This window comes from Desulfocurvus vexinensis DSM 17965 (genome assembly GCF_000519125.1).
Classification (GTDB): domain Bacteria; phylum Desulfobacterota; class Desulfovibrionia; order Desulfovibrionales; family Desulfovibrionaceae; genus Desulfocurvus; species Desulfocurvus vexinensis.
Genome location: NZ_JAEX01000005.1, coordinates 221,747 through 277,999 on the forward strand (window position 1 = coordinate 221,747; position 56,253 = coordinate 277,999).

The 56,253-nt window shown below is 70.7% G+C and carries 52 protein-coding genes (2 of these 52 only partly in view); 25 read left to right on the top strand and 27 right to left on the bottom strand.

Features of this window, described 5'->3' with window-relative positions:
• The 10 genes from lptB to G495_RS20275 form a co-directional block, all read left to right on the top strand.
• Nucleotides 1-142 carry the end of an LPS export ABC transporter ATP-binding protein gene (gene lptB, locus G495_RS0106560; protein WP_028587155.1) on the top strand. 581 nt of this gene lie to the left of the window's left edge, so the window shows 142 of its 723 coding nt (coding positions 582-723); its start codon lies beyond the left edge, outside the window; the stop codon is at nt 140-142.
• Nucleotides 143-345: 203 nt separating this feature from the next.
• On the top strand, nt 346-1,800 hold the full coding sequence (rpoN, locus tag G495_RS0106565) for an RNA polymerase factor sigma-54 (protein WP_028587156.1): 1,455 nt from the start codon (nt 346-348) through the stop codon (nt 1,798-1,800).
• Between the two features lie 108 nt (nt 1,801-1,908).
• Complete coding sequence (hpf, locus tag G495_RS0106570; RefSeq protein WP_028587157.1) at nt 1,909-2,448, top strand: ribosome hibernation-promoting factor, HPF/YfiA family; 540 nt, start codon at nt 1,909-1,911, stop codon at nt 2,446-2,448.
• A gap of 3 nt (nt 2,449-2,451) precedes the next feature.
• Nucleotides 2,452-2,901: a PTS sugar transporter subunit IIA gene (locus G495_RS0106575; RefSeq protein WP_028587158.1), complete on the top strand. Its 450-nt coding sequence runs from the start codon at nt 2,452-2,454 to the stop codon at nt 2,899-2,901.
• A 13-nt stretch (nt 2,902-2,914) separates the two neighbouring features.
• Nucleotides 2,915-3,802: an RNase adapter RapZ gene (gene rapZ, locus G495_RS0106580; RefSeq protein ID WP_028587159.1), complete on the top strand. Its 888-nt coding sequence runs from the start codon at nt 2,915-2,917 to the stop codon at nt 3,800-3,802.
• Between the two features lie 56 nt (nt 3,803-3,858).
• Nucleotides 3,859-4,296: a PTS sugar transporter subunit IIA gene (locus G495_RS0106585; protein ID WP_028587160.1), complete on the top strand. Its 438-nt coding sequence runs from the start codon at nt 3,859-3,861 to the stop codon at nt 4,294-4,296.
• Between the two features lie 2 nt (nt 4,297-4,298).
• Complete coding sequence (locus G495_RS0106590) at nt 4,299-4,769, top strand: PTS sugar transporter subunit IIB (RefSeq protein WP_028587161.1); 471 nt, start codon at nt 4,299-4,301, stop codon at nt 4,767-4,769.
• A gap of 28 nt (nt 4,770-4,797) precedes the next feature.
• Nucleotides 4,798-5,469 carry a PTS sugar transporter subunit IIC gene (locus tag G495_RS0106595; protein WP_084457943.1) on the top strand — a complete coding sequence of 224 codons (672 nt, stop codon included), beginning with the start codon at nt 4,798-4,800 and terminating at the stop codon, nt 5,467-5,469.
• A gap of 636 nt (nt 5,470-6,105) precedes the next feature.
• Nucleotides 6,106-7,029 carry a manganese-dependent inorganic pyrophosphatase gene (locus G495_RS0106600; RefSeq protein ID WP_028587163.1) on the top strand — a complete coding sequence of 308 codons (924 nt, stop codon included), beginning with the start codon at nt 6,106-6,108 and terminating at the stop codon, nt 7,027-7,029.
• A gap of 210 nt (nt 7,030-7,239) precedes the next feature.
• Nucleotides 7,240-7,956, top strand: coding sequence for a YkgJ family cysteine cluster protein (locus G495_RS20275; RefSeq protein ID WP_156939603.1), 717 nt, complete (start codon nt 7,240-7,242; stop codon nt 7,954-7,956).
• A 150-nt stretch (nt 7,957-8,106) separates the two neighbouring features.
• Here the strand turns inward: G495_RS20275 and dapA are convergent, their stop codons facing one another.
• The 15 genes from dapA to G495_RS0106680 all read right to left on the bottom strand — a co-directional run bounded on the left by dapA (nt 8,107) and on the right by G495_RS0106680 (nt 24,558).
• The gene (gene dapA, locus G495_RS0106610) at nt 8,107-8,985 is read right to left on the bottom strand and encodes a 4-hydroxy-tetrahydrodipicolinate synthase (protein WP_028587164.1); all 879 of its coding nucleotides are present in this window, start codon (nt 8,983-8,985) and stop codon (nt 8,107-8,109) included.
• A gap of 32 nt (nt 8,986-9,017) precedes the next feature.
• Nucleotides 9,018-9,869, bottom strand: a complete 852-nt coding sequence (gene dapF, locus G495_RS0106615; RefSeq protein WP_028587165.1) for a diaminopimelate epimerase — start codon at nt 9,867-9,869, stop codon at nt 9,018-9,020.
• Nucleotides 9,870-10,039: 170 nt separating this feature from the next.
• Nucleotides 10,040-10,927 (bottom strand): UshA-like (seleno)protein family 2, encoded by an 888-nt coding sequence (locus G495_RS17985; protein WP_420705193.1) that lies wholly within the window; start codon nt 10,925-10,927, stop codon nt 10,040-10,042.
• Nucleotides 10,928-10,930: 3 nt separating this feature from the next.
• Nucleotides 10,931-11,206, bottom strand: coding sequence for an HU family DNA-binding protein (locus tag G495_RS0106625; protein ID WP_028587166.1), 276 nt, complete (start codon nt 11,204-11,206; stop codon nt 10,931-10,933).
• A 104-nt stretch (nt 11,207-11,310) separates the two neighbouring features.
• Nucleotides 11,311-12,144: a MinD/ParA family protein gene (locus tag G495_RS17990; RefSeq protein ID WP_051445140.1), complete on the bottom strand. Its 834-nt coding sequence runs from the start codon at nt 12,142-12,144 to the stop codon at nt 11,311-11,313.
• Between the two features lie 6 nt (nt 12,145-12,150).
• Nucleotides 12,151-13,008, bottom strand: a complete 858-nt coding sequence (locus G495_RS0106635; RefSeq protein WP_028587167.1) for a GGDEF domain-containing protein — start codon at nt 13,006-13,008, stop codon at nt 12,151-12,153.
• Nucleotides 12,986-14,105 (bottom strand): peptide chain release factor 2 gene (gene prfB, locus G495_RS17995; RefSeq protein WP_156939605.1). Its coding sequence is split into 2 segments (ribosomal slippage): nt 12,986-14,029 and nt 14,031-14,105, totalling 1,119 coding nucleotides; the frame shifts between segments, so codons are not numbered across the junction. Before prfB ends, G495_RS0106635 begins: the two co-directional genes overlap by 23 nt.
• Nucleotides 14,106-14,168: 63 nt before the next feature.
• Nucleotides 14,169-15,680: an apolipoprotein N-acyltransferase gene (gene lnt / locus G495_RS0106645; protein WP_028587168.1), complete on the bottom strand. Its 1,512-nt coding sequence runs from the start codon at nt 15,678-15,680 to the stop codon at nt 14,169-14,171.
• Between the two features lie 25 nt (nt 15,681-15,705).
• Nucleotides 15,706-16,548, bottom strand: coding sequence for a hemolysin family protein (locus tag G495_RS0106650; RefSeq protein WP_028587169.1), 843 nt, complete (start codon nt 16,546-16,548; stop codon nt 15,706-15,708).
• A 105-nt stretch (nt 16,549-16,653) separates the two neighbouring features.
• On the bottom strand, nt 16,654-17,751 hold the full coding sequence (locus G495_RS0106655; protein ID WP_028587170.1) for a PilZ domain-containing protein: 1,098 nt from the start codon (nt 17,749-17,751) through the stop codon (nt 16,654-16,656).
• A 413-nt stretch (nt 17,752-18,164) separates the two neighbouring features.
• Nucleotides 18,165-20,027, bottom strand: a complete 1,863-nt coding sequence (gene mnmG / locus G495_RS0106660; protein WP_156939619.1) for a tRNA uridine-5-carboxymethylaminomethyl(34) synthesis enzyme MnmG — start codon at nt 20,025-20,027, stop codon at nt 18,165-18,167.
• A 66-nt stretch (nt 20,028-20,093) separates the two neighbouring features.
• Complete coding sequence (locus G495_RS0106665; RefSeq protein ID WP_028587172.1) at nt 20,094-21,317, bottom strand: M20 family metallo-hydrolase; 1,224 nt, start codon at nt 21,315-21,317, stop codon at nt 20,094-20,096.
• Between the two features lie 135 nt (nt 21,318-21,452).
• A complete protein-coding gene (locus tag G495_RS0106670; RefSeq protein WP_028587173.1) occupies nt 21,453-21,743 on the bottom strand; it encodes a PxxKW family cysteine-rich protein in 291 nt (96 codons plus the stop codon).
• Between the two features lie 158 nt (nt 21,744-21,901).
• Nucleotides 21,902-23,224, bottom strand: a complete 1,323-nt coding sequence (locus tag G495_RS0106675; protein WP_028587174.1) for an amidohydrolase — start codon at nt 23,222-23,224, stop codon at nt 21,902-21,904.
• The gene (locus G495_RS0106680; protein ID WP_028587175.1) at nt 23,221-24,558 is read right to left on the bottom strand and encodes an amidohydrolase; all 1,338 of its coding nucleotides are present in this window, start codon (nt 24,556-24,558) and stop codon (nt 23,221-23,223) included. Before G495_RS0106680 ends, G495_RS0106675 begins: the two co-directional genes overlap by 4 nt.
• A 123-nt stretch (nt 24,559-24,681) precedes the next feature.
• On the opposite strand from G495_RS0106680, the gene G495_RS0106685 reads away from it, so the two are divergent.
• Entirely contained in the window at nt 24,682-25,467 is a 786-nt protein-coding gene (locus tag G495_RS0106685) for an alpha/beta hydrolase (protein WP_028587176.1), read from the top strand.
• A 12-nt stretch (nt 25,468-25,479) separates the two neighbouring features.
• Here G495_RS0106685 and G495_RS20280 read toward each other — a convergent pair whose 3' ends face one another.
• From G495_RS20280 to G495_RS0106735, 10 genes are all read right to left on the bottom strand, one after another.
• Entirely contained in the window at nt 25,480-26,808 is a 1,329-nt protein-coding gene (locus G495_RS20280; RefSeq protein WP_169734360.1) for a response regulator, read from the bottom strand.
• 54 nt (nt 26,809-26,862) lie between these two features.
• Nucleotides 26,863-28,329, bottom strand: coding sequence for a VgrG-related protein (locus G495_RS20285; RefSeq protein WP_051445142.1), 1,467 nt, complete (start codon nt 28,327-28,329; stop codon nt 26,863-26,865).
• A 180-nt stretch (nt 28,330-28,509) separates the two neighbouring features.
• Nucleotides 28,510-29,028, bottom strand: coding sequence for a hypothetical protein (locus G495_RS0106700; protein WP_028587177.1), 519 nt, complete (start codon nt 29,026-29,028; stop codon nt 28,510-28,512).
• A gap of 42 nt (nt 29,029-29,070) precedes the next feature.
• Nucleotides 29,071-30,687, bottom strand: coding sequence for a citramalate synthase (gene cimA / locus G495_RS0106705; protein WP_035251166.1), 1,617 nt, complete (start codon nt 30,685-30,687; stop codon nt 29,071-29,073).
• Nucleotides 30,687-31,922, bottom strand: coding sequence for an aspartate kinase (locus G495_RS0106710; protein WP_028587179.1), 1,236 nt, complete (start codon nt 31,920-31,922; stop codon nt 30,687-30,689). The genes cimA and G495_RS0106710 overlap by 1 nt, the downstream gene beginning before the upstream one ends.
• A 6-nt stretch (nt 31,923-31,928) precedes the next feature.
• Nucleotides 31,929-32,450: a tRNA (adenosine(37)-N6)-threonylcarbamoyltransferase complex ATPase subunit type 1 TsaE gene (gene tsaE, locus G495_RS0106715; protein WP_156939607.1), complete on the bottom strand. Its 522-nt coding sequence runs from the start codon at nt 32,448-32,450 to the stop codon at nt 31,929-31,931.
• A 5-nt stretch (nt 32,451-32,455) separates the two neighbouring features.
• Nucleotides 32,456-32,914: a CBS domain-containing protein gene (locus tag G495_RS0106720; RefSeq protein ID WP_028587181.1), complete on the bottom strand. Its 459-nt coding sequence runs from the start codon at nt 32,912-32,914 to the stop codon at nt 32,456-32,458.
• Entirely contained in the window at nt 32,907-34,526 is a 1,620-nt protein-coding gene (locus tag G495_RS18010; protein ID WP_342667795.1) for an NAD(P)H-hydrate dehydratase, read from the bottom strand. Before G495_RS18010 ends, G495_RS0106720 begins: the two co-directional genes overlap by 8 nt.
• Complete coding sequence (locus G495_RS0106730; protein WP_028587182.1) at nt 34,523-34,900, bottom strand: holo-[acyl-carrier-protein] synthase; 378 nt, start codon at nt 34,898-34,900, stop codon at nt 34,523-34,525. Before G495_RS0106730 ends, G495_RS18010 begins: the two co-directional genes overlap by 4 nt.
• A 10-nt stretch (nt 34,901-34,910) precedes the next feature.
• The gene (locus G495_RS0106735; protein ID WP_028587183.1) at nt 34,911-35,636 is read right to left on the bottom strand and encodes a pyridoxine 5'-phosphate synthase; all 726 of its coding nucleotides are present in this window, start codon (nt 35,634-35,636) and stop codon (nt 34,911-34,913) included.
• A gap of 257 nt (nt 35,637-35,893) precedes the next feature.
• Between G495_RS0106735 and G495_RS0106740 the strand changes: the two genes are divergently transcribed.
• Nucleotides 35,894-37,231 (top strand): UDP-glucose dehydrogenase family protein, encoded by a 1,338-nt coding sequence (locus G495_RS0106740; protein WP_028587184.1) that lies wholly within the window; start codon nt 35,894-35,896, stop codon nt 37,229-37,231.
• Between the two features lie 121 nt (nt 37,232-37,352).
• On the opposite strand, the gene G495_RS18015 is transcribed toward G495_RS0106740, so the two are convergent.
• Nucleotides 37,353-39,359 carry a monovalent cation:proton antiporter family protein gene (locus tag G495_RS18015; protein WP_051445143.1) on the bottom strand — a complete coding sequence of 669 codons (2,007 nt, stop codon included), beginning with the start codon at nt 39,357-39,359 and terminating at the stop codon, nt 37,353-37,355.
• A 165-nt stretch (nt 39,360-39,524) separates the two neighbouring features.
• Nucleotides 39,525-39,743, bottom strand: a complete 219-nt coding sequence (locus G495_RS0106750) for a hypothetical protein (protein ID WP_028587185.1) — start codon at nt 39,741-39,743, stop codon at nt 39,525-39,527.
• A gap of 208 nt (nt 39,744-39,951) precedes the next feature.
• On the opposite strand from G495_RS0106750, the gene G495_RS0106755 reads away from it, so the two are divergent.
• The 13 genes from G495_RS0106755 to G495_RS0106815 form a co-directional block, all read left to right on the top strand.
• Entirely contained in the window at nt 39,952-40,425 is a 474-nt protein-coding gene (locus G495_RS0106755) for a chemotaxis protein CheW (RefSeq protein WP_028587186.1), read from the top strand.
• Between the two features lie 111 nt (nt 40,426-40,536).
• On the top strand, nt 40,537-44,046 hold the full coding sequence (gene mfd / locus G495_RS18020; RefSeq protein WP_425387603.1) for a transcription-repair coupling factor: 3,510 nt from the start codon (nt 40,537-40,539) through the stop codon (nt 44,044-44,046).
• Between the two features lie 12 nt (nt 44,047-44,058).
• Entirely contained in the window at nt 44,059-45,192 is a 1,134-nt protein-coding gene (locus G495_RS18025; protein ID WP_051445144.1) for a peptidylprolyl isomerase, read from the top strand.
• Between the two features lie 126 nt (nt 45,193-45,318).
• Nucleotides 45,319-46,254, top strand: coding sequence for a peptidyl-prolyl cis-trans isomerase (locus tag G495_RS18030; protein WP_051445145.1), 936 nt, complete (start codon nt 45,319-45,321; stop codon nt 46,252-46,254).
• 28 nt (nt 46,255-46,282) lie between these two features.
• Nucleotides 46,283-47,308 carry a helix-turn-helix domain-containing protein gene (locus tag G495_RS22780; RefSeq protein ID WP_051445146.1) on the top strand — a complete coding sequence of 342 codons (1,026 nt, stop codon included), beginning with the start codon at nt 46,283-46,285 and terminating at the stop codon, nt 47,306-47,308.
• Nucleotides 47,309-47,389: 81 nt separating this feature from the next.
• The gene (gene recO, locus G495_RS0106780) at nt 47,390-48,136 is read left to right on the top strand and encodes a DNA repair protein RecO (RefSeq protein WP_028587187.1); all 747 of its coding nucleotides are present in this window, start codon (nt 47,390-47,392) and stop codon (nt 48,134-48,136) included.
• An 82-nt stretch (nt 48,137-48,218) separates the two neighbouring features.
• Entirely contained in the window at nt 48,219-49,088 is an 870-nt protein-coding gene (gene glyQ / locus G495_RS0106785) for a glycine--tRNA ligase subunit alpha (protein WP_028587188.1), read from the top strand.
• Nucleotides 49,089-49,103: 15 nt separating this feature from the next.
• Nucleotides 49,104-51,191, top strand: a complete 2,088-nt coding sequence (gene glyS, locus G495_RS0106790; RefSeq protein WP_028587189.1) for a glycine--tRNA ligase subunit beta — start codon at nt 49,104-49,106, stop codon at nt 51,189-51,191.
• Between the two features lie 119 nt (nt 51,192-51,310).
• Complete coding sequence (gene rpsT, locus G495_RS0106795) at nt 51,311-51,574, top strand: 30S ribosomal protein S20 (RefSeq protein WP_028587190.1); 264 nt, start codon at nt 51,311-51,313, stop codon at nt 51,572-51,574.
• Nucleotides 51,575-51,773: 199 nt separating this feature from the next.
• Nucleotides 51,774-53,132: a Trk system potassium transporter TrkA gene (trkA, locus tag G495_RS0106800; protein WP_028587191.1), complete on the top strand. Its 1,359-nt coding sequence runs from the start codon at nt 51,774-51,776 to the stop codon at nt 53,130-53,132.
• A 1-nt stretch (nt 53,133) separates the two neighbouring features.
• Nucleotides 53,134-54,585, top strand: a complete 1,452-nt coding sequence (locus G495_RS0106805; RefSeq protein ID WP_028587192.1) for a TrkH family potassium uptake protein — start codon at nt 53,134-53,136, stop codon at nt 54,583-54,585.
• A gap of 76 nt (nt 54,586-54,661) precedes the next feature.
• Entirely contained in the window at nt 54,662-56,032 is a 1,371-nt protein-coding gene (locus G495_RS0106810) for a TrkH family potassium uptake protein (RefSeq protein WP_028587193.1), read from the top strand.
• A 24-nt stretch (nt 56,033-56,056) separates the two neighbouring features.
• Nucleotides 56,057-56,253 carry the beginning of a potassium channel family protein gene (locus G495_RS0106815; RefSeq protein ID WP_028587194.1) on the top strand. The gene runs 460 nt beyond the window's last position, so 197 of the gene's 657 nt are visible here — the first part of the coding sequence; the start codon lies at nt 56,057-56,059; its stop codon lies off the right edge, out of view.

Here is a 56,253-nt window from a genome sequence, read left to right on the forward strand (position 1 = left end):
TAACGTGCGGGAAACACTGCGCATCTGCGACCGGGCCTATCTGGTCTACGAGGGCCGGGTCATCCTTTCGGGCACGCCCGTGGAGATTTGCGAGAACCCCCAGGCCCGCCAGGTCTACCTGGGCGAGGCCTTCAGCCTCTAATCTTGCGCAGTTCCTGCGCTTCCTTGCCTATACAAAATCCTTGCCATTTGAGTTGCAAGGCCTGTGCGTCTGTGGCATGGTCTGGCCGTGTCGCGCAAGGCAGGCCCCGCCGGACGGGGGCTTTTGGCCGCTCCGGCGGATAAGGCGCCCCTGCGGGCGCCCCGGGGCCCGGCACATCCAGCACCTGAACACGACGGGCAACGATGGGACTTGAACTCAGACAGCAGATGAAGCTTTCGCAGCAGCTGGTGATGACGCCCCAGCTGCAGCAGGCCATCAAGCTGCTTCAGCTTTCCCGCCTCGAACTGCTGGACGTGGTCCAGCAGGAGCTGCTCGAAAATCCCCTGCTGGATGAAAAGGCCGAGGAAGCCTTCGAGGACACCGCCGAGCGCGACGGCAAGGACGCCTTCGAGGCCGCCGCCGAGCCCGAGCGCCCGGCCCAGGGCGACGAGGCCGTGGAGCGCGATATTGCGCGCGATGCGGACTGGGAGAACTACCTGGGCGAGTTTTCCAGCTCGTCGCGCCAGGCGCTGATGCGCGAGTCCGAGGTGCCCGAGGAGGGCATGGCCTACGACGCCCGCCTGTCGGTGAAGCCCTCGCTGGAAAGCCACCTGGAGTGGCAGATCCGCCTGTCGGATTTCAGCCCCCGGGACGTGGCCATCAGCGAGGTGGTCATCGGCAACCTGGACTCGCACGGCTACCTGCAGGCCAGCAGCGAGGAGATCGCCGCCATGGCCGGGGCCAGCACGGCCCAGGTGGAGGCCGTGGTGCGGCGCATCCAGCGGCTGGACCCGGTGGGCGTTGCCGCGCGCGACCCGCGCGAATGCCTGCTGGTGCAGATCGAAGTCCTGGGCTACGACGACCCCATTCTCATCGAGCTGGTCAGCGAACACCTGGAAGACCTGGAGAAGGGCCGCTTCAAGCCCGTGGCCCGCAAGTTCCGCCTGACCATGGACCAGCTCAAGGAATACCTCGACCTGCTCCAGACCCTGGACCCCATGCCCGGCTCCAGCTACGGCGGCGGGGAGCCGCAGTACGTCAGCCCCGACGTGTACGTCTACGAGTACGACGGCGATTTCGTCATCGTGCTCAACGAGGAGGGCCTGCCCCGGCTCCAGCTCAATTCCTTCTACATGGACGGGCTGTTGGCCAAGAACTCCAAGGACAAGGAGTACGTGCAGGAGAAGATGCGCTCGGCGGTGTGGCTGATGAAGAGCCTGTTCCAGCGCCAGCGCACGCTCTACAAGGTGGTGGAGAGCATCGTGCGCTTCCAGGACGGCTTCTTCCGCCGCGGGGTCACGGCCCTCAAGCCGCTGATTCTCAAGGACATCGCCGACGACATCGAGATGCACGAGTCCACCATCAGCCGCATCACCACCAGCAAGTATGTGGCCACGCCCCACGGCGTGTTCGAGCTGAAGTTCTTCTTCAACAGCGCCCTGGAAATGGACGACGGCTCCCAGGTGGGCTCGGAGTCGGTCAAGGCGCTCATCAAGCAGCTCATCAGTGGCGAGGACCCGCGCCACCCCCTGTCCGACGAAAAGATCGCCGACCACCTGAAGGACACCCTCAAGGTCAACATCGCCCGGCGCACGGTGGCCAAATACCGCACGGCCCTGGGCGTCCGCTCCTCCTCCAAGCGCAAGCAGGTTTTTTGATCCCGCGCCGACTAGCCCTTTATTTCGGCCCGGTTTCGCTCTACACTGGAATTGGCGGAAACCCGCCCGACCAGTGCCGTTGTGTCACCCAAGACAGGAGGACAGCCCATGCAGATCAATTTCAACTTCAAGAACTTCGAACCCTCCGACCACCTCAGGAAGTACGCCACCGCGCGGTTCGAGAAGTTGATCAAGTACGCTGGCACCGACAACGCCGAACTGCAAATCAACCTGTCCGTGGAGAAGTTCCGCCAGAAGGCGGACGTGGTGCTCACCTGGGACGACAACAACCTCTCGGCCTTCGAGGAGTCCGAGGACATGTACAGCACCATCGACCTGGTGCTGGACAAGATGGACGCCCAGGTGCGCAAGATCCGCGAGAAGGCCAAGGACAAGCGCCGCCAGCGCGGCACCGTGCGCATGGACGTGGTGTCCTTCTCCGAGCCTGCGGGCGGCGGCGAGCGCGTGCCGACCATCACCGAGACCGACGCCTATGAGCCCAAGCCCATGTCCGTCGAGGAGGCGGCCATGCAGCTGGAGAGCCTGGGCTACGAGTTCCTGGTCTTCCAGAACGCGCAGACCGAGCGCATCAACGTCATCTATCTCCGCTCGAACGGGGATTTCGGCCTCATCGACCCGGGGATGTAACGCATGATCATTGGCGAGCTGTTGGAAAAGGAGCTGGTGTTGCCGGACCTTGCGGCCAGGACCAAGAACGCGGTCCTGGCCGAGTTGGTGGCCGTGGCCGGGGACCATGTCCCCGGCCTGGACGCCGGCGCGGCCCTCAAGGTGCTCAAGGAGCGCGAGAAGCTCGGCACCACCGGCATCGGGGACGGCGTCGCCATTCCCCACGGCAAGATGGACAGCATCGAGAGGATTGTCCTCGTGGTGGGGCGTAGCGCGCAGGGCGTGGAGTTCGACGCGCTGGACCACAAGCCCTGCACCATCTTCTTCCTTGTCCTGGCGCCCGAGCAGGTCGTCGGCCAGCACCTGCGGGTGCTGGCCGGCGTCTCGCGCCTGCTCAAGGACGACGCCTTCCGCAAGTCGTTCCTGGCTGCGGACGGGGCGGACGGCCTGTGGCGGCTGCTCCAGGGCGCGTAGGCGGAGGCGGGTCATGACCCAGGCGGCAGACGGCCACATCCCGGTGGTCATCCTCACCGGGCTGTCCGGTGCGGGCAAATCCACGGCCCTCAAGGTCTTCGAGGACCTGGGCTTCTTGTCCGTGGACGGCATGCCTCCGGGGCTCATCCCCGCCGTGGTGCGCCTGTTCGACACCCAGGCCGAGCTGCACCACCGGGGCCTGACCCTGGGCATCGACGTGCGCCAGTCGGACTTCCTGGCCCAGTGGGACGAGACGCTCGCGCAGTGCGCGACCCTGGGCATCCGTCCGCGCATCGTGTTCGTGGAGTGCTCGCGCGCGGTGCTGCTGCGGCGCTACGCCGCCACCCGCCGCCCCCACCCCCTGGAGGGCGCCCTGTCCCTGGACGCGGCGGTGGACCGCGAGCGGGCCATGCTGGCCCCGGTGCGCGAGCAGGCCGAGCTGGTGCTCGACACCACGGGCTATTCCATCCACGACCTGCGCCGCACCCTCCAGGAGAAGTGGAACTTCCTGCGCGACAAGCGCTGGGGGCTGCGGCTGTACATCCTGTCCTTCGGCTTCAAGCACGGCGTGCCCACCGACGCCGACCTGGTTTTCGACCTGCGCTTTCTGCCCAATCCGCATTTCGAGGAGGCGCTCCAGCCGCTGTCGGGCAAGGACGAGCCCGTGGCCCGCTTCGTGCTTGGCCGCGAGCCTGGCGACGAGTTCCTGCGTCGCCAGATCGACTACCTGAACTTCCTGTTGCCCCTGTACGCCCGCGAGGGCCGCTACCGCCTGACCATCGCCTTCGGCTGCACCGGCGGGCGGCACCGTTCCGTGGCTGTGGCCGAAGCAGTCTTTGACTCCTTGCGCAACTCGGATTATGCAGTCTTTCTCGAACACCGGCATATCGACCTGAAATGACGGCGGCGGGCAGGCGGGCGCAGGCCCCGGCCCGCGCCGCAAGCACAACCGAGCCGATGACCAAGGAAAAAAAGCCCAAGGGCGACGTAGGCGTTGTTGTCGTCACCCATACCGACTACGGCACCCGGCTCATCGCCGCCGCCGGGATGATCCTCGGCGCGCAGCACGCCTGCGTCGCCGTCAGCGTGGACACCAACGTGGCCATGGACGCGACCATGGACGCCCTGCGCCAGGCCGTGGCCGATGTGGACTGCGGCTCGGGCGTGTTGCTGCTCACGGACATGTTCGGCGGCACGCCTACCAATCTGAGCCTGTCGCTGCTGGGCACGGGCAAGCTCGAAGTCATCACCGGGGTCAACCTGCCCATGCTGCTCAAGGTGCTGGGCATGCGTTCGCTGCCCCTGTCGCGCCTGGCCGACGAGGCCAAGGCCGCAGGCATCCAGGGCATCGTCGTGGCGGGCGAGGTGCTGCGCCAGAAGGTGGCGGGGAGCTGACCGTGTTCTGGGTGCGCGTGGACAATCGCCTGATCCATGGGCAGATCATCGAAACCTGGCTGCCCTTCACCCGCTCGCGGATGATCGTGGTGGCCAACGACGAACTCAGCGCCGACCCCCTGCGCCAGGAGATCATGGGCCTGGCCATTCCCAGCCACGTGGACAAGTTCTTCGTCGCCGTGGAGGGCCTGCACGGCTTCCTGTCCGGCGTCTTCCAGGACTGCGGCGAGCCTGACGTGCTGATCCTGTTCGCCTCGTGCCAGGACGCCCGCCGGGCCCACGAGCACGGGCTGTCCTTCAGCAGCCTGAACCTGGGCAACATGCACTACGGCCCGGGCAAGGAGCAGATCTGCGCCCATGTGGCCCTGGGCGGGCAGGACAAGGTCTGCCTGCGCTATTTCGCGGCCCAGGGCGTGACCCTGGACTTCCGCTGCGTGCCGAGCGAGCCGGTGCAGGTGGGTCGGCTGTGGTAGCCTCGGCCACCCTGGGCGCCCTGGCGGGCTGGACGCTGCTGGCGAGTTTTTTTTTGCCGTCTTTTCGTCGCTGCGCTTCTCGCTGAACCTGGGCATCCTCGAACGCCCGCTGGTGCAGGGGCTGCTGTGGGGCCTGCTCACGGGTGACGTGACCCAGGCCGTGTCCGTGGCCCTGGTCTTCGAGCTGCTCTGGCTCGACCTCATCCCCGCCGGAACCTTCATCCCGCCCAACCCCGCAGCGGGCAACCTCGCGGCCCTGGCGCTCATGTCGGCCTTCGGCCTGTCGGGCGCCTCGGGGGCCGTGTTCCCCATCCTCATCGGCCTGCCCCTGTCCTGGATGGCCGCAGGGCTGGAGCGGGTGCACCGCGCCCACCAGAACGCGGCCTTCGACACCCTCCAGCACTGGCTTGCGCCGGAGCGCCAGGGCGCCTACAACCCGGGCCTTTTGGTGCGCCGGGCCCTGACGCGCTCGGCCCTGGCCCATTTCCTGTTCTTCCTCGCCGCCCTGGGCGGAGCCATGGCCCTGGCGGGCGTCCTGCTGGGCCAGGGGCTGATGCGCCCGGCGCCGGGGCTGTTCTCCTGGGGCCAGCTCTGGCTGGGGGCCAGCGTGGGCGGGCTGCTGTCCCTGCGCGTGCCGCGGGCCTACGCGGTCATGGCCCTGTGCGCCCTGGTCGTGGCCGTGGCCGGGTTCCTGGGCTAGGCGCGTCCTCGGGGACGCCGGGGTCTTGGTGGCGGGAACCGTTCATTTCACAGCGGCATGCGGCAACGACGCGGAGCCGCCTTGTGCGGACGCGCCGCAAGACGTCCGCTCTTTCCTTGCCCTTCCTTTCCCTCTTTTCCGGTGCGCCCTGGCGCGGTCCTGCGCGGTGCGGGCGGCGGTCCCGCTGGCGCGTCCGTTGCCTGCACGCGGCCTGACCCCCCTTGTGGATTTTTGCACACGCAGGCGGGCAGGGCGGTTGCGGAGCCATGCGCCGGGCCAGCGGGCGCGAGGGGCGCCGGGCGGGGCCGTGGGGTTGCGCGCCCCGGGGGCGATGGCGCCGCAACCCGGGGCGCACAACGCTTGGCGGGGCCTGCCCCGTGCGGGGCAGGCCGGGAAAACACACGCCCGGACAAGGCGTTGCGCAGATTGCCATGCCCGGGGCGAGGTTGCAGGTTTTGCGCCTTGGGCGTTGCCGTCGCCGGGCTTCTGGGCTAGGGTGGCGGCGGCCCTGTTTGCGGGCCGCACGCCATTCTTTTCGCTTGGCAGCGTGCCGCCTTTGTGCTATTTGGCACAAACTCAAAGCGCGCAACGTACCCTGTTCACCCAACTGCGTTAAATGTTTAGAGGAGGTTCACAATGACTATGCTCGTTATGGGTCACATGAATCCGGATACCGACTCCATCGTCGCCGCCATTGCCTACGCCGACCTGGCCAGCAAGACCGGCAAGCAGGCCAAGGCCGTGGCCCAGGGCGCCGTCACCCCCGAGTCCGACTTCGTGCTCAAGAAGTTCGGCCTGGCGGCCCCGGAGATCGTGAAAGAAGTGGCTGGCCAGAAACTGGCCCTGGTGGACACCACCGAGAAGACCCAGCTGCCCGCCGACCTGGACAAGGCCGAGATCCTGGCCGTGGTTGACCACCACAAGCTGGGCGACGTGACCACCCCCAATCCCCTGGAGATGTGGGTCTGGCCCGTGGGCTGCACCTGCACCGTGCTCAAGAGCATGTACGATTTCTACGGCGTGGAAGTGCCCAAGGGCATCGCCGGCGCCATGCTCTGCGCCATCCTGTCCGACACCGTCATGTTCAAGTCCGTCACCTGCACCCCGGCTGACAAGAAGGCCTGCGAGGCCCTGGCCAAGATCGCTGGCGTGGGCGACATGATGGCCCTGGGCATGGAGATGTTCAAGGTCAAGAGCGCCGTGGAAGGCACCCCCATGCGCGACCTGGTCTTCCGCGACTACAAGGACTTCGACATGGGCGGCCACGGCGTTGGCATCGGCCAGCTCGAAGTGGTGGACGGCGACATCCTCAAGCCCTACGTGGACGGGCTGTACGCCGAGATCAAGAAGCTCAAGGAAGAGAAGGGCCACCACACCATCATCCTGATGCTCACCGACATCATGAAGGAAGGCAGCGAGATGCTCTTCGTCTCCGACGACAAGGCCGTGTTCAAGAAGGCCTTCGGCGTCGAGGCTGGCGAGCGCTCCTTCTGGCTGCCCGGCTGCATGAGCCGCAAGAAGCAGGTGGTGCCGGACTTCCAGGCCAAGGCCTTCGCGTAAGCCCCGGCTTCCTTCCGGCCTTTCAGGGCCCGGCGCGGTTGCCGCGCCGGGCCTTTTTCTTTGCTGCGCCCCGGGGCTCCGGCTGGCCTTCCGCCCCGGGCTGGCCCTGTGCCCCCAGAGCGCCCAGCCGCCCTGGGGGCCCGGTTTGCCTTCCCGGCCCGGGCGGCCTATGCTGGGCCACACCCCGCGAATCCTTTGCAGGAGGACGCCATGCCCGGGCGACCGGCGCCACCGGCGGTGCTGCTCAGCGCCGCCGAGGCCCTTGCCGCCATCCGCTGCGACCTGCGCATGTACGGCCCGCAGCTCGACCTGTTCGGCGCCCTGGCCGGGGCCCTGTGCGGCCTTGCGGCCCGGCCCGCCAGCCGGGCGGGCGTGCCCGGGCTGGAGCTGGCGCCCGGGCCCGGGGGCGCCCGGGGCCGTTTCCTGCCCTGGAACGTCGCCGCCCGCTGGCTGGGCCTGACCCTGGCCCGGCGCCGCCCCGGGCCCGAGGCCCTGGCCCGGCTGTGCGCCCTGGTCTTCGATCAGCGGGCCGAGGCCCTGCCCGCCGCCCCCGGCGAGGCGGCGCGCATCCGCCTGGAGACGGGCATGGAGGGCTTCGCCTGCACCCGCTGCGGGCGCTGCTGCCGGGACCTGGACTACCACCGCGAATGCAGCGCCCAGGACGTGGCCCTGTGGCGCGCCCGGGGCCGGGAGGACATCCTGGCCTGGGTCGGCCAGGAGCAGGGACCTGACGGCCCGGTCTACCGCATCTGGATGCGCCCGGGCACGCCGCTGTACGCCGAGAGCTGCCCCTTCCTGCGCCGCGTGCCCGGCGACACGGCCTTCGTCTGCACCATCCACGACGTGAAGCCCGCCATCTGCCGCTCCTACCCCGGGCTGCGCAAGCACGCGCTGCTCACGGGCTGCAAGGGCTTTCCCCGGCCCTGAGGCCGCGTGCGGCTGGCGCCGGGCGCCCCGGGCCGGAGCGCGGACGGCGCAGCCCGAGGCCCGGCCCCGGGCCATGAAAAAGCCCCCGGCCTTGCGGCGCGGGGGCTTGTGCGTGCTGGGCGTCCGGCCCGGGGCCGGGGCCGCGCGGGGCTAGATCAGCCCGGCGGCCTTGAGCACGCCCTCCAGGCGGGCGCGCGTCTCGGGGACCATCTCCACCAGCGGCAGGCGCAGCTCCAGGGCGATGCGGCCCATGAGCGCCAGGCTGGTCTTGACCGGGATGGGGTTGGTTTCGAAGAACATGGCCCGGGCCAGGGGCATCATCTGGAAGTGCAGGGCCTGGGCCTGCTCGTGGTCGCGCCGGGCGTAGGCCGCGCACAGGGCGGCCATGGACGCGGGCACCACGTTGGAGACCACGGAGATGACCCCCGTGCCGCCCAGGGCCAGCAGCGGCAGCACCGTGAAGTCGTCGCCCGACAGCACGCTGAAGCCCGGGCCCATGAGCTCGATGATGTCCGAGACCTGCTTGAGGTCGCCGGTGGCCTCCTTGACGCCGACCACCTCGGGCACGGCCTTGCGGATGCGCGCCAGGGTCTCGGGGGCCAGGTTCAGGGCCGTGCGCCCGGGCACGTTGTAGACCACGAAGGGCAGGGACACCTCGCGGGCGATGGCCTTGAAATGCTCCACCAGCCCGGCGGGAGTGGGTTTGTTGTAGTAGGGCGTGATGAGCAGGGCGCCGTCGGCCCCGGCGTCCTTGGCGTAGCGGGTCAGCTCCACGGCCTCGCGGGTGTTGTTGGAGCCCGCCCCGGCCAGCACCGGCACGCGCCCGGCCACCTGCTCCACGCAGATGCGGATGACCCGCCCGTGCTCGGCGTGGGACAGGGTGGCGGACTCGCCGGTGGTGCCGCAGGGCACCACGCCGTTGATGCCCTGTTCGATCTGCCATTCGATGAGCGTGCGGTAGGCGTCCTCGTCGAGTTCGCCGCCCTTGAACGGCGTGACCAGTGCGGTGAACGCACCCGAAAATTGCATGGGTTCCCTCCTCTTCGTATCCCGTGCAGGCCCTAGGGCAGTGTCAGCCCAAGGGCATCAAGAAACATTTCGCCACGATAGGTGGTGATGGCAGGTCCTTCGAGGAAGACCGTACCGTTTTCGAGGCCAATTTGCAAAACCTCGCCGCCCGAGGTGGTCACGCGCACCTCGGGGCCGGTGAGCCCCAGGGCGTGGGCCACCAGGGCGGTGGCGGCGGCGCCGGTGCCGCAGGCGTAGGTTTCGTTCTCCACCCCGCGCTCGTAGGTGCGCAGCGTCAGGGCGCCGGGCCCGTCCACGCGGGCGAAGTTGACGTTGGTCCCGGCGGGGGCGAAGTGCGGGTGGGTGCGCAGGGCGCGGCCCAGGGTGCGCACGTCCAGCGCCGCGAGGCCCTCGGGGAAGAGCACGGCGTGGGGCACGCCCGTGTCCACGAAATGGACGCGGTGCTCCTGGCCGTCCACGTCCAGGGTCGTGTGCAGGGCCAGGCTGCGGGGCGGGGTGAGCTGCACGCGCACGGTGCCCGCCTGGGGGTTGACCCGCGCGCGGATGGGCCCGGCGTCGGTGCCCAGCACATGCTCGCGCCCGGCCATGCCCAGCTCGTAGGCCAGGCGCGCGGCGCAGCGCGAGCCGTTGCCGCACATGGCGGCGCGCGAGCCGTCGGCGTTGTAGAAGTCCCAGGCATAGTCCGCCGGGGTTCCGGCGGGGGCCTGGCGCAGGAAGATCAGCCCGTCGGCGCCCACGCCGAAGGCCGTGCGGCAGATGCGCCGGGCCCATTCGGCCATCTGGGCCTGGGGCAAGGCCAGGGTGCGGTTGTCGATGAGCACGAAATCGTTGCCGCTGCCGTGCATCTTGAAGAAGGGGACGGTGGGGTGCGTGGGTGTGTTCATGTGCAGTCGCGTTGGTGGTTGCGGTGGTCCGTGCAGGGACGGCGGAATCATGGCCGCTTTCAGGCCCGATGGCAAGGGGGCAGTGCGCCCCGGGTCCGGCCCGGGGGTGCGGCCCGGGAGCGCGGGCGGAAAGCCTTGGCGGCGCCTGCGCAGGGCCGCGGGCCGGAGCCTTATTGCGGCAGGGCGAAACCGTCCAGCAGGGTCTGCATGGCCGGGTCGGCGGCGAAGGCCTCGGTCAGACCCATGAAATCCAGGCGGATGTTCTCGTCGCGGACCCATTGCCAGCCGGGGCTGCGCTCGGGCCAGGCGGCGATGCGTACGGCGTGCAGGGCCTTGCCCAGGCCATAGCTGCGGGCCCAGAAGGTCTTGCCGTCGGGGGTGAAGCGCCCGGCCACGCCCGGGCCGGGCCCGGCGCCGAGCAGGATGTCCACCACCGGCCCGGCCGCGCGCAGGAAGTGATCTTCGGCCAGCTCGCCCCAGGGGCTCAGGCCCACCACCAGGCGCACCTGCGCGGCCAGCTCCCGGGCCTGGCGGATCACGTCCTGGGCCATGGCCTCCGGGGGGGCCTCGGCGCCCGGGGGCAGCAGGGGGAAGAGCACCACGCCCACCGGCCCGCCCGGGGTGGGCAGGACGACACCCCGGGCCCGGGGGCCCAGGGTGTGGTGCGCGGGTGCGGCGGCGCCGCCCGCCGCCAGCCAGTCGGCCTCGTCCGGAGTCAGCACCAGCAGGTCGGGCTTCAGGGCGGCGTGGGCCGCGGCCAGGGCCTTGGCCAGCCCGGGGGTGTGGCGCTCCCCGGGGCCCTCGGGGGGCAGCAACTCGAAAGGCCCGGCCACGGAGAGGACGGGCCCTGCGTCAGGCCCCTGCCGCAGGCTCTGCAAGGCTGTGGCGCGCCTGACCAGGCCGCCGATGGTCTTGCTGCCTCAGGTGGGGCAGGGGGCGTGTTCTCCTTCGGTGTTGGCGGAGAAGACCAGCGTCAGGGCGTCCTGGGCGGGGGCGGGGGCGGCGCGAAGGGCGAGCGCGAGCAGCAGCAGGAGGAGCAGGCGGAGAAGGACGCGCATGACCTACTTGTTGACGTATTCCTTGAGTTCCTTGCCCGGGCGGAAGAAGGGCAGCTTCTTGGGGCTGACCTCGACGACTTCGCCGGTCTTGGGGTTGCGGCCCGTGTAGCCGCCGTAGTCCTTGAGCTTGAAGCTGCCGAAGCCGCGGATCTCCACGCGCTCCTCGTTGATGAGCGAGTCCTTGATGGAGTCGAAGAAGGTGTTGACCACCAGGGCCGCCTCGTCAACGTGGATGTCGTTTTTCTCGGCCAGGGTCTTGATGAGTTCACTTTTGTTCATGGTTTTCCTCCGGGGTTGCCCGTCCGCGCCGCAGTGGCCGCCCAGGGGCCACAGCGCAAGACCATCAGTACAACATTGCCTAATCGCGGAGTTTTTTGCAAGAGCTATTGTGCGCCGGGGCCCGCATTCGGCGCAAGGCCGCTCTGGGCGCCGATTTCCGGCAGGTCCGCGTCGCGCATGCGTTTCATGCGCACGGCGATCTGCAGGATGTCGCGCCCGGCGTCGCTGCCCGGGGCCAGCTTGAGCAGCGGGGTCTGGCGGATGACCGCCCGGGGCACGGCGGGGTCCGTGCGCACGGCGCCGCAGTATTTGATGTCCAGCCCCAGGAATTTGGCGCAGGCCGCGTGCAGGCGCTCGAAGCTGCGCCGGCCCTCCTCGGGGCTGGCGGCCATGTTGACCACGACGTTGAAGTCGCGCACGCCGTGGCTGGTCAGCATGACCTTGATCATGGCGTAGCCGTCGGTGAGCGAGGTGGGCTCGGGGGTGATGACCACCATGCGCTCGCGGGTCATGGCCGCGAAGCGCAGCACCGTGCGGCTGATGCCCGCGCCCAGGTCCAGCAGCAGGAAGTCGTAGCCGCCGATGAGCGCGTTCAGGCGCTCGAAGAGCAGGCCCTGCACGTCCTCGTCCAGGTCGATGAGCTCGGGCACGCCCGAGGCCGAGGGCAGGAAGTCGAACCCGCCCGCCTCGATGGGCACCACCACGTCGGCGGGGTTCGCGCCGTCAACCAGCAGGTCCTGGAGGTTCTTCTCCGGGGTCAGGCCCAGGAGCACGTCGAGGTTGGCCAGGCCGAGGTCGCAGTCCATGAGCAGCACGCGGTGGCCGCCCCGGTGCAGGGCGTAGCCCAGGTTCAGGGCCAGGTTGGTCTTGCCCACGCCGCCCTTGCCGCTGACCACGGCGAAGCTGGCGGCCTTGTTGGTGATGGTCGTGTCGGGCATGTGCGCTCAGCTCCCTGTGAAGAGGAATTTCTTTTCGCTGGAGACCACGAGGCTCTCGCGGCGCGGCGGGCGGATGTCGGCCAGGGGTGCGGCCACCACGCGGTCCTTGCCCTGGGCCTTGGCCTGGTACAGGGCCTTGTCGGCCAGGGCGTAGAGGTCCGGGGCCGGGGCGTCGTCGCGGCCCTTGGCGCAGGCCAGGCCCACCGAGCAGGTGACGCGGAAGGGCGCCACCCCGGCGCAGGCCATGGGCGTGGCGCGCAGGGCGCCCAGGATGCGCTCGGCGATGGCCCGGGCCTTGACCAGCCCCGTCTCGGGCATGACCAGGGCGAATTCCTCGCCCCCCAGGCGCGCGGCCACGTCGTAGCTGCGGGTCGAGCCCAGCAGCACCCGGCCCAGGGCCGCGAGCACCGCGTCGCCGCAGGGGTGGCCGTGGGTGTCGTTGACGGCCTTGAAATCGTCCAGGTCGAACAGCGCCAGGGACAGCGGCGCCCCCGAGCGCCGGGCGCGCTCGGCCTCGCGGGCCAGGAGGGCGTCGAAGGCCCGGCGGTTGTACAGGCCGGTCAGGGCGTCGTGCTCGGTCTGGAAGGCCAGTTCGGTGAGCACCTGTTGCAGGCGCGCCAGGAAGGTGAACTCCGCCCCGGCCAGGGGCACGGCCAGCCAGTCGCGCAGGCCGTGGCGCGCGGCCAGCTCGGGCCAGCGCTCCATGCTCAGCCCCGGGCACAGGCGCAGCACCCCCAGCATGTCTGCGCCCTGGTCGCCGGGGCAGCCGTTGCCGTCCAGCAGGGCGCGCAGGGTGTCCAGTTCGGCCAGCAGCTCGCTTTCGTGGGCCCAGGCCGGGGCGTCAGTCGCTGGTTTTGCGGGCATGTTCGCTCAAGAGCTGGTTGCGGATGAGGGTGTCCAGATCCCCGTCGAGCACGGCGTCCACGTTGGTCATTTCCGTGGCCGAGCGGTGGTCCTTGACCAGGCGGTAGGGTTGCAGGGTGTAGGTCCTGATCTGGCTGCCGAAGTTGATGGCGTCCTTGGTGGCGTAGTCGGCGGCCTTGGCGTCGGCCAGCTTGCGCAGTTCCAGCTCGTAGAGCCGGGCCTTGAGGATCTTGTAGGCCGTCTCCTTGTTGCGGAACTGGGATTTCTCGTTCTGGCAGGAGACGACGATGCCCGTGGGCTCGTGGGTCAGGCGCACGGCGGAGCTGGTCTTGTTGACCTTCTGCCCGCCCGGGCCGCTGGCGCGGAACACGTCCACCCGCACGTCCTCCTCGTCGATCTCGATCTCGATGTCCTTGCCCGCGTCGGGGTACACATCCACCGAGGCGAAGGACGTGTGCCTGCGCCCGGAGGAGTCGAAGGGCGAGATGCGGATCAGGCGGTGGATGCCCTTTTCGGCCTTGAGGTGCCCGTAGGCGTAGGGGCCTTCCACCAGCAGCGAGACGCTCTTGATCCCGGCTTCCTCGCCGGGCAGCAGGTCCAGGACCTTCACGCTCAGGTCGTGGCGCTCGGCCCAGCGCTGGTACATGCGCACGAGCATTTCGGCCCAGTCCTGGGCCTCGGTGCCGCCCGCGCCGGAGTGGATATCCAGGATGGCGCTGCCCGCGTCCTCCTGGCCGGAGAGCAGGGTGCGCAGCTCGGTGTCGCCCAGGCGCTGTTCCAGCAGGCGGACCTGCTCGTCCAGGGCTTCGAGCATCTCGGGGCTCTGGTCCTCGGCGGCCATGGCCAGCCATTCGTCCAGGTCGGTCTTGGCCTTGTGCAGACGGTCCCACAGCTCCACGAGGTCGGCGATGCGGCTTTTTTCCTGGAGCAGGGGTTTCAGGCCCTCGGGGTCGTCCCAGGCGCCGGGACTGGAGAGGATGGCCTCGATCTCGGCCAGGCGCGCCACCCTGCGGTCGCGGTCAAAGACGCCCCCAGAGGCTGGCGAACTGGTTTTTGAGGGTCTGGCTCTGGGTTTTGAGGTCGGCGTACTGGAGCATATGGATCTGGTCCCTTTGTTCTCGTGCTGCGTGTGCTGCGGCCTTGGCCGTGAAACGCCGAGTCTAGCTGGAAGCGGCGTCCTGCGCAAGCCGTGCGGGGGCGCGGCGTTTTTCCAGCAGCGCCAGGGCCGCGCACAGGCCGAGCACCAGGGCCAGGGCCGCGCCCAGGCCCATGCGGTGGCGGTGGAAGAACGTCGTTTCGGCCACCAGGGGCAGCTCGGGGCTTTGGTAGGCGGCGGCGACGAACTGGCCCCCGGCCCGCAGCACGCGCCCGCGCGGGTCGATGAAGGCCGAGATGCCGTTGTTGGTGCCGCGCACCAGGGTCCGGCGCTGCTCCACGGCGCGCAGCACGCTCATGGCCAGGTGCTGGTGCGGGGCCGCGGTGCGGCCGAACCAGGCGTCGTTGGAAATGTTCACCAGCACATTGGCCCCGGCGGCCACCCGGGCCTGGGCCAGCTCGGGGAAAATGGTCTCGTAGCAGATGAGCACGCCCAGGCGCAGGGCCCCGGCGTCCAGCGGCGCGGTGGACACGCCGGGCACGAAGTCCCCGGCGCCGTGGGCCAGCTTCTTGATGAACGGCAGGTAGTCGCCAAAGGGCACGTACTCGCCGAAGGGCACCAGGTGCTCCTTGTCGTAGCTGCCCAGGCTGGCGCCGTCGGCGTCCAGCAGCACGGCGCGGTTGTGCATCAGGAAGGTCTGGGTGGCGGCGTCGAAGGTGTAGGCCGGGGTGCCGGTGAGCAGCGGGGTTTTCGCCTCGCGCACGGCCTGACGTACGGCCACGCTGTAGCTGCTGGGCTCCTGCATGTAGAACGGCAGGGCCGTCTCCGGCCAGACCACCAGATCGGCGGGCGCGTCGCGCAGGCCGTTCTCGGTGATGGCGGCGTAGCGGCGCACGGTTTCCAGGCGGTAGAGCTCGTCCCATTTGAGGCTCTGGTCCACGTTGCCCTGGGCGATGAGCACCCGGGCGCTGCCTGTGGTTTCCAGGGGCTGGCCCAGGGCCCAGGCCCCAAGGCCCAGCAGCAGGCCCAGGGCCGCCACGCCCGCCGCGCGCGGCCAGGGGCCCCGCCCCGTGGCCACCAGGGCCGCTGCGCCCGCGAAAATGCCCGACAGGCCCGTGGCCCCCAGCCAGGCCGCGCCCTGGACGGCGGCGGGCCAGGCCGAGAAGGCCGAGGCCAGCACCAGCCAGGGAAAGCCCGTGAACAAAACGCCCCGGGCGGCTTCGAGCAGGGCCCACAGCCCGCCCGCCCACAGCGCCGCCAGGGCCCAGTGCAGCCGCCGGCCCACGGTGTGGACGCCCAGGGCGAAGAGCCCGGTGTAGCCGCCCAGGGCCAGGCCCACCAGCACCGGGCAGGGCGCGGCCAGGGCCCAGGGCAGGTCGCCGTAGAGGCGCACGGGCAGGGCAATCCAGTACAGCCCGGCCCCGTAGCCCGCCGCGCCCACCAGCCAGCCCCGGCGCAGGGCCGCGCCCGCCGAGGGCGCGCCCACGGCCACAAAGGCGCAGGCCCCGGGCAAGAGCAGCGCCAGGGGCGGGACGTGGGCCACAGGGTTGGCGAAGCCGAACCAGGTCCCGGCCATGGCCAGGAGCAGCGCCAGGCCGAGGTCAGCCGTCGCGGCCCGGCCCGCCGCCCGTGGGGCGGACCAGGATCCAGTGAATCTGCTTGGCATCCGCTTCCTTGACCGTGAGGGTGTGGCCGTCGATGGTGAAGGACTCCTGGGGCTCGGGCACGCGCCCGGCCAGCTCGCACAGGAATCCGCTGACGGTCTCCACCTGGGTGGAGGTCAGGGCCAGGCCCAGGCGCTCGTCCAGCTCCTCCAGGGGTGTGCGGCCCGAAACCAGGGTGCTGCCGTCTTCCAGGGCCTGGATGTCCTCGGGGCGGGGTGTGTCGTATTCGTCCTCGATCTCGCCGACGATCTCCTCGAGCACGTCCTCGAAGGTCACCAGGCCCGAGGTTCCGCCGTATTCGTCCAGGGCGATGGCCAGGTGGATCTTGTTGGTGCGGAAGACCTGGAGCATGTCGTAGACGTTCTTGGTCTCGGGGATGAACAGCGGGGCGCGCATGATCTGGGCCAGGGTGGGCGGGGCCGTGTCGCCGGTCTGGGCGAAGGCCCGCAAAACGTCCTTGGCGTGGACGATGCCCACCATGTTGTCGCGGTTTTTCCGGTAGACGGGAATGCGGCTGTGGCCGCTCTCCGCGATGAGCAGGGACATCTCCTCGATGGAACTGTCCACCGGGGCGCAGACGATGTCCGTGCGCGGGATCATGATTTCCGTGACCTGCCTGCGCGACAGGCGCAGCACGTTGAGCAGCATGGCCGATTCCTCGCCCCGCAGCTCGCCGTCCCGTTGCGCCTCGAGGATGAAGCGCTCGACCTCGGAGTCGTCACCCTTGCGGAACAGCTTGCCCATCAGGGCGGAGAACAGACTGCCAGAATCGTCGTCCAACTCGAACCTCCCGGGCGTTTCCCGTTTTTTTAGCTATAAAAAGTTACAGGAAGATTTTCAATGCAAGAGTAAGCGGTTTTCCGACCTTGTGAAGAGGGCTGCGCGCTACTGGGCGCCGCTCTTGCGGTAGCGCTCCAGGTGCCGCTTGTTCACCCAGTCGCCCAGCAGGGCGATGCCGTCCTCGCCCAGGGGCCGCCAGGCCAGGGTGTCCTTGTCCTGCCCGGCGGGCAGGCCCTGGGCCACGAAGCTCACCCCGACTTCGAGGTTGCGGGTGTCGAAGTCCTCGAAGCGGTTCTGGACCCGGGCCAGGCACCACAGCCGCTGCTTGCGCTTGCTGTCGGGGTCGTAGAGCTCGGCGAGCAGGATGTAACGCTCCCCGGGCTCGAATTCAAGTCCCGTCTCGCGCAGGGCCTTGCGGGTCACGTCCAGGCGCATGCCCCCTGCCGATACGTTGACCACGCGCAGCAGGTCGCGGCGCGCGGCGTGCAGCAGCATTACGGGCCGGCCCCATTTCTTCAGGCTGGTCTCGGTGTTGCCGTCGGGGCCCTGGCGTTCGGGCCACAGGGCCAGCCCGAGCATGTATTCCATGGGCGGGTCCAGACGCAGGTGGACGCGCTTTTGTTGCAGGCGCAGGGTGTCGGGCATGGTCAGGGTCAGGCGCAGGGAGCCGTCGGCCTGGGTGGCCAGCCCGGCGATGTCGGCGGTGAAGAAATAGTAGTTGGCCCGCTGGGGATCGCGGCCCGGGCTGACGCGCATGTAGCAGTGCACCGTGCGCCCGATCCAGTGCGGCTTGGCCGCGATGCGCGCCGTGACCTCCAGCACCAGGTGCTCGTCGCGGATCTGCTCCAGGGAGCAGGACACGCTCTGGTCCTTGGTGGGGTTGCGCGAGAAGGATAGGTCGATCTTGGCGCGCTGGGTCTGGGCCTGGTCGAAGATCTGGCGGATTTCCGAGGGCGCCTGCACCGCCCCCGTGGGCAGGGCGCGGCGCCGCCGCGACAGGACGAGCAGGTTGAGCAGGTACACCAGTGCGCCCACCGCCGCCGCTGCGGCCAGGGTCAGCAGTGCAATGCGCAGCAGCTCGGGCGAGGCGCCGGTGCCGCTGAAGCGGTCCTGCACCGTGTTCAGGAAGGAGCGGTCCAGGCTCGCGGCCAGGGGCTCCAGGGCCCGGTGCGCGGTGCTGCTCAGGAAGCCGGATGCGTTCACGAAAGGCCTGCTTGGTTGCGGGTCGTCCTCAAGTTCCAGCCGGATGCGTGCGGGACTGCCGGGCGGCGTTGTCCGGCGCTGCCGGGTACCCGTCATCCGGGCGGCCCGGGCCCTGGGCCGGGCGTCGGTTTTTTGGCCGGTCCCGACCGCGCCGCCGGGGGGCGGCGTCGCGGGCGCCAGCCCCAGCCGGGCGCATTGGCGCGCCGACGCAGTCGCCACGCGGGGCGGCGCGGCGCCGCAGGCACACGGGGCCCCGGCCGCGCACCAGGGCCTTGCAAGAAAAAGTCCACGCGGGCGGGGCGCGGGGCCGCTGCCAGTGCACAGGGCGCACCCTGCGGTGGTTATGGCATGGCTGTTACCCGGAATTGCGGCACATGGGAAGGGCGCGCGCGGCGTGCAACGCGGGCGCGCCCTCAGCGGGCCAGCTTGCGCAGGTGGATCTCCAGGCAGGTGACGGCGGCGGGGGTGATGCCCGAGATGCGTCCGGCCTGGCCCAGGGTCAGGGGCCGGACGCGGGAGAGCTTTTCCACGGCCTCGCGGGTCAGCCCGGCCACGGCGGCGTAGTCCAGGTCCGGCGGCAGGGCCGTGGACTCCAGGCCTGCCGAGCGCGCGGCCAGCTCCTTTTGGCGGCGCAGGTAGCCCGCGTATTTGACCACCGTTTCGGCCTCGCGCAGGGCGTCGGGCCGGGCGGTTTCCACGGCGGGCAGGAAGGGCGCCAGGGCCTCGATGGTCAGGGCGGGCTGGCGCAGCAGTTCGGCCAGGGCCACGGCCCGGGGCGGGATGGCCGCGCCCATGGCCGCCAGCAGGTCGCGCGTGGGCGCGTCGGGGCGGATGCGCACGGTTTCCAGGGCGCCCACAAGTGCGTCCACGGCGTCCATCTTGGCCCGGTGGGCGGCCCAGTGGGCGTCGCCCACCAGCCCCAGGGCCCGGCCCGCCGGGGTCAGCCGGGCGTCGGCGTTGTCCTCGCGCAGCAACAGGCGGTGCTCCGCGCGCGAGGTGAACATGCGGTAGGGCTCCTCGGTGCCCCGGGTGACCAGATCGTCCACCAGCACGGCCATGTAGGCCTCGTCGCGCCCGGGCAGGAAGGGCGGCTCCCCGGCCAGGGCGCAGTGGGCGTTGAGCGCGGCCCACAGGCCCTGGGCGGCGGCCTCCTCGTAGCCCGAGGTGCCGTTGATCTGCCCGGCGAGGAAAAGCCCGGGCAGGGCCTTGGCCTCCAGGGTCGGCAGGAGCTGGGTGGGGAAGCAGAAATCGTATTCGATGGCGTAGCCCGGGCGCACGATCTGGGCGCGCTCCAGCCCGGGGATGGTGGCCAGCATGGCCTTTTGCACGTCCAGGGGCAGGCTGGTGGGGATGCCGTTGGGGTAGACCTCGGGGCTGGAAAGCCCCTCGGGCTCCACGAAGATCTGGTGCCGGGGCTTGTCGGGAAAGCGGGCCACCTTGTCCTCGATGGACGGGCAGTAGCGCGCGCCCACGCCCTGGATGACCCCGGTGAACAGCGGCGAGCGGTCAAAACCCGCGCGGATGGCCTCGTGGGTGGCCGGGGTGGTCCAGGTGATGTGGCAGGGCACCTGGGGCAGGGGCGAGAACGGCGCATGGAAGCTGAAGGGCTTGGGCGGGTCGTCCCCGGGCTGCACTTCCATGGCGGCGGTGTCGATGCTGCGGGCCAGCAGGCGCGGGGTGGTGCCGGTCTTCAGGCGCCCCAGGGCCAGGCCCAGGGCGCGCAGGCTGTCCGACAGGCCCCGGGCGGCGGGGTCGCCCAGGCGCCCGCCGCTGAAGTTGCGCTCGCCCACATGGATCAGCCCGCGCAGGAAGGTGCCGGTGGTCAGCAGCACGGCGCGGGCGGCCAGGCGCTGGCCCAGGGCCGTGCGCATCCCGGCGCAGCGCCCGTGTTCCACCAGGACTTCCTCGGCCATGTCCTGGAGCACCCAGAGGTTGTCCTGGGCGAACACGTCGGCCTGCACGGCGGCCAGGTAGGCCGCGCGGTCGATCTGGGCGCGCGTGGCGCGTACTGCGGGGCCCTTGCTGGTGTTCAGCGTGCGGAACTGGATGCCCGCGCGGTCGGCCCAGATGCCCATGCGCCCGCCCAGGGCGTCGATCTCGCGGACCATGTGGCCCTTGGCCAGCCCGCCGATGGCCGGATTGCACGACAGGTGCCCGATGCGGTCCACGTTGATGGTCAGCAGCAGGGTCGGGCGGCCCAGGCGGGCCAGGGCCATGGCCGCCTCGCAGCCCGCGTGCCCGGCGCCGACCACCACGCAGTCCAGCACGGGCGGCATGGGCGGCTTGAGGGCCGGGGTGGTGCTGGCGGCGGGCATGGCGCGGGCGACCCGGGCAAGCCGGGGCTAGGCGAACAGGACGCGGGCCATGACCTTGGCGTCGCCGAGCTGGGTGGAGATGCGCGAGCGTTCGTTGGGCTGGTGGGCGAAGTGCTCGCAGGTGGACCAGACCACGGCCTCGCGCCCGGCGCGGCGCAGGATGGCCGCCACGGTGCCGCCGCCGATGCCCGCCGGGGCGGGGGTCACGCCGTAGACGGCCTCGATGGCCGGGGTCAGGCGGCGCACGATCTCGCTGTCCACCGGGGTGGCCGGGGCGGCCTGCTCGGCCTGCACGGGCTCGCAGGCCACGCGCACGCCGTGCTCGGCCTCGATCTCCGCCGCGATGCGCCCGAAGGCCTCGCGCACGTCGGCCACGGGATAGCCCGGCAGCACGCGGCAGTCCACGTAGAACACATCGTGCCCGGGGATGGTGTTCACGTTGGGCACGTTGGCGTCCTTGCGCGTGGGCGAGAAGGTCGAGTGCGGCGGGGTGAAGAGCGGGTCCGTGGCCGGGAATTCGTCGTGCAGCCTGCGGGTGCGCAGGATGAAATCGGCGGCGGCCACCAGGGTGTTCACACCCTGCTCGGGGGTGCTGGCGTGGCACTGCCTGCCGAAGACCTCGACCTTGAGCCAGAGCATGCTCTTTTCGGCCACTTCCATGAGCGAGGAGTCGGCCACGCCGAAGTCGGGCACCAGGAACAGGTCGCGCGGGCCGAACAGCTCGGCGTGTTCGCGCACCACATGCCCCAGGCCGTAGGCGCTGCCCGTTTCCTCGTCGGCCACCAGCAAAAGGCCCAGGGTGATGGGCGGGGTGGTGCCCGTGTCCAGCAGGGCCTTGGCCAGCAGCAGGGAGGGCACGATGCCGCCGTGGTTGTCCTCCACGCCGCGACCCACGAGGAAATCGCCGTCCACCTTCAGCTCGTAGGGATCGCTGGCCCACAGCTCGGGGTTGCCCGGGGGCACGATGTCCACGTGCGAGATGATCCACAGGGTGCGCGAGGCGTCGCGCCCGGGGATGCGCGCCAGGATGTTGGGCCGCAGGCCGCCGGGCACGCGCGCGTCGGGCGCGTCCAGCCGCTTGATGTCGGCGATGCCCATGTCGCGCAGGGTGCGCACCAGCAGTTCGGCCTTGGCCGTCTCGCCCTGGCCGTCGTTGTCCGGGCCCAGGGCGGGGATGGCCACCAGGGCGCGTTGCAGGGCCACGACCTCGGGGGCCAGGGTGTCGATGCGTTCCAGGACGGCGTGGGGCATGGGCGGCTCCGTTGTCGGCGCGGCCCGGGGCCGCGTGGTGGACCAGAGGTGCGCCGGACGGCCCGCGCACCCGGCGCGAAGGAAAACAAAAGGGCGGGCCCAGGCCCGCCCCTGAATCCATGAAGGAGGCCGGGCCTAGCGACCGCGGGCGGCGCGCTTGGAGGCCTTGAGCGGGTTGACCTTGACCTTGCCGGTGGTATCCACCTCGGCGCGGACGTGGGTGGCGAAGTTGCACGCCTTGCGGCCCCACTTGGCGGCGGGCTGGGCGTAGCTCGCGCAGTACTTGCCGCCGGTCTCGTGGGTCACCACGCGGTCGCAGCCTTCGCACTTCTCGATGATCTGCTGCATCTCGACGCCGTTGAGGCTCAGGATGCCGTCCTTGACGACGGCGGACTCCAGGATGGTGCTGGTCTGTTTCTTGGCCATGGTGGTATGTCTCCTTGCGTGCCGAAGGCGCCCCTGGCCGGAGCTGCCGTCTGCTTGAGTTCGTGTAGAAGCGACGCAGTATTTATAGATACGGCGGCGGATGTCAAGCCTTGAGGCGGGTTTTTCTGCATGGGGGCGCGCCGGGGCGGGCGGCGCGCTCAGTGCCCCGTGGCCCAGGCCTGCAGCCGCGCGGCGCAGGCGGCCAGCTCCGCGCGCGTGGCCCCGGCCAGGGCGCCGTCCTCGTAGACCACGCGGCCCGCGACCATGGTCAGGCGCACCTCGGCCCCCGTGGCGGCGTAGACCGCGTGGGACACGGGGTTGTAGAGCGGGACCAGCCCCGGGTGGTCCAGGTCCAGGGCCGTGAGGTCCGCCGGGTGGCCCGGGGCCAGGGCGCCCAGGTCCGTCCGGCCCAGCAGCCGCGCCCCGCCCAGGGTGGCGGCGTCCAGCGCGGCCTGGGCGGGCAGGGCCGTGGGGTCGCCGGTCAGGGCCTTCTGGGTCAGGGCCGTGGCGGCCATGGTGGCGAACAGGTTCAGGGTGTTGCCGCTGCCCGCGCCGTCTGTGCCCAGGCCCAGGGGCACCCCCGCCGCCAGCATCCGCGCCGCCGGAGCCTGGCCGCTGGCCAGCTTCATGTTGCTGCGCGGGTTGTGCGAGACCCCGGCCCCCGAGGCCGCCACCAGGGCGATTTCCTGCGTGGTCACGTCGGTCATGTGTACCAGCACCGTGCCTGGGCCCAGGCAGCCCAGGCGCGCCAGCAGCTCCAGCGGGCGTAGGCCGTGTTTTTCCAGACACTGCGCCGTTTCGTCGGCGCTTTCGGCGGCGTGGATCATCCACGGCAGGCCCAGGCTGGCGGCCAGCTCGCGGCTTTGGGCCAGGGCTTCGGGGCCGGTGGCATAGGCCGAGTGCGGGGCCAGGGCGGCGCCCAGCAGCGGGCGGCCCCGCAGGGCGTCGATGAGCTCCCGGGCCCGCGCCAGGCCCTGGCCGGGCGTGGCGTAGGCCGGGGTGGGGAAGTCCAGCAGGCCCTCGCCGAGCACGGCGCGCATGCCCATGCGCTCCGCGGCGCGGGCGGCCTCGGTCTCGAAGAAGTACATGTCCGCGAAGCAGGTGGTGCCCGTGGCCAGCATCTCGGCGCAGGCCAGCAGGGTGCCGTCGTGGACCAGCCCGGGCGTCATCCGGGCCTCGGCGGGCCAGATGTGCCCCGTGAGCCAGGGCATGAGCGCCATGTCGTCGGCCAGGCCGCGAAAGGCCGTCATGGCCGCGTGGCAGTGGGTGTTGACCAGCCCGGGTAGCACCAGGCGGCGGGAGAGGTCCAGGGTGCGGGCCGGGGCCCAGGCCGCGCGCACCTCGGCCCAGGGGCCCACGGCGGCCAGCAGCCCCCCGGTCACGGCCAGCCCGGCGTCCTCCATCACCCGCCGCGCGCCGTCCTGCGTGACCAGGACGCCTGCGCGCAGCAGCAGGTCGCAGGGCGCGGGCGCCGCGTTCACGCCCCGGCCCCGGCGAACTGGCGGCGCACCCAGCGCGCGGCGGCGCGCACCTCGGCCAGGATGGCCGGGTAGTCCAGCTCGGGCCAGGCGCCGTCGTGGTAGAGCACGCGGCCTTCCACCATGGTCATGCACACTTCGCCGCCGTGGGCGGCGTACACCGCGTGGGACACGGGGTTGTACATGGGTTGCAGCCCGGGTTGGGCGAGGTCCAGGGCCGTGAGGTCGGCCCGCATGCCCGGGGCGATGGCGCCCACGTCGGGCCAGTCCAGGCAGGCGGCGCCCAGGCGCGTGGCCATGTCCAGCACGGTCTGGGCGGGCAGGGCCGTGGGGTCCATGCGCAGCACCTTTTGCAGCAGGGCCGCCGAGCCCATCTCGCAGAACATGTTGAGGTTGTTGTTGCTGCACGGGCCGTCGGTGCCCAGGCCGACCACGACCCCGGCGTCCAGCAGCTGCTGGACCGGGCAGGAGCCGCTGGCCAGCTTCATGTTGCTTTCGGGGTTGTGGGCCACGCGGGTGCCCGTTGCGGCCAGCAGGGCGATTTCGTCGGCGGTGAGGTCCACGCAGTGGGCGGCCAGGGTTCGCGGGCCGAGCAGCCCCAGGGCGTGCAGGTGGGCCACGGGGCGCCTGCCGTGCTGCTCCAGGCACTGGGCCGTTTCCGAGGCGGATTCGGCCAGATGGACGTTCAGGGGCAGGCTCAGCTCGTCGGCCAGGGCCAGGGTCCGCTCCAGCAGGGCGGGGGTGGTGGTGTACACCGCGTGGGGCATGACGGCGCAGCCGATGCGCGGGTGGTCCCTGTAGGCGTCATGCAGGGCGCGGATGACGTCCAGGGCCTGGTCCTGGTCCTTGTAGGCGGGCGAGGGGAAGGCGAAGACCACCTCGCCCACCCGGGCCCGCAGCCCGGCCTGGTCCACGGCCCGGGCCACGGCGTGCTCCATGAGGTACATGTCGCAAAAGCCCGTGGTGCCCGTGCGCAGCATTTCGGCGCAGCCCAAAAGCGCGCCCAGGTGCACCAGCTCCGGGGTCAGCTTCTGCTCCACGGGAAAGATGTGCTGCGTGAGCCACTGCATGAGCGGCAGGTCGTCGGCCAGCCCGCGCAGCAGGGTCATGGAGGCGTGGGTGTGGGCGTTGACGAGCCCGGGCATGAGCAGGGCCTCGCCCAGGTCGATGGTGCGCGCCGGGGCCCAGGCCGGGGCCACGGCGGCGCGGGGCCCAACGGCCAGCACGGCCCCGCCGCCCACGGCCACGGCGGCGTCGTCGATGATCGTGCGGGCGTCGTCCTGGGTCACGCAGGTCTGGGCCAGCAGCAGGATGTCGCAGGGGGTCGGGGTGCTCACGGGCGTCTCCGGGTGGGCGGGGTTTGCGAAAGGAACCCGAACCTTGTAATGGAACTCGGGGGCGGCGGCAAGACGGGGCCACAGCCCTGGCACGCCCCCCCGAACCATCCACGGAGCGACGGCATGAACGGACCCCTTTCGGGCAGCGCGGCCCTGTGCCTGCACGGTTTCGGCAGCACGCCCTTCGAGATGCGCGGGCTGGCCGGAGTGCTGGAGGCCGCAGGCTGCGTGACCAGCGCGCCGCTGCTGCCCGGCCACGGCACCAGCCCCGAGGACTGGAACCGCACCGGCTTCGACCACTGGGCCGGGGCTGCACAGCGCGAATACGACCGTCTGGCGGGGCTGGCGGAGCGGGTGTTCGTCTGCGGGCTGTCCATGGGCGGGCTGCTGGCGCTGCACCTGGGTGCCGTGCGCCGCCCGGCGGCCATTGCGGCCCTGGCCGCCCCGGTGTTCCTCTACCGCTTCTACCCGCTGGAGATGACCGACTGGCGGCTGCCGCTGCTGCCGCTGTTCCGCCGCGTGCGGCCCCTGTGGCCCACGGCGCCGGGCGGGGCCGAGTCGCGGCGCATCGCGCCCTGGCAGGGCTACGAGGGCGTCATCGCCCTGGGGGCGCTGGCGGGGCTGATGGACGGGATGCGCCGGGTGCGGGCCCGGCTGGGGGAGGTCACGGCGCCGCTTCTGGCCCTGCACAGCCCGGGCGACGTTACGGTGCCGCTGTCCAGCTCCATGGCCATCGTGGCCGGGGTGTCGTCCGCCGTGCGGCGCCTGGAGCTTCTGCCCGTTGCCGAGCGGACCACCAGCCGCCACCTGCTGACCACCCACCGCGACACCCGGCCCCGGGTGGAGCGCCTGGTGCCGGAGTTCTTCGCGCAGTGCCTGGAGCCCGCCGCTGGGCCCGCAGACGCCTGACGCGGCCCCGGGCTACATGAACAGCATGTCGATGTCGAAGCTGATGACTTCCTTTTTCTCCTCGCGGAACTGTTCCTTCTGACGCTCCTGGGCGGCGGTGAGGATGTCCTTGATCTCCTGCTCCTGCTCGGGGGTGGGGTCCAGCAGGCGCACGCCCACGGACTCCGCCTCCACGCGGGCCACCAGGCCCTTGAGGCGCTTGATCTCGGGGCGGGTGCCGTCCTCGGTGAGCTTGAGGATGTCCAGGCGCAGCTCCTGCTCGGGGGTGAAGGCGTGGCCCATGGGGTTGAAGGCCAGGGAGCGCAGGCTCATCTCGTCCAGGGTGAAGTGCTCTTCAACGCCCTTGACCGCGATGAGCAGGTCCGGGACCCAGAAGCGCACGGTGCCGCGCTTCTCCTCGGCCTCTTCCTGGCGTTTGGCGTGGGCCTGGCTGCTCTGGCTGTCCGTCCATTTCTGGCCGGTGAGGGCCTTGAAGAGCTTGCGGGCCTCGGGGAAGTCGTCCTTGAGCTTCAGGGCCGCCGTGACCTGGCGCTCCGCGCCCTCGCGGTCGCCCAGGCGCAGCAGGGTGTCGCCCAGGGCCATGTAGTGCGCGGCGTTGTCCGGCTCCACGGACACGGCGCGCTCCAGCAGGGCCTTGGCCTGGGCGTGGTCGCCCTGGGTGGCCAGGGCCGCCGCCGCCTGGGCAAAGGGGTTGGGCGCCTGGGCGTCGTACAGCCGCAGCTCCTGGTAGATGCCTTCGGCCCCGGCCAGGTCGCCCTGCTCGACCATGACCTTGGCCGCCGTGTTCATGAAGAGCATGTACTGGGCCATGTCCTTCTTGTGCTTGCAGGCCATGGCCAGGCCCACGTAGGCCTCGGGGCAGCCGGGGTTGGCGCGCGCGGCCTTGGTGAAATAGGAGATGGCGCCCTGGGCGTCGTAGCCATCCAGGGCCTTGTGGCCCATCTCCAGCAGGCGGGTTTCGGGGCACTGGGCGCTGGGCTTGGGCTCCGGGCGCTGGGCCAGGGCCTTCTTGAGCTTGGCCAGCAGGGTTGCGGAGTCGAAGGGCTTGGCCAGGAATTCCGAGGCCCCGGCTTTCATGTGGGCCTCGATGATGGCCGGTTCCTTGCGCGAGGAGGTGACCAGGAAGGGCACCCGGGCCAGCTGCGGTGTGGCGCGGACCTTCTTGAGCAGCTGGATGCCGAACTTGCCGCCCACCAGGGCTTCGCAGAGCACGAGCCCGGCGCCGTGGGCGGCCAGGGCGTGCCAGGCGGCGGGCAGGTCGGCCACGGTGGTCACGTTCTCGAACCCGAGCTTGTGCAGAACTGCGGCGATGGCGTCGCGGGCCTTTTGGTTGTCGTCCACCACGAGAACGGGGAGAGATTTGAGTGAGGCCATGGCACCCCCGGGAGGTTTCCGCTACATGAGCCCACCCTCGGCGGATGAAAGCCGCGTCTGGCCGAAGGCGGCCCGCTCCAGGCGGGCCATGGCCATGGCCATTTCCTGTTCCAGGCGCGTCCGCAGGGCGGAGCGGTGGGACAGGGGGACCTTTTCCAGGCGACGCCCGCGCTCGCGGTAGACCTCCGTGAGCAGGGCCTTGCTGAAGTCGCCGTGGGTCTTCTGGGCACGCATGCTTGCGGAAATGAAAATATTCGCCCCGCCGGTGGGCCCGTGATGCACGGCGGTGCTCCACAGCACCTCGCGGATCACGGTGTTCTGGGCTTCGAGGTCGAGCCCCGTCTGTTCCCGCACGGCCTGGATCGTGGGCGAATAGTAGTGGCTGTGGATGAAGTCGTCCTGGAGCTTCTCGAACAGCCTGGGGTGTTCGCCCGCGATGCGCACCCATTCCCGGGGCATGGCGCCCTGGGTCCCACCGGTGTTCGCAGCGCCAGCCGCACGCAAGCGTTGTGCCCACGTCGGCGCCTTTTTGTCCAGATATTTTATGAAGTTTCTGATGGCGCCCTTGCGCGATGAGATCTGGTATTTGCCGTAGGACGTGCCTCCGGAGGCGTCGTAGCCGATGGCGAACACCCCGCGCAGGCCGGATTCGAAATGCGCCGAGAGCGCGCCCAGGCTGCTGCGCCGGGCCTCGGCCATGCGCAGGCGGTCCAGGCGGGTCTGGGGCGGGGCGATGGCCGAGGCGGGCAGCTCGGCCAGCAGGGCCGGTTGTCCGGGCTGAGCCGCGCGCACGCTGGCAAACACCGCCCCCAGGCGCCCGGGGGCGCTGGCGGCGGCCAAAAAGGCTTCCTTGTCCTGCGGGTGGAAGGCCAGCTGGTCCACGGGCATGCGGATTTCCGAGCAGGCCACGGCCACGCGCACCGAGTCGAAGACCTCCGGGCCCGGCGCGCGGCGCGCCAGGGCGGGCAGCCGCAGCAGGGGGTGGCGGTCGGCGCTGGCCAGCAGCAGCAGGTCCTCCTCGCCGCCCAGCAGCAGCGGGCCGTCATCGTCCGGCGCCAGGGCGGCCTCACGGGCCAGGAACTGCGCGGGCAGGGGCGAGTGGGCGTGCATGGTGGGCAGGTAGAGGTCGGCCAGGGTGCGGAATTCCTCGGCCAGGCCGGGGTCCTGGGGCGCCCGGGGCGCCTGGGCCGCCGGAGCGGGCGGGGCCGGGTCGGCCCCGGGCAGGAAGACCTTGAGGAAGACTGCCTCCAGCGCGAAGACCAGGAACAGGTAGAAGAACAGGGTCAGGGGGAAGTGCCAGCGGTCCGGCGGCAGGAGCGTCCGCAACCCGGCCCGCGCGCCGTGGCGCAGCTCGGCCCGGGCCAGGGCCCAGGCCCTGCGCCCCTGGCGCCCGGCCAGGGCCGCTGCGGCCATGGCCGCGGCCCAGCGCACGCCAAGGCGGGCGGGAACGGTGCAGAGCGGGCGGAGGAGCAGGGTGCGCAGGGTCATTGCCGGGTGCCGTGCCTCGGGTGTCGGCCTGGGCTGCCGGAGGGCCAGCCTGTGCCGCTTGTGTCGTTTCGGGGCGGCGTCGGGTTCCGGACGCCGGGTACCGGGATTGCGCACATCATGCAATATGCGTACCCGTGTTGTCGAGTCTTTCGGTGGGAAGCGGATGCCGGGCGGGGCGGATCAGGGCGCCACGCGCAGCAGCACCTGGTCGCTGCCCGGGCGCTTGCGCAGCACCAGGCGCGCCCCGGGCGCGATGCGCTCGGGCAGGTCGCCCGCCGCGTCGAAGCCCGCGCGGCTCAGGCGCACGGGCACCACGGCGCCCTCGTCGGTCACCGCCAGCAGGGACAGGAAGGCGTCGTTGGCCAGCACCTCGCGCTCCCAGGCCGGGGCGCAGTCCCAATCCTGCCCCAGGCGCGCCAGCAGGGTGGCGGTGTCTTCGCCGTGGCGGGCGATGCACAGGTGCTCGAAGGGGAACGGGAAGAGGTGCGCCGGGGTCAGCTCCAGCTCCGGGGCCCCGTCGCCCAGCAGGCTGGCGGCGGCGTGCAGGTTGGCCTCGGCCTGGCGCCAGCGGTCGTCGCCCTGGGTGCAGGGCATGGCCGGGGCGGTGTCCAGCCGGTTCCACAGGATGTAGGACAGCACCAGCCCGGCCAGGAACAGCGTGGAAGCGGCACTGGCCGCCAGCAGCCATCTGCGCAGCATGGGCCCGGCTCCGGCCACGGCGTCCCTCCTGCCCGTGCGGGGCTAGTCCTCGCGCGCGGGCCAGCGCGAGGAGTCGTCCTTGAACAGCTTGTAGGTGATGGAATCCATGAGCGCCTCCCAGCTGGCGTGGATCACGTCGTAGGACACGCCCACGGTGGTCCAGGTGTGCGTCTTGTCCTGCGACTCGATGAGCACGCGCACGTAGGAGGCCGTGCCGCCCGTGTCGCGCAGGGCGCCCGAGAGCACGCGGACCTTGAAGTCGGACAGGCGCATGTCGCGCACGGCGGGGTAGAAGCGGTCCAGGGCCTTGCGGATGGCGTTGTCCAGGGCGTTGACCTGGCCCATGCCCGTGGCCGCCGTGTGCTCCACCTGCCCGCCGACCTTGATGCGCACCGTGGCCTCGCTGTAGGGCTCGGCCTGGTCCTCGCGCAGCATGTCCACCACGTTGAAGTGCAGCAGGCGGAAGTACTGCTTGGACAGGCCCATGGCCCGGAAGAACATCAGCTCGAAGGACGCCTCGGCCGAGGAGTATTCGTAGCCCCGGCTCTCGCGTTCCTTGACCTCGGCCAGCAGCTCCATGACCGCCGAGTCGTTCTTGTCCAGCTCGAAGCCGAAGCGCCGGGCCATGAACAGGATGTTGCTGCGCCCGGCCAGGTCGGAGAGCAGCACGCGCTGGCGGTTGCCCACGGCCTCGGGGCGGATGTGCTCGTAGGTCTCGGGGTTGCGCAGCACGGCGGAGACGTGGATGCCGCCCTTGTGGGCGAAGGCCGAGCGGCCCACGAAGGGCTGGCGCATGAAGGGCCGCAGGTTGCAGACCTCGGCCACGAAGGCGCTGGCCTCGGTCAGCCGGGCCAGGGCACCCTCGGGCAGGCAGCGGTAGCGCCCGCCGTGCTTGAGCTCCAGGTTGGGGATGATGGAGCACAGGTTGGCGTTGCCGCAGCGCTCGCCGTAGCCGTTGACGGTGCCCTGGATATGGGTCGCGCCGGCCTCCACGGCCTCCAGGGCGGCGGCCACGGCGGTTTCGGAGTCGTTGTGGGTGTGGATGCCCAGGGTGGCGCCGGGCAGGGCCTTGCGCACGGCGCGCACCATGCGCCGGATTTCCGCAGGCATGGTGCCGCCGTTGGTGTCGCACAGCACCACGGCGTCGGCCCCGGCCTCGTGGGCCCGGCGCAGCACGGCCAGGGCGTAGTCCGCGTTGGCCTTGTAGCCGTCGAAGAAGTGCTCGGCGTCGAAGAACACCTCCTGGAAATGCTGGCGCAAGAAGGCGATGGAATCGCCCACCAGCTCCAGGTTGCGCGCCAGGGGCACGCGCAGGGCCTCGCGCACGTGCAGGTCCCAGGCCTTGCCGAAGATGGTCGCCACCGGGCAGCCCGACTCCACCAGGGCGCGCAGGTTGGGGTCGGTCTCGGCGGTCTTGGACGGGGCGTGGGTGCTGCCGAAGGCGGCGATGCGCGCGTTCGCCAGGCCGTATCCGGCGATCTCCTGGAAGAAGGCGCGGTCGGTCTGGTTGGAGCCGGGCCAGCCGCCCTCGATGTAGTCCACCCCCAGTTCGTCGAGCTTCTGGGCGATGCGCACCTTGTCCGCCGTGGAGAGGTTGATCTCCTCGGCCTGGGTGCCGTCGCGCAGCGTGGTGTCGTAGATGGCGATCTTCTTTGGCATCAGCAGGCGTTCCGGACCTTGTCCAGCTCGAATTTGTCGTGCAGCGTGCGCACGGCCAGTTCGGTGTACTTCTCCTCGATGAGGCAGGTGACCTTGATCTCGGAGGTGGAGATCATCAGGATGTTGATACCCTCGTCGTGCAGGGCGGCGAACATGCGCGAGGCCACGCCGGAGTGCGAGCGCATGCCCACGCCGATGACCGAGACCTTGGCCACGCGCTCGTCGGTGAGCACGCCGGTGGCGCCCAGGCGGTGCTTGATGGCTTCGATGATCTGGAGGGTCTCGTCCAGGTCGGCGCGCGGTACGGTGAAGGTCATGTCCGTGGTCTTGCCGTCGCGCGAGGTGTTCTGGATGATCATGTCCACCACGATGCCCGCGTCGGCCAGGGGCGAGAACAGCGCCGAGGCCACGCCCGGGCGGTCCTGCACGTCCAGGACGGTGACGCGGGCCTGGTCCTTGTCGTATGCAATGCCCGAAACCAGAACGGCTTCCATGCTTTTATCCTCCTGGGTTACGAAAGTGCCGTTGCAGTCCGAGAAGGTGGAGCGGACGTGCACGGTCATGTTGTACTTCTTGGCGAACTCGACGGAACGGATCTGGAGCACCTTGGCGCCCATGCTGGCCATTTCCAGCATCTCGTCGTAGCTGATCTTGGGGATCTTGCGCGCCGTGGAGCACAGGTTCGGGTCGGTGGTGTAGACGCCGTCCACGTCGGTGTAGATTTCGCACACATCGGCGTTGATGGCCACGGCCATGGCCACGGCGGAGGTGTCCGACCCGCCGCGGCCCAGGGTGGTGATGCGCCCGTGGCAGTCCACGCCCTGGAACCCGGCCATGACCAGCACGTCGTGGCTGTCCAGCATGGCGCGCAGCTTGTCGCTGTTGATGCCCAGGATGCGGGCCTTGCCGAAGCGCGAATCCGTCTCCACCTCGGCCTGGAAGCCGAGCAGGGAGCGGGCCTTGAGCCCGGCGTCCTTGAGCAGCATGGCGAACAGGGCCACGGAAATCTGCTCGCCGGTGGAGACCAGCGAGTCCATCTCCGCCGCGTCGGGGCGCGGCGACCATTGGCGGGCCATGGCGATGAGCCGGTTGGTCTCGCCAGCCATGGCCGAGAGCACCACCACGACCTTGTTGGCCCCGCCGCAGTGCGCGGAGCGGACCTTGGCCAGCACCTGGCGCATGCAGTCCAGGTTGGCCACGGAGGTGCCCCCGAATTTCTGAACAATGATGCCCATCTCGCTTCACTCCTGGGGACGGGTTTGCGGATCTGGCGCACCGTAATCGATTGCCAGCGCGTGAAGGGTTTCCTTGGCCTTCTTTCCCGCCGCCGTCAAGACCACCGTGCGCACGGCGGCGTCTTCGGGCCAGCGCAGCAGCAGGTGCTCTGCGGGCCAGTGGGCGCGGTCCAGGTACTGGGCCCATTCCACCACCACCAGCAGCCCGGGGTCGTGCAGGTATTCCAGCAGGGTGTCGTCGGGCCCCAGGCCTTCCAGGCGGTAGAGGTCGAAGTGCGCGGTCTGCGGGTCGGTGGGGTAGAGGTTCATGATGTTGAAGCTCGGGCTGGACACGCGGGCCTGCCCGCCGCCGGGCAGCGCGGGCGCCAGGGCGCGCACCAGGGTCGTCTTGCCCGCGCCCAGGCCCCCGGAGAGCAGCACGGCCTGGGCCGGGCCCGTGGCCAGGAGCGCGCGGGCCAGGGCCCGGCCCAGGGCCAGGGTCGCCGCCTCGTCGGGCAGCTCCAGGGTCAGGGTCGCGCGTTCACCCATCGGGGCTAGGCCGGGCCGTCCAGCAGGGTGCGCAGGATGTCCTCCTTGCCGATGACGCCCACGAGCTTGCCCTTGTCCACCACGGGGATGGTGTGGAGCTTGCGGTCCACCATCAGGGTCGCCACCTCGGCGATGGGCGTGTCGGGCGCCACGGTCACGGGGTCGGGGCTCATGGCCTGGCCCACGGTGAGCGCGGCGATGCGCTCCATCTCGCGCTCCAGGTCGCGCGTGGACGACAGGGGGATCAGCCCGTCCAGCAGGGTGAAGACCGAGGGCAGGCGCAGGGTCTTCTGCTGGGCCACCAGGTCGCTCTGGCACAGCACGCCCACCAGGGCGCCGGAGGCGTCCACCACCGGCAGGCCGTTGACGCGCGCGTCCAGCAGGGTGCGGGCGGCGGTGGCGATGTCGGCGTCGGGCGCCAGGGTGATGGGCTTGGGAGTCATGATATCCTTGGCCTTAAGCATCGGGGTCGTCCTCCGGGGTGAGCGTCGTTGGCATGGATTGCGGGAAATCGTCAAAGGCCGAAAGCAGGGCCCGGGGCAGGGCGGCGGCGATCTCCGAGGCCAGGGCCCCGCGCAGGGGCGCCCGGGCCTGCACGGCCTCGCCCGCCAGCCCGTGCCAGTACACGCCCAGGCAGGCGGCCTCGGCAGGGGGCAGGCCCCGGGCCAGCAGGCTGGCCGTGAGCCCGGCCAGCACATCGCCCGACCCGGCCACGGCCAGGGCGGGCACGGCAAAGGGCGCCAGCCACGCGGCGCCCCCGGGCTCGGCCAGCACCGTGCCCGCGCCCTTGAGGGCCACCACTGCGCCCAGGCGCGCAGCCAGGGCCCGGGCCGCGCCGGGGCGGTCGGCCTGGATGGCCGCGGTGTCCGTGCCCGCAAGGCGCGCGGCCTCGCCGGGGTGCGGGGTGAGCACGGCGCAGCGCCGGGCCAGCTCCGGGCGCCGGGCCAGCCAGTACAGGGCGTCGGCGTCGGCCAGCACGGGCGGCAGGGACAGTTCGAGCAGTGCTTCAAGAAACGCCAGGGCGCCGGGCTCGCGGCCCAGGCCCGGGCCCAGGGCCAGGGCGTCGAAGCGCCCCAGGGCCGGGGCCAGCGCGGCGGCCAGGGCCGCGCTCCAGCCGTGGCCTTCGCCCAGGGGCAGGGTCATCACGTCGGGGCACCCGGCGCGGACCTCGGCGGCCAGGGCCCCGGGGCAGGCCACCGTGGCCAGCCCGGCCCCGCCGCGCAGGGCGCCCAGGGCCGCCAGCAGCGGCGCCCCCGTGAGCCCGCGCGAGCCGCCCACCACCAGCACATGCCCGGCGCGGCCCTTGTGCAGCAGCGGGTCGGGCTGCGGCGCCAGCAGGGCCGTGCCCGCGGTCAGCAGGGCGCAGCGCGCCGGGGCCTGGCGCAGGAGAAACCCGGGGATGCCGATGGGTTCGATGTGCAGTTCGCCCGTCCACGGCCCGGCCTCGGGCAGGGCCGTGCCCAGCTTGGCGGCCTGGAAGCAGACCGTGGCGTCGGCCATGACGGCCACGGGGCAGGGGCGGCCCGTGGCGCCGTCCAGGCCCGAGGGGATGTCCAGGGCCAGGACGAAGGCCTCGCGGCCCAGGCGGTTCACGGCCTGGACCCAGCCCTGGGCCTCGGGGCGCAGGGTGCCGGAAAAGCCCGTGCCCAGCAGGCCGTCCACGATGAGGTCCGGGGCGGCCCCGAAGTGGGCCAGGGCCACGGCCTCGGGGTCGCGCGCGCCCAGGCAGGCCACGGGCAGGCTCATGCGCCGGGCCAGGCGCAGGTTGGCCGCCGCCGCGCCCCTGTAGCGCCGGGCGGGCGCGGTATGCAGCACCAGCACCAGCGCCCCGGCGTCGGCCAGGTGCCGCGCGGCCACGAAGGCGTCGCCGCCGTTGTTGCCGCCGCCTGCCAGCACCAGGGCCCGCAGGCCCGGGGCGTCGCCCAGGGCGTCCAGGGCCACTTCGGCCCCGGCGCGCCCCGCATTTTCCATGAGCACTTCCTGGCGCAGGCCGAACTCGTGGATGGCCGCGCGGTCCCAGGCGGCCATTTCGGCGGGCAGGGGCAGGGGCAGGGCGTGGGGGATGCGGCAGGTCACAGGCTCTCCAGGACGACCACGGCGGCGGCGGTGTCGCGGCCGTGGGTCAGGCTGACGTGGGCCCGGGCGCCGCCCAGGGCCCGCAGGCGCGCGGCGGCCCCGCCGGACAGGCGCAGCTCGGGCTGGCCCGAGGGCAGGCGCAGGATTTCCATGTCCTGGAAACCCACGCCCGAGGCGATGCCCGTGCCCAGGGCCTTGGAAGCGGCCTCCTTGGCGGCGAAGCGCGCGGCGAGGTAGGGCACGGCGCGCGCGGGCGGCATGGCCTCCAGCTCCGCCGGGGTCAGGATGCGGCGGGCGAAGCGGTTCCCGAAGCGCTCCAGGGTCGCCTCCACCCGCTCCAGTTCCACCACGTCCAGGCCCAGGCCGACGATCATGGGCGGCCTCCTAGGCGGCGAAGGTGCGGATGATGTCGTTCATTTCCCGCACGGCCTGGGAGATGCCCACGAAGGCCGCACGCGCGATGATGCTGTGCCCGATGGAATATTCATTAATGCCGGGAACCTGGGCGAAGGGCAGGATGTTCACGTAGTTCAGCCCGTGGCCGAGGTTGACCCCCAGGCCCAGGTCGCGGGCCTGGGCCACGGCGGCCAGCAGGCGCTCCAGCTCGGCCTTGGCGGCGGCGGGGCTGGCGGCGTCGGCGTAGTGCCCGGTGTGCAGCTCGATGTATCCGGTGCCGGTCTGGGCGGCGGCCTCCACCTGGCGGGGGTCGGCGTCCACGAACAGGCTGGTTTCGATGCCCGCGTCCAGCACGGGGCGCAGGTAGTCGCGGATGAAGGCCGTGCGCCCGGCCACGTCCAGCCCGCCCTCGGTGGTCAGCTCCTCGCGCTTTTCGGGCACCAGGCAGATGATGTCGGGCCGGGTGCGCAGGCAGATGCCCAGCATCTCGTCGGTGGCGGCCATTTCCAGGTTCAGGCGCGTCTGCACCGTGGCGCGCAGCAGGTCGAGGTCGCGGTCCTGGATGTGGCGGCGGTCCTCGCGCAGGTGGCAGATGATGCAGTGCGCCCCGGCCAGCTCGGCCAGCAGGGCGGCGGTGACGGGGTCGGGCTCGGTGCCCCGGCGGGCCTGGCGCAGGGTGGCGATGTGGTCCACGTTGACGGCGAGGGACGGCATGGGCGAAGTCCTTGTTGCGTTGCGGTTGCACGGCGGCGGCCCGGGGCCGCCCTCGTCGATTCTGCTGAACCGACAGGGAAAGTCAAGGGGAAACGGCCCGGCCCGGGCCCCGGCCCGCCTGCGGACGTGACGCTTGCGCGGCGTGGTGCGCCGGGAGTTGACTAAGCCCGGGGGCGCGACTACCTTGGCGCTTCCCGCCCGCCGCGCGCGGGGGCCGGGGCCAACGCCAAGACTTCAAAAATCCAGAAGGACACCGGATGAATATCTGCATCGTGGGAACCGGATACGTGGGCCTGGTCAGCGCCGCCTGCCTGGCCGAGATGGGCAACGACGTGCGCTGCGTGGACGTGAACCCCGCCGTGGTGGAGAAGCTGCGCGCCGGGCGGGTGCACATCTACGAGCCCGGCCTGGAAGACCTCGTGACCCGGGGCACCCGCGAGGGGCGCCTGACCTTCACCACCGAGCTGGCCGAGGGCCTGGCCGGGGCGCGGGTGGTCTTCATCACCGTGGGCACGCCCAGCCGCCCCGACGGCTCGTGCGACCTGAGCTTCGTGCATCAGGTGGCCCGCCAGATCGGCCAGACCATGACCGCCCCGCTTGTGGTGGTGGACAAGTCCACCGTGCCCGTGGGCACCGCCGACCAGGTGCGCGAGCTCATCGCCGCCGAGCTGAAGGCGCGCGGGGCGGCCATCGCCTTCGACGTGGTCTCCAACCCCGAGTTCCTCAAGGAGGGCGACGCGGTGGCGGACTTCATGAAGCCCGACCGCGTGGTGCTGGGCACGGACAACGAGGCCGCCGCCGAGGTCATGCGCGCGCTCTACGCGCCCTTCGCCCGCACCCGCGACAAGCTCATCGTCATGAACGTGCGCAGCGCGGAGATGACCAAGTACGCCGCCAACTGCATGCTGGCCACCAAGATCTCCTTCATCAACGAGATCGCGGGCATCTGCGAGCGCGTGGGCGCCGACGTGCGCATGGTCCGCCAGGGCATCGGCTCGGACCAGCGCATCGGCTACCATTTCATCTACCCCGGCGTGGGCTACGGCGGCTCCTGCTTCCCCAAGGACGTGAAGGCGCTGATCAACACCGCCCGCGAGGCCGGGGTGGAGCCGCAACTGCTCGCGGCGGTGGACGAGGTCAACGACCGCCAGAAGCTGGCCGTGGCCAAGCGCGTGGAGCGCTACTTCGCGGACCAGGGCGGCGTGGCCGGGCGGACCCTGGCCCTGTGGGGCCTGGCCTTCAAGGCCAATACCGATGACATCCGCGAGGCGTCGTCCCTGAAGACCATCGACTACCTGACGAACCTGGGAATGAAGGTGCGCGCCTTCGACCCAGTGGCGGGCCCCAACGCCCGGCGCGAGCTGGCGGGCAACGCCCTGGCCGAGGTGGTGGACACCCAGTACGACGCCCTGGCGGGCGCCGACGCCCTGGCCGTGGTCACGGAGTGGAACCAGTTCCGCACCCCGGATTTCGAGCGCATCAAGGCCGCCCTGCGCGCGCCGGTGCTCTTCGACGGCCGCAACCTCTACAACCCGCGCGAACTGGCCGACGGCGGCTTCGCCTACTTCAGCATCGGGCGGCCCGACCCGCAGTAGGCCGCCGGGCGGCCCGGCCCCGGAACCCGGGGCCCGGCCCACGACTGGAACGACACAAGCCCCCCGCGACGCGCGTCGCGGGGGGCTTGTGCGTTGTCCGCCGGGCGGGTGCCGGGCAGGCTCAGGCCGTTTCCGGCGCGGGCGCGGGGCGGGCCTGATGCTCCCCGGCGGGCGGGGCGACCAGGGCGCGGAAGGCCTTGGTCTGCTCGCGGGTGCCGATGACGGCGGCGATGTCGCCGGGGTGCAGGGCGTCGTCGGGGCCGATGTTGGCCGTGAAGCCCTCGGGCCGCAGCACGCCGACGATGGAGGCCCCGGTGCGTGTGCGCACGGCCAGGTCCTTGATGGCCCGGCCCGCCGCCGGGCTGCCCGGGGCCACGCGCACCCAGTGCACGCAGAGCAGGTCGCGGGCGGCGCCCATGCGCGCGGCGGCCTCGTAGCCGGGGGTGCCCTCGTACAGGGCGGCGTACATCTCGCGGTGCAGCTCGTCGGTGAGCAATTGCACGTCCGTGGGCGGCATGCCCAGGCGCAACAGGCTCTGGCGGGCGAATTCCACCCCGGCTTCCATCTCGGGCTGGATGATCTCGCGCACGCCCATCTCCAGCAGGGCCAGCTGCTGCTCCTGGCCCGCCGCGCGCACGATGACCGGCAGCTCGGGGTGCTGCTCCGTGAGCCGCGCCACCACGGCCCGGGCCGTGGAGAAGTCCGGCGGGGTGACCAGCACGAGCTTGGCCCCCTCGGGGTTGGCCGCCTCCATGACGATCTCCTGCGTGGCGTCGCCGTAGACCACCGGCACCCCGGCGTCCTTGGCCATGACCATGGCCCGGTGCCCGGACTCGATGACCACGTAGGGGATGCCCTGGCGCGCCAGCAGCCGGGACACCAGCCCCCCGATGCGCCCGTGGCCGACGATGATGATATGGTCGGTCAGCTCCGATTCGGGCAGGTTGACGGTTTGCAGCGGCGCGCGCCCGCTGAAGCGGCGGACCAGGGCGTAGAGCGGGGCGGTCAGCCGCGAGGTGAACGGGGTCAGGATCATGGTCAGCACCGTGGTGGTCAGCAGCAGGGAGTACTGGTCCTGGCTGATGGCCCTGGCTTCGAGCCCGGCGCGGGCGATGAGGAAGGACAGCTCGCCCACCTGGAACAGCCCCAGGCCCACGGCCAGGGGAATGACGTTGCCGTAGCCGAAGACCTTGGTCAGCCCGGCCATGATGGTGCCCTTGCCCAGGAAGACCAGCCCTGTGAGCAGCAGCACGATACCCAGATTGTCTATCAGGAAGCCGGGGTCGAGCAGCATGCCCACCGAGGCGAAGAACAGCAGGCCGAATACGTCGCGCAGGGGCAGGATGTCCGCCAGGGCCTGATAGCCGAAGTCGGACTCGCTGAGCACCATGCCGGCCACGAAGGCCCCGAAGGCGAAGGACAGGCCGAAGAGGTAGGTGCCGTAGCCCACGCCCAGGCCGATGGCGCAGATGGTCAGCAGGAACAGCTCGCGCGAGCCTGCCCGGGCCACCCGGCCCAGCAGCCACGGGAAGACCCGCGTGCCCGCCACGACCATCAGCCCCAGGAACAGGGCCGACTTGAACCCCGCCCAGGCCAGGGCCGACAGCCCGCCCTCCGGGGTGCCGAGCTGGGGCAGGATGATGAGCAGCGGCACCAGGGCCAGGTCCTGGACCACAAGGATGCCGATCATGACCCGGCTGGACAGGGTGCCCATCCAGCCCTGGCTTTCCAGGGTCTTCAGGATGACCATGGTGCTGGACAGGGACAGCATGGCCCCCAGCCAGACCGAGGGCAGCCACTCCCAGCCCAGGCCCCGGCCGATGCCGTAGCCCATGGCCGTGACCAGCAGAATCTGGATCGGCGTGCCGATGAGCGCGATGCGCCGCACGGGCTTTAAGTCCTCGAAGGAGAATTCCAGGCCCAGGGCGAAGAGCAGCAGGGCCACGCCGATTTCCGCCAGCAGCTCGATGTCGTGGACGCTGGACAGCGTGACCAGCCCGGTGTGCGGGCTGACGAGGATGCCCGCCAGGATGTAGCCCAGCACCAGCGGCTGGCGCAGCCGCTGGGCCACCAGCCCGCCGAAGAGTGCGGCCACGACCACGAGGATGATGTCGGATGCGATGCCCATGCGGGTGCTGTCCTGGGTTGCGGGGTTTGCGGGAGGGCCGTGCGCCCCGCCGATGCGGGGGCGGCTTCCTGCCGCAGATACACCACGCCCCGCGCGCAGGCAACAGCAAGGCCCCGGTCCTTGCGGAATCCGGGGCCTGGAGGGGCGTGGGCGCCTGGGGCCGGGCTACACGCCCAGGCCGCGCTTGCAGGAGCGGAATTGCAGCTCCTGCAGGATGATGCGTTCGTATTCCTGGGTCGGGGCTTCGCCGGAGTCGAACTCCTCGCCAAGCATCTTTTCCAGGAATTGCGTCTCCTCCCAGAAGTCGAGCAGCTCGTCGTCGCCCAGCGTCTTGATCTGCTCTTCGAGGGGGAAGTGGTGGGCCTGGGGGATGAAATTCGCCATGCGGTGCTGACCTCCTGGGTGGCGCGCGGCTGGTATCACCGGAGACTACAGGAGCGGGACCAGAAGCGCAACCCGTTTGGCGAGAGGGCGTGCGGAGCTGAAAAAATCTTGCAACGTTTTTCGTTCAAATGTAATCATGGGGCATTGAGAGGGAACACGCCCGGTTCCCGAACCATCTGGATGCACCCTCCCGGAAGGAGCGCGACTCATGGACCAGAAGAAGAAACAGGACGCCGAGCTGATCCAGCTCGTCACGTTCAGCATCGGCGAAGAGGAGTTCGGCGTGGACATCCTCAAGGTGCAGGAGATCATCCGGACCATGGAGATCACCAGGGTCCCCAAGGCACCTGATTTCGTCGAGGGCGTCATCAACCTGCGCGGCAACGTCATTCCCATCATCGACCTGCGCAAGCGGTTCGGCCTGGAGACCAGGGGCCACGACAAGCACACCCGGATCATCGTCATCGAGATCAACAACATGATCGTCGGGTTCGTGGTCGATTCCGTCTCCGAGGTTCTGCGCATACCCGCCAACACGGTGGAACCGCCGCCTCCCGTGGTCGCGGGCCTGGAGTCCGAGTACATCAGCGGCGTGGGCAAGCTCGAGGACCGGCTGCTCATCCTGCTCGACCTGGACCGGCTGCTGTCCGGCGAAGAAAAGGACGTGCTCTCCCTGGTCTAGACGCCGCAGCCGAAGTGCCGTACCTAGGGCCGCGAAAGCGGCCACGAAGCCGCCGCTCCGCCCCGTGCGGAACCGGCGGCTTTTCGCTGTGCCGCCCAAGGAGCTGCCGTGGTGATTTTTCCTCCCGCCCTGCGTCAATTCGTCGAGCCCGACACCGTGTCCCGGGCGGCGTCGGGCCGTGGCCCGCGCAGCGTGCGGGTCTACAAGTCCGGCCCCGGAACCCAGGCCAGCGTTGCCGCCGGGCTGCTGGCCGGCGGGCGCAGCGTGGTCGTGGTCGTGCCCGGCACGCGCGAGCTGCTGCAACTCAAGGCCCTGCTGGAGCTGTTGACCCCCGGCGGGGGCCGCGAGTTCCCCGATTCGCCCTGGGTGGTCTTTCCGCCCTATCCCGTGCAGTCGTCGGACCCCTCGCGCTGGGCCGCGCGCTGGGCCGCCCTCTACGGGCTGGCCTCGGGCCAGGGCCCGCGCGGCGTGCTGCTCACCGTGGACAACCTGCTGCCCCGCTGGCCCGCCCGCGACGTGCTGGATACGCACCACCTGCGCCTGGCCAAGGGCGAGGAGGTCCTGGCCGAATCCATCCTGGAGCAGCTCGCCCTGTGGGGCTACCAGCGGGCGCCCGTGGTTTCGCGGCCCGGCGAGATGGCCATGCGCGGCGACATCCTCGACGTGTTCGCCCCGGGCTACGCCCGGCCCCTGCGCCTGGAGCTGTTCGGCGACGTGCTCGAGGACCTGCGCACCTTCGACCCCGACACCCAGCGCTCGCGCACGGACCTGACCGAGGCCGTGATCCTGCCCGCCGCCCCCGCCGTGCTCACCCCCGCGCTGTGCGAGACGGCCCGCGAGGGCTGGCGCAAGCTGCGCGGGGTGGGCGAGCTGCCCGCCCAGGCCGAGCAGGACCTGCTGCGCAGGCTCGACGGCCTGCGCGGCGACATCCGCCCCGGGCTGTTCTATGGCGCGCGGGCCACGGCCCTGGGCCGCTGGCTGCCCCAGGGCGCGGTGTACCTGCTGTGCGGCGCGGGCAACCTGCGCACGCGGGTGGACGAGCTGGAATGGGCCTGGAGCGGGCGCCTGGACGAGGAGGCCGAGCGCCAGGGCTGGAAGGCGCCCCGGGCCCAGGTGCTGGAAAGCGCCGAGCGCGCCAGGGGCACCTGGATGGACGCCGAGCAGATCCATTTCGAGGACCTGACCATCGGCGAGAAGAAGGACGGCGTGGAACTGCCCGAAAAGGAGCTGCACGCCTTCGAGGACCTGTTCTGGAAGCCCGCCGAGCGCGACCGCCCGTGGCACGCCCTGCTGGACGCCCTGAAACGCTGGGCCCGCGAGCGCCCGCAGGTGGTCTTGAGCTTCCGCACCGAACAGTCGCGTAAGAAATTTCTGGCCCTGGCCGGGCAGGAGGGCGTGGCGCCCGCCACGGCCCTGCACCCCGGCGACAAGGGGCTTTTCGCCCTGGTGTCGCCCCTGCGCGGCGGGGTGGAGCTGGCCTGGAACCAGGCGCTGTTCCTCTCCGAGGACGTGCTCCAGCCCGTGCGCGGCGAGCGCGCCGCCGGGGTGGACCGCGACTTCAAGGGCCTGCGCACCTACGAGGAGCTGACCCCCGGCGATCTGCTGGTGCACCGCGACTGGGGCCTGGCGCGCTTCGAGGGCCTGCACCGCCTGGAGCTGGGCGGGGTGGGCAACGACTACCTTTTGCTGGTCTACTCCGGCGAGGACAAGCTCTACCTGCCCGTGGACCGGCTGGACGTGGTCCAGCGCTACAAGGGCCCCGAGGGCGCGAGCCCCGTGCTGGACAAGCTCGGCGGCCCGGCCTGGGCGCGCTCCAAGTCCAAGGCCCGCAAGGCCATCGAGAAGATCGCCGGGGAGCTGGTGGAGATGTACGCCTACCGGCGCATCGCCAAGGGCTACGCCTACGACCCGCCCGACGACATGTACGCCGAGTTCGAGGCCAGCTTCGGCTTCGAGGAGACCCCGGACCAGGACCGGGCCATCCGCGACGTGATGGCCGACATGGACCGCCCCGAGCCCATGGACCGCCTGGTGTGCGGCGACGTGGGCTTCGGCAAGACCGAGGTCGCCCTGCGCGCGTCCTTCCGGGCGGCCATGGCCGGGCGGCAGGTGGCGCTGCTCTGCCCGACCACCGTGCTGGCCGAGCAGCATTTCCTGAACTTCCAGCGCCGCCTGGAGGGCTATCCCATCCATGTGGCCATGCTCAGCCGCTTCGTGCCCCCGGCGCGCCAGAAGACCATCCTGGCCGCCGCCGCGCGCGGCGAGGTGGACATCCTCATCGGCACCCACCGCCTGCTCTCGCGCGATGTGGACCTGCCGCGCCTGGGCCTGCTCATCCTCGACGAGGAGCAGCGCTTCGGCGTGAAGCACAAGGAGCGCCTGAAGCAGATGCGCAAGGATATCGACGTGCTGGCGCTGACGGCCACGCCCATCCCGCGCACGCTGCAACTGTCGCTGTCCGGCCTGCGGGGGCTGTCGGTGATGGAGACCCCGCCCCTGGACCGCAAGCCCGTGCTGACCTCGCTGCTGGAGCGCGAGAAGGGCCCGCTCAAGACCATCCTGGAGCGCGAGATCGCCCGCCAGGGGCAGGTGTTCTGGGTCCACAACCGCGTGCAGAGCCTGCCGCGGGTGGTGGAGTTCGTGCGCGAGCTGGCCCCGGAGGCGCGCATCGGCATGGCCCACGGCCAGATGCCCGAGCGCGATCTCGAGGCGGCCATCCACAAGTTCTGGCACGGCGAGCTGGACATCCTGGTCTGCACGGCGATCATCGAGTCGGGCCTGGATTTCCCGCGCGCCAACACCCTGGTGGTGGACAACGCCCAGCACTTCGGCCTGGGCCAGCTCTATCAGCTGCGCGGCCGGGTGGGGCGCAGCTCGCGCCAGGCCTACGCCTACTTCGTGATCCCCTCCCTGGACGGGCTGCCCGAGCTGTCGCGCAAGCGGCTGCAGGTCGTGCTGGACATGGACTACCTGGGCGCGGGCTTCCAGGTGGCCATGGAGGACCTGCGCCTGCGCGGGGCGGGCAACATCCTGGGCGAGGTCCAGTCGGGCACCATGGCCAAGGTCGGCCTGGACATGTTCCTGGAGATGCTCGAGGAGGAGGTCCGCCGCCAGCGCGGCGAGCAGCTGGTGCAGGACACCAGCCCCGAGCTGAACATCCTGTTCGAGGCGCACATCCCCGAGGCCTACGTGCCCGACACCCGCGAGCGGCTGCGCTACTACAAGGCCCTCTCCTCGGCGCGCGACGGCGCGGCCCTGGACGATCTGGCCCTGGAGATGCGCGACCGCTTCGGGGCCCTGCCCGCCGCCGTGGAGCGTTTCGTGGCCGTCTTGCGCCTCAAGCGCCTGCTGGGGCGCCTGCATGTGGCCAAGGCCGAGGTGGCCCCGGGGCGCATCGTGCTCTCGTGGGCCGAAGGCGCCACGGCGGTGCCGCCCGAGGCCATGGTGGTCTGGGTGCAGCGCCACGCCGACGCCGCGCGGCTGCTGCCCCCGGGGCGGCTGGAGCTGCGCGTGGATGCGGGCTCCGGGGTGCGCCGGGCCCTGGAGGCCATGCGAAAGACGTTGACCGGTCTGGCCCCCGGGGCTACAACACCCGAAACCTCAGATCACGTGGACAACTAAGGCTTGCCGCCGATGCGATATTCCCGTCTTGCGCCCCTGGCCGCACTGCTGGCCCTGTGCGTGGCCATGGCCCTTGCCGCCTGCGACCCCAAGCAGGAGGATCTGGGCGTGGTCGCCCGGGTCAATGGCCGCCCCATCACCCTGCATCAGCTCCAGTTCAAGCACGACTTCGACCAGCTGGGCATCGCCGCCGTCAACCCCTCGGTGGCCCGGCTCAAGGAGGAGTACGGCCAGGCCCTGTCCGAGCTGGTCATCCGCGAGCTGATCTTCCAGACCCTGGCCGCCAAGGGTCTGGCCGTCACCGACGAGGAGCTCGCCGCCGCGGAGGCCAACATCCGCACCGACTACCCCGAGGGCGCCTTCGAGGAAGTGCTGGTCGAGGAGTACATCGACATCAATTTCTGGCGCGACGAGCTGCGCGCGCGGCTGTCGGTGGAGAAGTTTTTCGCCGAGGTCCTGCGCCCGGGTGTGAGCATCGACTACCGCGAGGCCGAGCAGTACTACCAAAACCACATGCAGGACTTCTACATGCCCCAGCGCGTGCGCTTCGTGCGCGTGAGCGGGCCCAGCCGCGACGTGGTGGAAAACGCGCTGGAGTCCTACAAGGGTGGCGGGTCCCTGGAGGCCATGGCCGCCGAATTCGACCAGATCGCCACCCGCGAGATCGTCATGCGCCAGGACCGGCTGACCAAGGACTGGGGCGACGCCCTGGGCGGGCTCAAGCCCGGGGAGGCCAGCCCGGTGCTCACCACCCGGCGGGGCTTCGAGGCCCTGGTCTTCTCCGAAACCATCCCCGCCCAGACCCTGGACCCCTCCCAGGCCTATCCGCTCATCGAGCGCGAGCTGCTGGACCGCAAGCTCGTGGAGGCCTTCAGCGCCTGGCTCGACGCCCAGATGGCCGTGGCCCGGATCACCGTCACCCCGCTGCTGGAAATCGACCCCGACGACCGGCAGGGGGAAGATGGCACCCCGGCGCAGGGGCTGGAAGAGCAGGGCGGCGAGACCGACATTCCCGCCGACGGCGAGCTCGGCCCGGACGGCGACACGCCCCCCGAGGCCGACACCCCGCCCGAGGAACGCGAAACCGTGCTGCCCCCCGGCGTGGACGGAAAGGTCGTGCCCGACGCGTCGGGCAAGAACAACTAGGCCCGGGCGGCGCGTTGCCAAGCCCGGCCAATGCCTGTAACACTCGGCAAGGAGCCGTCCGCCCCCGGGCGGCGCGGCGCAACGGGGGGCGGCCCCCCGCCCCGCAGCCTCGCAAGGAGTCATGATTTGAAGCCGATACTGCGCCTTTTTCTCGTCTTGGGCGTCCTGCTGGCGGCCTGCCCCGTGGGCGCCGCCGAGGTGGTGGACCGCGTGGTGGCCGTGGTCAACGGCCAGGCCGTGACGATGTTCGAGCTGAACCAGCACATGCGCCCGCTGCTGGACCGTTTCCGGGGCCGCGAACTGACGGCGGAGGAGAAGGCCGCCATTGTCAAGATGCGCTCCGACCTGCTGCAGAAGATCGTTGACGAGATGCTCATCAACCAGGAAGTCGAGAAGCTCGGCCTCACGGCTACGGATGCCGAGGTGCAGAGCTCGGTGGAGCGCTTCTACAAGCAGAACGCCATGACCGCCGAGGACTTCGACAAGCAGCTGCTGCTGGAGGGCATGACCCGCGAGCAGTTCGCCGACAGCGTGCGCAAGGACATCCTCAAGCACCGCCTGCTGGGCTTCATGGTCCGGCGCAAGGTCGTGGTCAGCGACGAGGAGGTCAAGGCCTACTACGAGAAGCATATCGACAGCTTCCAGAAGGACAAGGAGATCGGCCTGTCGGTGATCCTGCTGCCCTCGAATGACGACGCCGAGGCCCTGCGCCAGCGCATCCAGAAGGGCGAGATCACCTTTGCCGACGCGGCCAACCTCTACTCCCGGGGGCCTGGCGTGGGGCAGGGCGGCTCCCTGGGCCGCGTGGCCTGGGCCGACCTGGCTCCGGACTGGCACGAGTCCCTGGAAGGGCTGCGCCCCGGCGACATGACCAAGCCCTTCGATTTTCGCGGCCATACCGCCCTGCTGCGCGTGGACGAGCTGCAAAGCGGCCAGACCCGGCCCCTGGAAGAGGTCATGGAGGAGATCCGCGACCGGCTGTTCGGAGAGCAGGCCGAGGCCCGCTTCTCCGAGTACATGGAGAAACTGCGCGCCGACGCCGTCATCGAGATCAAGCTGTAACGGCTGCGGCCACAGGGAGTGACTACGGATGAATCTGAAGGAACTGGGCGAGCTGTTCCGCGCCGAGCGCGAGCGCAAGGGGCTCTCCATCGCCGACGTGGTGCAGCGCACCAAGATCAGCAAGACCAACGTCCTGGCCCTGGAGGCGGGCGACCCCTCGCGGCTGCCCCACCCGGTCTACGCCAAGGGCTTTGTGCGCAACTACGCGCGGCTGGTGGGGCTGGACCCCGAGACCTGCGTGGCCGTCATGGCCGAGCAGTTCGTGGCCGAGGACAATGTCAGCGTGCCCCAGCCCAGCCTGGACGGGCCTGACCAGGAGATCCTGCCGCCCCGGCGTGGCAAGTCGGGGCTTGGGGTGTTCCTGGCGGGCATCCTGGCCATCGTGCTGCTGGCTGGCGGGGTGTTCCTGCTGACCTCGCGCCAGGAGGCCTCCCGCCCGGCCCCGGCGGAACAGCCCGCCGCCCAGGAGCAGCCCCAGGAGCAGGCACCGGAGCAGAGCCAGGAGCAAAGCCAGGGCCAGGAGTCGCAGCCCTCCGAGGCCGTCCCCCAGCCCGGGGAGGGCGAGGCGCCCCAGGGCGCCGATGCTCCCGCTGCCCCGGCCCAGCCCGACCAGGGCGCCCAGGAGCAGGCCCCCGCCCAGCCCGAGGCTGCCGCGCCCGCCCCGGCGCCCGCTGCCCCTGCCGCAGCCCAGCCCTCGGCCCCGGCCCAGCCCCAGGCGCCCGCCGCGTCCGCTCCGGCCCAGCCCCAGGCGCCCGCTGCGTCTGCCCCTGCCGCCGCCCAGGCCGCACCCGAGCAGCAGGCGCCCAAGGGCGCCCAGCGGCTGGTGGTCACGGCCCGCGAGGCGTGCTGGGTTTTCGCCAAGGCCGACGGCGACCGGGCCGCCGCGGTGGACATCGTGCTCCAGCCCGGCCAGTCGCACACCCTGTTTTTCCGCAAGGACCTGGAGCTCAAGCTGGGCAACGCGGGCGGCGTGAGCGTGACCTTCAACGGCGAAAAGGTCGCCCTCCAGGCCCAGTCCGGGCAGGTGCGGACCCTGAACTTCACCGCCCCGTAGCGGGCCGCCCGCAGCGTCGGCGGCGCCCCGGGGCGGGGTGTCCGGGCGCGTCCGCCCGGCCCCGCGCACGGGGGGGCAGGCATGGATTTCACCGAAACCTCCCTCATCCTCAAGGTCGGCTCCTTTCGCGAGATCGACCTCTGGGTCCGGCTGGCTACGCCGACCCACGGCGTGCTCACGGCTTTCGCCTTCGGCGGCAGCAAGAGCCGCCGCCGCTTCATGGGCTGCCTGGACCCCCTGAACTGCGTGGAGTTCCAGTTCCACCGCTCGGGGCGCGGCGACTATCTCTACCTGATGGAAGGCCGCCTGGTGCGCGGCTGCCCGGGGCTGCGCGCCGACCCCGCGCGCCTGGGCCCCGCCGTGAACTGCGTGAAGTTCTACGAGGCGGTCTTCGAGGGCCCCGACGGCTCCGAGGAGTCCTTCGCCCTGCTGGCCGAGACCCTGGAGCTCATGGAGGACCGCACGGACCTTTCGGCGCTTTTGCCGCTGCTGTTTCGGGCCAAGGTGGTCTTTTTGCAGGGCTACGGCCCGGGGTTTGGCGCTTGCCCTCGCTGCGGAAAAGACTTAAGAACTGCGGCTGCGCCGACGCTTCTGGTGGAGCAGGGCGTGGTGGCCTGCGCCGAGCACGCCCACGGCTCCGGACGGCGCGTCGTGCTCGACGCCTGGACCGTGGAGCTGCTGGAAACCGTGCGCATGCGCAGCGTGCGCCGCTGGGCCGACGCCGCGGCGCCCGCCGCCTCGCGGCGCAGGGTTTTCGACGCCGTGGACGCGCTGGTGCGCTACCACCTGGGCCTGGCCTGGGAGGACGGCCGCTTCCGCCGCGTGTGACGCCGGGCGCGGGCCGCAGGCCCCGCCGGTCTTTTCCCCTCCGGGCCGCCCCTGGCCCGGGCTTGCCAATCAAGGAGCTGTCATGCATTTCCAGGATGTCATCCTGACCCTGCAACGATTCTGGTCCGGGAAGGGCTGCGTGCTGCACCAGCCCTACGACATCGAGGTCGGCGCGGGCACCTTCAACCCCGCGACCTTCTTCCGGGTCATCGGCCCCGAATCCTGGCGCACGGCCTACGTCGAGCCCTCGCGCCGGCCCACCGACGGCCGCTACGGCGAGAACCCCAACCGCCTGCAGCACTACTACCAGTTCCAGGTCATCCTGAAGCCCTCGCCGGACAACGTGCAGGAGCTGTACCTGGAAAGCCTGGGGGCCCTGGGCATCGACCCCGCCGCCCACGACATCCGCTTCGTGGAGGACGACTGGGAGTCGCCGACCCTGGGCGCCTGGGGCCTGGGCTGGGAGGTCTGGCTCAACGGCATGGAAGTCACCCAGTTCACCTATTTCCAGCAGGTGGGCGGCATCGATCTCGCCCCGGTGAGCGTGGAGCTGACCTACGGCCTGGAGCGGCTGTGCATGTACCTCCAGGAGAAGGAGAGCGTCTACGACCTGTCCTGGAACGGCGAGGTGACCTACGGCCACGTCCATCACCAGAACGAGATCGAGCAGTCGCGCTACAATTTCGAGCTGTCCAACGCGCCCATGCTGCTGGAGCTCTTCGGGCGCTACGAGGCCGAGTGCCTGGCCCTGTGCGAGGCCGGGCAGCCCTGGCCCGCCTACGACTACTGCCTGAAGTGCTCGCACACGTTCAACCTGCTCGACGCGCGCGGGGCCATCTCCATCACCGAGCGCACCGGTTACATCGGCCGGGTGCGCAATCTGGCCTCCAAGATCGCCCGGCTCTACGCCGCCCAGCGCGAAGAGCTGGGGCACCCGATGCTCCCCCGGTAGCCAAAGGAAGCGCCCATGCCTGAATTCATTCTGGAAATCGGAACAGAGGAACTGCCGGCCCGCTTCTTCCCCCGGCTGCACGAGGAGCTGGGCGAGGCCGTGGCCAAGGCCTTCGAGGAGCGGCGCATCGACTTTTCCGGCGTGCGCACCTTCGCCACGCCGCGGCGCATCGTGCTGCACGTGGGCGAGGTCGCCCCGGCCCAGCGCCGCGAGGAGGAGCTGCTCACCGGCCCGCCCAGCCGCATCGCCTACGACGCCGACGGCGCGCCCACCAAGGCCGCCCTGGGCTTCGCCAAGACCCAGGGCGTGGACATCGCCGACTGCTTCGTGCAGGCCACGGACAAGGGCGAATACCTGGCCGTGCGGCGCATGACCGGCGGCGAGGCCACCCTGGCCCTGTTGCCCGCCGTGTGCGAGGCCGCCGTGGCCGGGTTGCAGTTCCCCAAAAAAATGCGCTGGGGCGCGCGGGACTTCGGCTTCGGCCGCCCCATCCAGTGGCTGCTGGCCCTTTTGGGCGCCGAGGTGGTGCCCTTCGCCCTGGCCGGGGTGGCCTCGGGGCGCGCCACGCGCGGGCATCGCGTCCACGGCCCGGGGCCCTTCGAAGTGCCCGAGGCCGGGCGCTATTTCGACATTGTGCGTCAGCAGGGCCATGTGGTCCTGGACCCGGCGCAGCGCCGGGCCATGATCCGCGAGGGCGCCGACGCCCTGGCCCGCGAGGCCGGGGGCCGCGTGGTCTGGAAGGACGACCTGCTGGACGAGGTGGTCGGGCTGGTGGAAACGCCGGTGCCCACCCTGGGCGATTTCGACCCGTCCTTCCTGGAGGTGCCGCGCGAGGTGCTGCTGACCAGTATGGAAAGCCACCAGAAGAGCTTCGGCGTGGAGGACGCCCAGGGCGCCCTGCTGCCGCATTTCGTGAGTACCCTGAACCTGGAGCCGCGCGACCCGGCGCTGGTGAAAAAGGGCTGGGAGCGCGTGCTGCGCGCCCGCCTGGAGGACGCGCGCTTCTTCTGGAAGGCCGACCTGCGCGCCGACGCGGACGCCTGGCTCGCGCGGCTGGACAAGGTCATCTTCCTGGCGCCGCTGGGCACCATGGGCGACAAGACCCGCCGCCTGGAGGCCACCTGCGCGGCCCTGGCCGGGGCCGTGGCCCCGGAGCTGGCCACCGTGGCCGCCCGGGCCGGGCGGCTGTCCAAGGCCGACCTTGTTTCTGAAATGGTCTATGAGTTCGACGAGTTGCAGGGCATCATGGGCGGCATCTACGCCCGCAGGCGCGGCGAGCCCGAGGCCGTGGCCGACGCGCTCTACGAGCAGTACCTGCCCGCCGGGCCGGGCAGCCCCGTGCCCCAGAGCCTGGCCGGGGCGCTGCTGTCCATGGCCGACAAGGCCGACACCCTGGCCGGATGCTTCGGGCTGGACCTGATCCCCACCGGGGCCAACGACCCCTACGCCCTGCGCCGGGCGGCCCTGGGCATCATCCGCATCATCCTGCACCACGGACTGCGGCTGTCCCTGCCCGACCTGCTGGCGCGGGCCCGGGGGGCCTACGGCGCAGGCGTGGCCTGGAAGCTGCCCGAGGCCGAGGCCCAGGCGCGGCTGCTGGACTTCTTTGCCGGGCGGCTCAAGGCCTATTTCACCTCCCGGGGCCAGCAGACCCTGGTGGTGGAGGCGGCCCTGGGCGCCGGGTTCGACGATGTGTGGGCCCTGGCCGCGCGGGTGGACGCCCTGGGCGAGTTTGCCCACGAGGACGATTTCGCCCAGGCCGTGCTGACCTTCAAGCGCGCGGCGAACATCATCGTCAAGCAGGGCGGGGGGGCGCAGATCAGCGGCGCCTACGACAAGGCCCTGCTGGCCGAACCCGCCGAGCAGGCCCTGGCCGCGCGCCTGGAGGAGGTCGCCCCCACCTGGGACGCCCTGTGGAGCAGGGACGACTACCCCAGCCTGCTGGCCCTGCTGCGCGAGCTGCGCCCGGACGTGGACGCCTTCTTCGACGGGGTGATGGTCATGTGCGACGACCCGGCCCTGCGCGCCAACCGGCTGAACCTCCTGGGCGCCCTGGTGGGCCGCCTGGGGCGGCTGGCCGATTTTTCGGCGTTGCAGGTCTAGCCCGGGTCCGGTTTTGCGGCAAAAGGCTTGACATCCAGGGGGGGCGGGTATAGTTGACCTGTTCCCAAGCGTAGGCAAGCAACACTTTTCATCGATAGAGAGTTTCAGGAGGAACGATCTTGGCTAATCACAAGTCCGCTATCAAGAGGCACCGGCAGAGCCTGAAGCGCCGCGACCGCAACCGCGCCGTGAAGACCCGCATCAAGAACGTGGTCAAGGCCGTGCGCCTGGCCGTGGAGGCCAAGGACAAGGAGCAGGCCCAGGCCGCCCTGGCCGCCGCCACCGCGACCCTGGACAAGGCCGCCACCAAGAAGGTCGTGCACTGGCGTACCGCCGCGCGCAAGATCTCGCGCCTGAGCCAGGCCGTCAACAAGATCGCCTAGCCTCCCGGTTTCATCCGTTCATCCAGCCCGCCCCGCGCAAGCGAGGCGGGCTTTTCGCGTGGGGCGCGGCGGGGCGCAGGGCGCGCGCCTTCGCCGCGCGCGGCCCACACGCTTCGCGGGCTGGATTTCCCTCCGCGCTTCCGGTACACAGGGGCTGCCCGCGCGTCGCGCGGGGCCAACCGCAACAGGCAGGCACAGTGTGAAGGTCGTGATCATCGGGGCCGGGGAGGTGGGGTTCCACATCGCCAAGCGTCTGGCCGCCGAGGCCAAGGAAGTGGTGGTGGTGGATAGTAGCCCGCGCGCGCTCAAGCGCATCAGCGAGGGCGTGGACGTGCAGACCATCGAGGGCTCAGGCTCCAACCCCGCCGTGCTCGAAGACGCGGGCATCCGCGACGCCGACATCATGCTCGCCGTCACCGACTCCGACGAGATCAACATCGTGGCCTGCACCTTCGCCGCCGCGCTGGCCCCGGGCATGGTCACCCTGGCGCGCATCCGCAAGGACGAATACCTGCACTTCCAGCAGGGCCGCGCCCTGGAGATGCTGGGCATCGACAAGGCCATCAACCCCGACGTGGAGGTTGTCCGGGCCATCGAGCGGCTCATCGAGATCCCCGGCGCCGAGGAGATCAACGACTTCGCCGGGGGGCGCGTCAAGTTCGTGGGCTACCGTGTGGCGGGCGGGCCGGTGGTCGGCGTGAGCATGATCAACATCCGCTCCGTGCTCGGCGTGCCCGACGTGATCATCGCCGCCATCGTGCGCGAGGACCAGCTCATCATCCCCTCGGGCACCGACGTGATCCAGGCGGGCGACCTGGTCTATTTCGTCTGCTTTGCCGACAACGCGCAGCTTGTGATGCAGCGCATGGGCTGCCCCATGCGCCAGGTGCGCAACGTGATGATCATCGGCGGGGGCGACATCGGCCTGCGCCTGGCCCGCAGCCTGGAAGGGCGCCTGCACGTCAAGCTCGTGGACAGCGACCCCGACCGCTGCCAGGAGCTGGCCCAGGAGCTGCACAAGACCCTGGTGCTGCTGGGCGACGGGCGCGACCAGGACCTGCTGGCCGAAGAGAACATCCAGGACATGGACATGGCCATCTCGCTCACCGGCGACGAGGAGACCAATATCCTGACCTCGCTGCTCTGCCGTCGCCTGGGCGCGGGCAAGGCCGTGACGCGCATCAACAAATTCGCCTACTTCAACCTGGTGCGCGCCGTGGGCATCGAGCAGATCGTCAGCCCTCGGCTGGCGGCGGTCAACTCCATCCTGCAATACATGCGCAAGGGCAAGGTGCTCTCGGCGGCCAGCATCAAGGGCGACGAGGCCGAGGCCCTGGAAGCCGTGGCCCTGGCCCATTCGGACATCGTGGGCAAGGCCATCCGCGACCTGAACCTGCCCCGGGGCGCGCTGATCCTGTCCATCCAGCGCGGCGAGGAGGTGCTGTTCCCCACGGGCGATTCGGTCATCATGCCCGATGACCGCATCCTGATCCTCTCCACGCGGCGCAACATTCCGCGCGTGGAGAAGAGCCTGACGGTGAAGCTGGAGTATTTCTAGGATGCGCTGGCGCTACACGCTGTCGCTGGTGGGGGCCATCCTGCTGTGCGTGGGCCTGTCCATGGCCCTGGCCCTTTTCTGGTCGCTCTACGACGCCGACGCGGGCGTGCGGCCCCTGGAGCTGTCCATGACCGTGACCCTGGCCGCCGGGCTGGGGCTTTTGCTGGTCTTCCGCGACGCCAAGGCCGCGCCCATGAACCACCGCGAGGGCATGGCCATCGTGGCCGTGGGCTGGGTGGCGGCGGCCTTTGCCGGGGCGCTGCCGTTCTGGTTCGCGGGCACCTTCGGGGGCTCGTTCACCGACTGCCTGTTCGAGTCCATGAGCGGGTTCACCACCACGGGCGCCTCGGTGCTGACCAACATCGAGGCCGTGCCCCGGGGCCTGCTCTTCTGGCGCTCGCTGACGCACTGGCTGGGCGGCATGGGTATCATCGTGCTCTCGCTGGCCATTTTGCCATTCCTGGGCGTAGGCGGCATGCAGCTCTACCGCGCCGAGGTCCCCGGCCCCGCGCCTGACAAGCTCAAGCCGCGCATCAAGGACACGGCCATGCTGCTGTGGAAGGTCTACCTGCTCTTCTCGGCGCTGCTGGCGCTGCTCCTGTGGGCCGGGGGCATGGACCTGTTCGAGTCGCTGTGCCACACCTTCGGGACCATGGCCACCGGCGGCTTCTCCACGCGCAACGCCTCGGTGGCGGCCTACGACAGCGTGTTCATCGACGTGGTGATCACGGTCTTCATGCTCCTGGCGGGCATCAACTTCACCCTGCACTACCACGCCCTGCGCGGGCGCCCCGGCCTGGCCCTGCGCGACCCGGAGCTGCGTTTCTTCCTGGCGGTGTTCGCCGTGGCCACCCTGTGGTCGGCCTGGAGCCTTCTGGGGCCGAACTACGACGGCTTCGGCCAGGCCCTGCGCTACAGCGCCTTCCAGGTGGCCAGCATCCTCTCCACCACCGGCTTCGCCACGGCGGACTACGAGCTGTGGACCCCCTTGCCCCAGAGCCTCTTGCTGCTGCTCATGTTCCTGGGCGGCTCGGCGGGCTCCACCAGCGGCGGCATCAAATGCATGCGCATCATGCTGCTGCTCAAGCACGCCTACAACGAGCTCTACCGCCTGATCCATCCCCGGGCGGTGTCGCGGGTCAAGCTCGGGCGGCGCCCGGTGGACCAGGACGTGCTGGGTTCCGTGGCCGGATTCTTCCTGCTTTTCCTGGGGCTGTTCCTGCTGGCCTCGCTGCTCATGGCCGCCATGGGCGTGGACCTGTTGACCAGCTTCTCCGCGGTGGCGGCCTGCATCGGCAATATCGGCCCCGGCCTGGGCGGGGTCGGCCCCACGGACAACTACGCCTGGCTGCCCGACGTGGGCAAATGGGTGCTGGTGCTGTGCATGCTCCTGGGGCGGCTGGAGATCTATACCGTGCTCATCCTCTTCGTGCCCGAGTTCTGGCGCAAGTAGGCGCGCGGCGCGCCCGGCCGGCCCCGCGCCGGGCGGCGCGTTTACAGCCCCGCGCGCAGGGAGTATGGCTTCGGCCATGGCGACGAACAACCGGCTTTCCCCCAACGTCCTGATCATCCTGGGCTTCGCGACGGTCATTCTGGCCGGGACGTGCGTGCTGCGCCTGGACGTGTGCCGCACCGGGGTGGAGCTGTCCTGGCTGGACGCGCTGTTCACGGCCACTTCGGCCACCTGCGTCACCGGGCTCACGGTGGTGGACACGGGCACCTTCTTCACCCCCGTGGGCCAGGGCGTGCTGCTGGGCCTGTTCCAGGTCGGCGGGCTGGGGGTGATGACCTACACGAGCCTGGTGTTTCTCTTGTGGCGCAAGCGGATTTCCCTGTCCGACCGCACGGCGGTGCGCCAGAGCCTGCTTCAGGACCCATCCTTCCGTCTGGGGGGCTTTCTGCTGCGCGTGGTGCTCGGGGCGCTGGCCATCGAGGCCCTGGGTGCCGCGCTGCTGTGGACCCTGGCCCCCGGGGGCTTCACGCCGTGGTCTGCCGTGTTCCACGCCGTGTCGGCCTTCTGCAATGCGGGCTTCGGCCTGCATGCCGACAGCCTCGTGCAGTGGCGCGCCCATGCGGGGGTGAACCTCGTGGTCATGGCGCTCATCGTGCTGGGCGGGCTGGGGTTCGCGGTGCTCATCGAGCTGGGCGGCTGGCCCCGGGCGGCGTGGCGGCGGCTGCGCAGCGGGCGAGTGGACCCCGGGGCGCGCCTGTCGTGGCATGCGCGGGTGGTGCTCTCCACCAGCCTGTGGCTGGTGCTGGGCGGGGCGGGGGTGATCGTGCTGGCCGAGTTCGCTCTGGGCCGCAACGGCGCGCCCCCGGGCACGGCGCTGTGGTCGGCGCTGTTCCAGTCCGTGACCTGCCGCACCGCCGGGTTCAACACCATGGACATCGGCAGCATGACCAACATCTCGCTGCTGGTGATGATCGCGCTGATGTTCATCGGCGGGTCGCCGGGCTCCTGCGCGGGCGGGGTCAAGACCACCACCTTCCGGGCCCTGGTGGCTTTCTCCCTGGCGCGGCTCATGGGCCGCAGGCAGGCCGTGGTCCGGCGCTTCGCCCTGGACGAGGGCTCCATGAACGACGCCCTGACGCTGATCCTCTACGGCATCACCATTGTCGGCCTGGGCACCCTGGCCCTGTGCGTCACCGAAACCGGCCCGCTGCCCCACGGCCAGACGCGCGACGTGTTCCTGGAGCTGCTCTTCGAGTGCGTGAGCGCCTTCGGCACCGTGGGCCTTTCCACGGGGCTGACCGGGGAGCTGTCGCCCTGGGGGCGGCTGGTGGTCACGCTGCTCATGTTCGTGGGCCGCCTGGGGCCCATCGTCTTCGTGGGCGTGCTGCACGACATGCGCCGCCAGGAACGGTTCACCTGGCCCGAGAAGCGGCTGCCCATCGGCTAGCCGGACCCCAAGGAGAAGAGAGCGATGAAGCGCAAGCAGGAAATCGGCGTCGTCGGCCTGGGCAAGTTCGGGTTTTTCGTTGCCCGGCGGCTCATGGAGCTGGGCCACGACGTGGTCGGCCTGGACGTGAGCCAGGACAACGTGCGCCGCGCCCAGGACCAGCTGACCCAGGTCTACCAGGGCGACGGGGCGGACAAGGCCGTCCTGGAGCAGCTCGGCTT

Bases quoted from the DNA above. Each gene is read 5' to 3' on its own strand.
- rpoN (WP_028587156.1), top strand. From the start codon at position 346: ATGGGACTTGAACTCAGACAGCAGATGAAGCTTTCGCAGCAGCTGGTG.
- hpf (WP_028587157.1), top strand. From the start codon at position 1,909: ATGCAGATCAATTTCAACTTCAAGAACTTCGAACCCTCCGACCACCTC.
- G495_RS0106575 (WP_028587158.1), top strand. From the start codon at position 2,452: ATGATCATTGGCGAGCTGTTGGAAAAGGAGCTGGTGTTGCCGGACCTT.
- rapZ (WP_028587159.1), top strand. From the start codon at position 2,915: ATGACCCAGGCGGCAGACGGCCACATCCCGGTGGTCATCCTCACCGGG.
- G495_RS0106585 (WP_028587160.1), top strand. From the start codon at position 3,859: ATGACCAAGGAAAAAAAGCCCAAGGGCGACGTAGGCGTTGTTGTCGTC.
- G495_RS0106600 (WP_028587163.1), top strand. From the start codon at position 6,106: ATGACTATGCTCGTTATGGGTCACATGAATCCGGATACCGACTCCATC.
- G495_RS20275 (WP_156939603.1), top strand. From the start codon at position 7,240: ATGCCCGGGCGACCGGCGCCACCGGCGGTGCTGCTCAGCGCCGCCGAG.
- dapA (WP_028587164.1), bottom strand. From the start codon at position 8,985: ATGCAATTTTCGGGTGCGTTCACCGCACTGGTCACGCCGTTCAAGGGC.
- dapF (WP_028587165.1), bottom strand. From the start codon at position 9,869: ATGAACACACCCACGCACCCCACCGTCCCCTTCTTCAAGATGCACGGC.
- G495_RS0106625 (WP_028587166.1), bottom strand. From the start codon at position 11,206: ATGAACAAAAGTGAACTCATCAAGACCCTGGCCGAGAAAAACGACATC.
- G495_RS17990 (WP_051445140.1), bottom strand. From the start codon at position 12,144: ATGCCCGACACGACCATCACCAACAAGGCCGCCAGCTTCGCCGTGGTC.
- G495_RS0106635 (WP_028587167.1), bottom strand. From the start codon at position 13,008: ATGCCCGCAAAACCAGCGACTGACGCCCCGGCCTGGGCCCACGAAAGC.
- lnt (WP_028587168.1), bottom strand. From the start codon at position 15,680: ATGGCCGGGACCTGGTTCGGCTTCGCCAACCCTGTGGCCCACGTCCCG.
- mnmG (WP_156939619.1), bottom strand. From the start codon at position 20,027: ATGCCGCCCGTGCTGGACTGCGTGGTGGTCGGCGCCGGGCACGCGGGC.
- G495_RS0106665 (WP_028587172.1), bottom strand. From the start codon at position 21,317: ATGCCCCACGCCGTCCTGGAACGCATCGACACCCTGGCCCCCGAGGTC.
- G495_RS0106670 (WP_028587173.1), bottom strand. From the start codon at position 21,743: ATGGCCAAGAAACAGACCAGCACCATCCTGGAGTCCGCCGTCGTCAAG.
- G495_RS0106685 (WP_028587176.1), top strand. From the start codon at position 24,682: ATGAACGGACCCCTTTCGGGCAGCGCGGCCCTGTGCCTGCACGGTTTC.
- G495_RS20285 (WP_051445142.1), bottom strand. From the start codon at position 28,329: ATGACCCTGCGCACCCTGCTCCTCCGCCCGCTCTGCACCGTTCCCGCC.
- G495_RS0106700 (WP_028587177.1), bottom strand. From the start codon at position 29,028: ATGCTGCGCAGATGGCTGCTGGCGGCCAGTGCCGCTTCCACGCTGTTC.
- cimA (WP_035251166.1), bottom strand. From the start codon at position 30,687: ATGCCAAAGAAGATCGCCATCTACGACACCACGCTGCGCGACGGCACC.
- G495_RS0106710 (WP_028587179.1), bottom strand. From the start codon at position 31,922: ATGGGCATCATTGTTCAGAAATTCGGGGGCACCTCCGTGGCCAACCTG.
- tsaE (WP_156939607.1), bottom strand. From the start codon at position 32,450: ATGGGTGAACGCGCGACCCTGACCCTGGAGCTGCCCGACGAGGCGGCG.
- G495_RS0106720 (WP_028587181.1), bottom strand. From the start codon at position 32,914: ATGCTTAAGGCCAAGGATATCATGACTCCCAAGCCCATCACCCTGGCG.
- G495_RS0106730 (WP_028587182.1), bottom strand. From the start codon at position 34,900: ATGATCGTCGGCCTGGGCCTGGACGTGGTGGAACTGGAGCGGGTGGAG.
- G495_RS0106735 (WP_028587183.1), bottom strand. From the start codon at position 35,636: ATGCCGTCCCTCGCCGTCAACGTGGACCACATCGCCACCCTGCGCCAG.
- G495_RS0106740 (WP_028587184.1), top strand. From the start codon at position 35,894: ATGAATATCTGCATCGTGGGAACCGGATACGTGGGCCTGGTCAGCGCC.
- G495_RS18015 (WP_051445143.1), bottom strand. From the start codon at position 39,359: ATGGGCATCGCATCCGACATCATCCTCGTGGTCGTGGCCGCACTCTTC.
- G495_RS0106750 (WP_028587185.1), bottom strand. From the start codon at position 39,743: ATGGCGAATTTCATCCCCCAGGCCCACCACTTCCCCCTCGAAGAGCAG.
- G495_RS0106755 (WP_028587186.1), top strand. From the start codon at position 39,952: ATGGACCAGAAGAAGAAACAGGACGCCGAGCTGATCCAGCTCGTCACG.
- G495_RS18025 (WP_051445144.1), top strand. From the start codon at position 44,059: ATGCGATATTCCCGTCTTGCGCCCCTGGCCGCACTGCTGGCCCTGTGC.
- G495_RS22780 (WP_051445146.1), top strand. From the start codon at position 46,283: ATGAATCTGAAGGAACTGGGCGAGCTGTTCCGCGCCGAGCGCGAGCGC.
- recO (WP_028587187.1), top strand. From the start codon at position 47,390: ATGGATTTCACCGAAACCTCCCTCATCCTCAAGGTCGGCTCCTTTCGC.
- glyQ (WP_028587188.1), top strand. From the start codon at position 48,219: ATGCATTTCCAGGATGTCATCCTGACCCTGCAACGATTCTGGTCCGGG.
- glyS (WP_028587189.1), top strand. From the start codon at position 49,104: ATGCCTGAATTCATTCTGGAAATCGGAACAGAGGAACTGCCGGCCCGC.
- G495_RS0106805 (WP_028587192.1), top strand. From the start codon at position 53,134: ATGCGCTGGCGCTACACGCTGTCGCTGGTGGGGGCCATCCTGCTGTGC.
- G495_RS0106810 (WP_028587193.1), top strand. From the start codon at position 54,662: ATGGCGACGAACAACCGGCTTTCCCCCAACGTCCTGATCATCCTGGGC.